Here is a 57,671-nt window from a genome sequence, read left to right as displayed (position 1 = left end):
TTCCCTTGCTTTCTGTTCAACGGCTTCCATGGTATCAACGCCGAATGCGAGGTGGATGATACCCTGGTGTTGGGCCTCAACGCGGTCGTTAAGGTTTTGGGGGATAGTGGGCTTGCTCATGAGTTCAAGTCGCGCGCCCGAGGGAAAGCTGATGAAATAAGATCGGAAATCTTTATCAGGATTAAAGTACTGGTTGTTTAAACTTCCTTCAAAATAGTTACAGTAAAATTCGCGTAGAGCTTCCAGGTTGTTGGTCCATATGGCTACATGTTCAAGCGTCATTGGGTGCGTGTTTATTTAACGATTATTTTTTGCAGGCTCTTGTTGAGATGCGCAATGCATACCACCCCCATAGCGGTTAAGGGCCATGGGATCGATCTGAATGATTTCCCTGTCGGCAAATATTTTCTGCAACATGGTTTTCACTGTATCATCTTTTCTTTTCTCAGATTCCGGCAGTCCAGGCCTCCAGTATTTGGCTACCAATACAGTTTTGTTAGAGATAAGGAAATTACAATAACTCACTGCAGGCAACCAGCAAACTTCATCACCTTCCTTAAAGTTCTTATATAATATTTTACCATCACCGGTATTTTTCAGTGAATCTGTAAGAATCATTTTATCAACATACAAGGAATAGGCAGGAACCGGAAACTTAATGATATGAAAGGGTTTGCCATTGAGGTCCTTTGCCTTCTTTATTAATGCCAGGTTCTCTTTAAGAATAGCATAATCAGCATTACTCACCGGGTCAAGGTCTTTTTCGAGGGAGTCAATTTCCGCGAACACTATAGTACTATCGTTTACAAATCTTACAAATTCATCGGTATGACCGTTGGCTCCATAGCCAAAATAGTTTCCGGCCTTAGCCCCTGCCTGTACTTCATCCATCAGGGGCATTTTACCAAGCCATATCATTTGCTGCTTTCCGTAAATGCGTAGATATTCTTTTTCGATCTGCACCAGTGTGCTACCCGGATTTCTTTGCAGGGCTGTTTCTTCAAAACAAATCATCGCCGAACTACTCACTTCGAGACCACCACCTTCCGCAACTATTGAAGAGCTGATAAGTGGTAATTGCATTTGTTTTGCCAGTGAATCATCGATCTCTCCCCGTATATCGCTGTATTGATTAACTTCAAATGCTGTGGGGTAGCCGTAATTATTCCAGGCAAAGTCTGCTATTGCTAGCTCACCTTTTTTGTTCTTTAGAAAACGCGGACCTGCATCCCGGATAAATATATTAGGGATATAATAGATATACTTTCTGACGGTAGTGGTGTCAATACCAATGGATGAAATCTGGCGCAATGCGATTTGTTGCACGCTATCGGAACGCGACAAGATGGTGAGGGAAACATGTGGGCTTAATGCAGCGGCCATTTGTAAATGCACTTGCTGAATTGCACTATCTATACTCCATCCCAGCCAAACGGATTCCTGCTCTTCCCATTCGGGCGGAAAGAAGAAAGAGGATTCTTCCTTTTTTACAGGTTGACATGAAATGAGCGCGAGGGTTAGGAATAAAAATAGTGTTCGGTTCATGTGCTCTTTGCTGTTGACTTATTTATTTGCTGCGGTATTCGTATCCATGATGATTGTGTTCTGGTCGTGGGTCATCAACCATTTACCGTTGATCTTTGCAACTACGTAAAGCTTCATTTGCTTTTCATTTACATGCATTACACCAGGGGGATTCTCATAGGTATCTATAGTGTGTACTACATCTGCAACAGCAACATCGGGATGAACAAAGCGAATATCCATTGTATCAATTTTCATAGTTACACCTTTCAGAAATGTTACATGAACTGCAATTACTTCTGCAAGCACTTCATCGATTCCCTTTTTTATACCGCCTCCCGGATGTATATGGATCCAATCATTAGCTGCATATTGCCTGGCATTCTTAAACGCGCCATCATTAAAATCATCCTGAAACATTAGGATCACTTTCTTTACTGCCTCTTTATCAGCGGGGGTTTGTGCAAGAACGATATTTACAACAAACATCATGATCAATAGCAGGATCTTCGGTTTCATAACCAATGTATTTAGAATTCAGTGTATGCTCAAAGCTCTAACATAATTTAACCATTGTTAAGGTTTTCAATGGCACTAATTACTTCGTCTGAAGTTAAAACCGGTAATGCGCTATTCTTATAATCTTTTACATTTCTTGTTACAATAACATCTATCCTTTTACTTATTAAAGCAGTTTGATATTGAATTGCATCTTCAAAATCTTTGAAGTCACTCAATAGCGAATGAGAAATGACCTGTTTTGTAACATCTAATGTTTCCGTTAAAGCTTCAAGATCCCTTAAAATAGAGATCATCTCTTTGTGCGAGGAATTCCTTCTAATAATAAAGTAGATATTAGAATAGGATAATGCAGAAATAAATAATTTAAGTTTACCAGTCTCTGCTAAATAAAAAACTCTCGCAGCGGCATCTGAAAAAGGTTGCCTATTGGCAAGGACATCAATTATTACATTGGTGTCCAGAAAAAGATTTTTCATTTGCTGAATTTCTCATTTATGCTTTCCTGTAATGCATCCTTATAATTGAAATCCTTAGGTAATTTTACTGAACCGACCAATCTTTTAACCCGAGGTGATAATTTCTCTTTACTGCCCTCTTTGCTTGATAATGTTTTTAAATAATTCTCTACCAAATCAGACAAGCTCCTTCCCTTTTTCTGCGCATACACTTTAGCTGATTTAATTACCTCTTCCTCAATTGTCAATGTTAACTTTGTAGTCATACACGTATCTTTAAGCAAACAAATATACGTATTATATTTTATTTGGACGGGTATCCGGAAATATTGAGTCCCAGTACCAGGTTACGGTCTCCAACCCATAGACCATCTTTCTTTTTCAATTCCAATATACCACTTCCTGCGCGTTTGCTTAGCCTCTCCCGGTGCCTCTGGGTAAGTAATTTATCGTCATCAAAAACAAAGTCGTCGATCCAATATTCGGCGATATCATTGGGTTCTTTAACGGTAGCATGGATATGTGCGGGCTCTTTTGCATCGGGATATGATCCGGGTCGGATGGTATAGATGGAATACCTGCCATCGCTTCCCGTTTTAACCCAGCCACGGATGTAACCATGCGTTTGTCCACGATCGTTAGGAGGCATGCTTCTTTTCTCTTCTGGTTTGTGCAGGTATCGCCCTTCTGTATTGGTCTGGTAATAATAAAGCAATACACCGGTGGCGGGGGTCTTCGCATCTGATTGGTAAACGATACCGGTGACAAGAAGTTTCTGTCCGGATAACGTGAAACCCGGACTGGTATCTGTTGCACTTATATTTCGGGGGATGTTGTAGTAAGTGAATTCACGATTCTCAAATGGTCCGCCTACATCTACCGTCGACTGTACTTTCCAGGATGATGAACTATCCTTTTTTTCCTGTCCCCTGCAACTGCTGAAAAAGGCAAGTACAAGGCAGCATAATATTATCAGGTAAGGTAGTTTCATGCGATAACTTCCAAATCCTAAGTTATCAAAATTTCAGGCAAAGAGAAAGCTAATGTTTGATTGGGTAATCAAGATAAGCTTAAACTATATGTCTGATATAGTTCGTATCACCCTGCAGGGATTGCCGGCAGCAAATACATCCTCGGGAATATCGCGGGTAACCACGCTTCCTGCGCCAATGATGGACCTGCTACCAATTGTTACTCCCGGACAGATAACAGCTGATCCCCCAACCCATACGTCCTCTCCTATTACAATGGGTTGTGCAAATTCCAGTCCCGCTGCCCTTTCAGCATGATTAACAGGATGCATGGCGGTATAGATCTGGACATTGGGACCAAATAATGTTCTGCTACCGATGGTGACCTTCATAACATCCAACACCACGCAATTAAAATTAAAAAAGACCTTATCACCCGCTTCAACGTTGTAGCCATAATCACAATAGAAAGGGGGCTGTATCCAGAGATCTTGACCGGCATTGGGGATGAGAGCTTTCAGTGTTCTGTTTAGCGTTTCTGTATCAGCAGGGTCGGCGTTGTTCAGTTGTTGAAGTAGGATTCGTGCATTGGTTCTTTCTGTAGAAAGTTGTTCATCAAGGGCGTTGTAAAGCTCGCCGGCGAGCATTTTTTCTTTTTCTGTAGGCATGTAAGCATTTTTATTTCAAATATTACCCATTATCATCCTTCTCAACGTGTAAGATGTGTAATAATCTATGAATGATGGGAGCAAAAAACACTGCAGTTATACTTAGAAAAGCAACTCCACTATACAAGGCATATAGCGATGAAAATATTTTTGCAGTTGGTGATCTCATTTCAACTACCGGACCCATTCCTGTTAATATCATACAGGCCATATGAAAGCTATCCAGCCATCCAATGTCAGCAAAATAATGATACCCTAAGGTGCCTGTTAAAACGGAAATGGCAATTAATAATAACGCAACTAGTGTATAGCGTCCCAACCTGAATAAGAAGTGAGGTAATGGAGCAATCTGCTGCTTTCGGTTTTCGAGTTTCATTGTTTAAATTTCCTCAGCCTAATTCCGAATACTTCTCTTAGAAGATGAATTGCAAACTACCCAGATGATACCAGATCCAATAATACCACCCAAGGTCTTTGAGTTGAGATCTTCTGCAGTTATCAGCTCACTCAAAATAATTAACAGTGCGATAGCTATTCCCAAAGATAGTACTGCTTTAAGCCGGGTATTTTTTACCATACTTCAATTTACATAAATATTCAGAGACCCAACTTGGGTGTCAGTTTTACATCAATTGATATTTCTCAAGCCGGAAATTTGATATGAGCTCAACCGCTCCCGAACTCTTATCTGTTGGCATTTTCTTATCTGCTCCTGCATTTATAAGCGCAGCAAATACATTCCTTAATTGATCCAGTAAAATTCCATTGGATATATTGGCACCTGGATTATCGATCATCTGCCTGGCATCAAGTATTGCCCTATGCAGGCAATTGTTACCGAAAGAGTCTGTTGCATTGGGATTCGCTTTGTTGGCCAACATGAGTTGTAAAAGTGAAAAAGCTTTATTGAATTTGCTGCTATCTTTTTGAAGGGTATATGTGTTAAATATGGTAGCCCTGATGGCATCGTGTAATACCGGGGCTGTCCAGTCATTGATTGCTGATACTTCCTGGAAGTTAACATCAGCGCCGTTTTCAATGAGGAGTCTGACGATATCGAAGTTTCCGGTTTTAAATGCCATCTGAAGCGGTGATTGTCCATCGTCTTTTTTTGGTGGTGAAAAGTTGGTGAGGGACAGATATGCTTTGTCGGAAGTGATCAATGCTGAAACTGTATGCAGGTCGCCATCACTGATAGATCTGAAGAATGCTTTTATGTCTTTTTTTGTCATAGTGAATATTAAAGAGGCCAATTGGGCTTATCTCCAACTGTAATAATCAATCGCTGGTAGCTCGTAAGTTGTGGTGTTCCATTATCGGTTGCTTCAAGAATGAGATGAATTGTTTGTCCGGCACCTGCATCTTTGGGAATAGTTATTTCAGCCTGTGCAGAACCTGAATTAGTAATCATAATTTTACCGGGGTAAGTACCCACCATAAACTGCCACCACCTGAATGAAACTTTATTTCCATCCGGATCAGTGGCATTACCATTCAATCGGATTTTCTGATTAGCCGTTGTCAAAACATGCAATGGACCTTCAATATTTACAATTGGTTTATGATTAGCATTGGAGAATGCAGGGCTAACCGACCATTTCAAACGGGCCGCAAAATCGCGCTGTGCCTGCGGAAAAAAATTTGGGTAGGGCAAGTCTTTTTGTGCCTGGGAAACAGGGCCGTGGCCGCCCCATCCTCCATAGAAATCAAATTCATAGGCCCTCAAACCATTACCCAGCATATTCATAAAAGTATAGTTGTCGCCTTCTCCCAGCCATGAACCCTTTGGCTGAACTGGCATCCAGACAACATATCCCATTTTCTTCAACGTTTCTGTTGAATAGTTTGCCATCCCGAAATAATCCATGATATCGTTTTTCACCATCTGCTTACCATCACCCCATACACGGTATAAGCTTCCAAGTGCTCCTCTCTCTGATACATTTTTTTTCATCCAGGAAGGAGTCAGGAATACAGAATCTTCCGGCTTTGCGTTTAGCTGCGCACCATATCCATAATTCGGTCCGGCAGTGAACTGGCGGTATTCAATATCCGGCCAATTCGGTTTAATATAGTTCGCGTAGGTGTCATCCTGGTCACCGGAAGGGAGCAGTATAATTTTGCGGGATATTTTCTTTTTTACAGCCTCCCAGGCAAGGGTAAATTCGTACTGGTCCTGTATCGACTTAAGTGCACGTGCAATAGTACTATGCCCACCCCAGGCAGTAATGAAAAGTTTTCCAGGTTTCTCATCCAGCATGAGTGATTTAATCAGATCAGAACCCGGAGAGTCCTTGGAATAGTCGCCGTCAAAATCAATATTGCCATACCTGATCTTGGAGATCAGGTCTTGGGGATCGGGATAGTTCTGGTCATGCCGTTTCAGGTTTGGATATACTTTCGCATAGGCTTCCACGATATCGTGAATAAAACGTTCGTCATTGCGCCATCGCCATGATTCACAAGGACAAAGTTTCAATCCAAAACGATCATATTCCCTACCGGGAACATACCATCTTGTTCCCTTACCATCACCTTTCCAGTGAAACTGGCTACTGGCATATACGAGGCCTTCAATATTGAGTTCGTTGCTATAGAGTAGCAGCCTGATCAGGGAATTATTGTCATCTAGTTCGGGGTCGGCAGTAATAATTATGCGTGGCCCTGGCTGGTTACTGGATGGTTGTGCGAATGAAAAATTTGCAAAGAGGAAAAGGGTAAGAATACAGATGCAAATAAATAAACCTCTTATATAGTATTTGGAATTAATTTTCATGCCTCTTTATTGTGTTAGATTCTAGCCATGCAACAATCCCTTGGAACTTAAGTGTACCTGATGCAATATTAATTACTAACTCATACTTATTTTCTTGAGAAGCTGCTATATCCAGATCGTTACTGATAAGAAACAGTCGGAGTATCAGATATCCCGTCCTTTTATTTCCATCAATGAAAGGATGATTGATAAGTATACTTTCAATTAGTGAAGCCGCCTTTTCAATAACGGAAGGATAGAGATCTTTATCGTCAAATGTTTGAAAAGGTCTGGCAACTGCAGATTCCAAAGCTGCTCTATCCCGAACTCCATGTGAACCCCCAAATCTATCGATGAGTAATTTATGTAAATGCTCAACCTCAGTAATTGAAATCATCTGGCAAGCTTATGAAGAAGATCTTCATCTTCTGTTAGTATTTTTTGAAGTGTTGATTTATCTAACAAAGAAATTGATTGCTTTCTTTCTAAATTTTGTAGAAAGGTTAGAAGATCGGACAATGCCTTGTCAGACAAATGATCAAGCACCTTGTTGATCTCGGATTTGATCTCGTCTTTTGACATGTTAATGAATTTATATAAAGATAACAATTTTCATAAATGCCAAACACTACATGAAATCATCCATAATTCCCTCCCAACACCTCTCTCCAATCCTCTTTGGTCATGGTGCTGAAAAAGTCTTTACCGCTTTGTACTAATCCCGCGGATAATTCTTTTTTACTTTGCTGGAGCTGCATCATCTTTTCTTCTACGGTACCGGGACAAATCAATCTTATAGCCTGTACATTTTTATGTTGCCCTATACGATAGGCACGATCGATGGCTTGTGATTCTACCGCAGGGTTCCACCAGGGATCAACGAGATATACATAACTGGCTGCAGTTAGGTTTAGGCCTACCCCGCCCGCCTTGAGGCTAAGGAGGAATACGCGTACACGGGGATCGCGCTGGAAGCGGTCAACAGCCGCTTCACGATTGCGTGTGGCGCCGGTGAGTGTTTCGTAAACGATGCCACTTTTATCTAGCTCCTTTGCTATCAGCTCCAGCATCGACACGAACTGCGAGAACACGAGGATCTTGTGTTGCCCACTCTTCGATTCTATTTGTTCTATCAACACTTCGATCTTGGAAGAACCTTCGCCTTGCAGGTGATCGGCCTTAAGCAGACGAGGGTCATCACAGATCTGTCTTAACTGTGTTAATCCACGCAATACATGAATAGAATTGCGAAGGATCTCATCTTCCATCTTGTTCTCCAGGTAATCGCGAAGATCTTTTTCGTACGCTTCGTAAACAGCGCGCTGCGCATCTCCCATTGCACAGTATAAGATCTGCTCTGTTTTATCGGGGAGTTCCTGCATCACTTCTTCTTTGGTGCGGCGCAGGAGAAAGGGCGCTACCTTGCGTTGGAGCTCAGCGGCACGGCGACTGTCTTCAAACTTATCGATGGGTGTGGAATAGATATCCTGGAAATATTTCTGTGACCCCAGTAAACCCGGACAGGCAAAAGAAAACTGCGCATACAGATCGAGGGTATTATTCTCGATAGGAGTACCGGTGATGGATATACGGTTTTTAGCGCGGAGCATCTGTGCCGCCTGGTATCGCTGTGAGCCTGGGTTCTTGATCTGTTGCGATTCATCGAGGAAAATATATCCGAAGGTGAACCTGCGCAGATAGTTTATATCGGAAAGCAGGGTGCCGTAGGAGGTGATCACGAGGTCAAACTGTGAAAATGCCTGGATATCTTTTTCGCGGTTGGCACCATGCAGTGTAATATGACTGATTGAAGGAGCGAACCTATTCAGTTCGGCCTGCCAGTTGAAAAGAAGTGAGGTTGGAACCACCAGCAAATGTGTATCTGATTGCCCTTTTTCTTTCAGCAGTAAAATGAAGGCAATCACCTGCAGGGTCTTACCCAAGCCCATATCGTCTGCAAGCACACCGCCAAACTGGTGCTGGTGGAGGAAGTAAAGCCAGCTTAGTCCCTCCTGCTGGTAATGCCGAAGGTTTGCCTGCAAACCGGTTGGAACTTCAACTTGCTCGATGGCTTTAATATCGGTTAGCTTTTCCCGGTAGTTCTGTATGGTGGACATAACTGCATCATCCATTTCTGACTCATCAAATATTTCATTGACAGTCTCGAATTGCGTGCCGGGCATGATCAGGTCATCGCCCATGATGCTGGCGGCAAAGAAAAAACGCGACATTCTTTCGAGCCATGCTTCCGGTAGCAGTCCCAATGTGCCATCATCCAGTTGAATGTACCTGCTCTTATTTCGAACAGCCTGTTGTATTTGTTTGAGTGAAGCTTCCTGGTTGCCATATTTAGCTTTCACCTTCAGGTTGAACCAGTTGAGCCCGGTTTCAACCTGAACGGATATAGTGCCCTTGTGTGCATTCTTTTTATTGCCTTTCAGTTGGTTGAAGCCGAAGATGGAGATTCCGGCCTCGCGCCATTGTTCAAAGGCATCGGTGAACCAGTCTTCATTCAGGAAGCGATCGCGATGGAGATAGAAATAAGTGAGCCCTTCATCGAGCTGCTCCATGAAATGCGGGTGTTGCTGAAGCAGCAGTGCGAGGAAAGAATTTTCAGCGGCTTCATCGCGACGCATGGCCATCATCCTTCCACGTGCATCAGGCAGATAGATCATCTTTTTACTTCGCACCGGTATTTCGAGGCTGCCATACCGCATCATCGGATTGATGGCAACATACTGTCCAAGGTCGGAGAGATAAATAAGTTTTTCCTGCGCGCCCAGCCATCCCGCCTCCGCCAGTTGTTCGGGCTTTGCGGCTTCGATATAACTGTGAATCACTTCCACTTTTTCTTCCAGTTTGGAGAGCACTTTTTGCTGGAAGGCGTTGAACTGTGATTCATGTACCTGCATATGGGGGCGGGTTCCAAATACCAGGAGTATTTTAAGGATGGTAAGGTTGGCTGCGAGCCAGAGCCTGCCCTGGTGCAGGACAAAATATTCGTATTTGATCTCGATGTTGCGGGGGTGAATGATTTGTCCAGCCAGGTGAAGTTCTGGTGTGAGGCGATAAAAAGAATCTTCCTTATTCACCTTGATCACAACTTTCTCAAGGATATCACCTACTTCTGTTTCTATTAACGCGCCAGCGCTCACATTTTCAGAGAAGGCAGGATTATGGTAGTAGAATTTTAATGCAAGCGGGTTTCTGATGATGGTTCGCAGGCAGCGTATATCCGTTGCCGTTTTGATGGCAGTTGGGTTATATTGAAAGCGGCTGATGCTGGAATAAAATAAAATAGCATCGCTGTTGCTGGTTGCCATGAGTGCTGCGTCGGCTGCACTGATTGGTGTGAGCGGATTTTTAATGGCGCCGGACTGGGTAGTTGCGGCATCGTAAAGTTCTATGCAAAGTGATTTATGGAAACGGAATTGTTTCAGCACCACGATCCGGAGATGGCTGCTGTCAATGCCCGGAAGCGGTTGCTCTTCGGGCGGTAATAATAATTCTTCAAGATCGCGGATCGTTTCCAAACGTAAATGTTTCCGGATAAAGAAACATAAAATATCCTATAAATACTTTTATAGGGTAGCAGATCGGTAATTTTTATTGAATGTTTGAGGGCGTTTCCATGAATAGCTTTCTGATTGCTGCATGCAAAGAAGGATCACTTACGCCGAGCAAAGCATTGATAAGATCCAGGGAGGTGGGTGGTGGATTCGGGTAGGCATGGCCGCGGAGGAAATGCTTCAGCGCACTGTTGATCTTTTCCTCTCCTATAAGTTCGAATAGCTTGTACATGGTTACAAGTCCCTTGTTATAGGCGAGGTAAATATTGGCGGGACTTGCCTTATAGAGCGCTTCTTCTTCGCTGTATTGCTTTCCATTTTCGTAGATGCTCTGGTGGATCTTTACCACTTCTTTCATGGCGGTGAGGCCATGCCTTTGTTTGTAAAGCATGAGCTCTGTATACATGGCCAGTGTTTCGGTGAGGATGATGGAACCCTCCCTTTGATCAGGGGATATTTGGCTGTTACCCCACCAGAGATGTGAAAGTTCATGGCCAGCGAGTTCATTGATCACATCACGGGTTGAATCATTGCGAAGGTCGGCGTGAAAGATCATGGACTCGGTCATGAAGATGGTGCCGGGATAAGCAGTGGCCGCGAAGCCCTGCGTGAATCCGGATACTTCAGCAAAACTTATGGAACGAAAGGGATAAGGGCCGAAATTCTTTTCGCAATAAGCAATAGTTGCACGGGCTTCTTCTATCAGATGCGCAACATTCTGGTGATGCGTTGGATGATGATATACTTCTATTCTAACACCATTCTGGGAAGAGCTACTAACGGTATATAAAGCAGAAGAAAAAGCAAACCGGAAGGGAATAGGATCGGGCGAAGCATAGTGGAAATAATTGCGGCCGCCCTCTTTCCAGGAGCGCTGCAATTCACCGGCACCAATAACTGTCTGGCTGGAACTTGTAGAGACAACTGCATCGAAATGGATGAAACCATAATCGTAGGGCTTCGGCAACGGGGCTTCAAGTTTTGTAAGGCCAGTAGCTTCGGCCATGCTTCTCTTCTTTCGCGTAGACACATCTTCAATTTCATTGGTGCTCTGGTAACCAAATACAGGGAAGTACCTGCTGATGCGGATAAAGGATCCATTACCGACGATGGCATTCATCGGATCGTGATTGTTGAAGGGCGACCAGCTATAATCTATGCTGAAACGCATGGAGATGGAATCACCAGGTGCAAGGGGCTTTAGCAACCGGTAACTCCAATGCCCATACGCAGAATCGGTATGGTGAAGTCGGGCATTTTCAATATTGAGAGCCGATAAACGAACGGCAGGGTTTCCATAAAGCAGGAAGCTATCAAGGGCATACTCCTTTTTATTCACCAGGGTATAGTTGGCGGTGAGGGTATAGCTGTTCTTTTCGGGATAAAGATGGATGCGGGTATTAACCCGGGTAATGGTTGGCTGGGGGATGGATTGGTAATGGCGGTATCGCTCTTCGTATTTTTGTTGCCAGTTGGCTTTTTCTACTGGCAAACGCAAGGTGGTTTCCCTGTAAATTTTCCAACCACTCGTGAATAGAAGCAGAATTGAAAGGGACATTATTGCAAGAAATGATTTCTGTTTGCTTTTGAAAGCAAGCAGGAAGAGGCAAATCGTAAAAGCACACCAGTAGAGCATACTCATTCCAAATGCCTGGCTGTATTCACCAAAACCATTCATATCAGTATACCTGCCGGAGAATAATTTCGCGAAGCGAAGCAGTGGATGCTTCAATCCAATCATGGGCCCAACAAAAGAGTTGGCGAGGAGAAGGAAGATGGCGGCAAGAATTAATCCCAGGTACTTATTGTTCACTGTTGCCTGTATCATCACCACGATGCCGGCAGAGAGTATCACCGGAACTCCCAGCAGGTAGAAAAGCGAAGCATAGACATCCCAATCTATTAAGGGATAATTGTACAGAAGCTGGAATACTAATCCGAGAAAGATGGCAGCCAGTAATAGTGCAAGCGGAATAAGGGTGAGCGCTATCCATTTAGCGATCAGGATAAATCTGTTATCAACCGGGCTACTGTTCTCAATACTATCTATCCTTGCATTTCTACTGCGCCAGATCATCTCAACGCTATAGAATAATAAAAGGGCCAGCATGAAGATGGGGAAACTTCCGATGATATTGTTGGCGATAAGTCCGGAGCTTGCATAACGCTGAGGCAACCTGATACCTGCATCTATATCGCTAAAGATCTCGATGCCGAGGAAAAATATCCAACCAATAATCACCAGTATAAATGAGATGGATTTGCTGATAAGGATTATTTCAAGCGCTAGAAACGAACGGGTTGTTTGTAAATCATAAAGCAGGGGACTAAGTTTCCCTTTCACTGGTTTGAACGTGTGAGCATCGTTTGATGACGGCAGTTCCTCTCCCATCGTTTTGCGAATGCGGATCGCTTTCGGTTTAAACTGATAGAAGGCAATGCCTGTTGCAGTGAGCACAATCGAAAAGATCAATACCAGCGCCCTGTTAAAAAGAAAATTTCCTTCCAGTGAAAGCGTCCTTGTATTGCGCAAGATGGCCGTCCAGCCCTTTGTTTGTTCGAAGAATGCTGCCATGCCAAAGGGATCAAGTTTTGCCATCAGTGAAATGGTTTCATCGGAAACCGGTGATGCATTGGCCAGAAGGGGTGAGTTGGAAAAAAGGGAAACAAGGATATAGAAAATGTATATAAAGAGTCCACTTAAATAAATCATCAGCTTCTGCTGTGTGACCCATCCAATAAAGCAGACGATGGCGCTACAAAACAGCGCATTGGGTAATACCAGCAGCAGATAGGGGTAGAAATAATGAAGTGGATTTAAAGGAAGTAAACTTTCGCCGGTGCCGCCCAATAGTGGGTATGTTACCATCATTCCGAGTACCACCATAAGAAAACAAATTGTTGCCAGCCCAAAAACCAGTAAGAATCGAGAGAGGAGAAAAGAGCGTTTACGGATGGGCGTGGCATAGAGTATAGTATCGAAAGAATGGTCTTTCTCCCTTAACAGGACACGTGCTGCAAAGAGAGTGATGGTGAAGATATTGATGAGTGATACCAGCCCTATAAAATAGCTGATGGTATAAGGAGAATTCTGGTATACACCAGGAAAGGAAAATTTTCCTTTCAGGCTTACCATGATGCCGAGCACTGCAAAAAGGAATAATAGCAAATAGAACCACCATTTCCCAATATAGAGGCGGGCTTCTGAAAGAAAGATCTTTCTATTCATGGTTATTGGTATTAAGTAATTGGGAAAAATATACATCCTCCAGGTGTGGGGTAATGGGTTGGAAACCATTGCCCGGATGTTGATGATTATGGATATGCACCAGCAGTTTGCCCGCGTTCAGCTGGGTAGATATGATGCGATGGTTTTGCTGATAATCAGACAATTCTTCTTTGTTGATAAACTTCCGCCAGATGTAACCGTTGAGTTGATCAATAAATGCGTCAGGTGCCCCCGCCGCAATAAGCCGTCCTTTATTAACTATGGCCATGCTGGTACACAAACTGCGCACATCTTCCACGAGATGGGTGGAGAGGATAACAATGATGTTCTCGCCTATTTCACTAAGAAGGTTATTGAAGCGGCTTCTCTCTTCGGGATCGAGTCCGGCAGTGGGTTCATCAACGATGATGATATGCGGATCACCCAGCAGGGCCTGCGCTATACCAAATCGTTGGCGCATACCGCCGGAGAAGCTATGCACTTCCATATTGCGTTGTTGATAGAGATTCACCTGCTGCAATAATGCCGGAATCTGTTCTCTGCGCGCGGTGGCAGGAAGGCCTTTCAGAACAGCGATATGATCAAGGAGTTGGTAAGCTGATAATTTCGGATACACACCAAATTCCTGTGGCAGGTAGCCAAGTTGTTTCTTAATGAAGATAGGTTGCTGCAGGATGTTTACCTCATTGAAAAAGATCTCGCCGGTATCAGCAGCTTGCAAGCCGGCGATGGTTTTCATCAGTGTTGATTTACCTGCACCATTTGGACCTAATAATCCAAACATCCCGTTGGTGATGGTGAGGGAAATATTATCAAGGGCCCTCACGCCATTGGGGTAGGTCTTGGACAGGTTGGTAATTTGCAATCTATTCATAGCAGGTTTATTTATTGGTGATTATGGGCAAAAGAATTCCTAACGTGCATGTGCACGTGCTTTTAAGGGGATGATATGTTTAATTGATTATGGTTGTTCTGGTACGAATTCCAGGATATCTCCCGGCTGGCAGTTAAGTGCTTTACAAATAGCTTCGAGGGTATCGAAACGGATGCCTTTGGCTTTGCCTGTTTTCAGGATAGAGAGGTTGGCCTGCGTTATACCAAGCGCTTCAGCCAGTTCCTTGCTTTGCATCTTGCGTTTAGCAAGCATAACATCAATATTTACAACGATGGGCATGGTTTAAATATATAGGTCCTGTTCTTTTTGTAAATGAAGCCCCTGCCGGAAAATAGCTGCCAGGAAATAAGCGAAAACGGCTAAGGTAAGGTGCAGGGTGGTGAGTACTATGGTAGCGTCTTCCACTTCGGCGAATATAGAAGAGAGAATCAACACAAACGGTGGCACCACCAGGTTAAGGATATAAAAAATACGGAGATGTTTCACCCCCTCTGTGGTGAAAAGTTTAGGTTGGTAAAACACACGGAATACATTTCCCAGCAGCCAGAAAAAGATCCCATAAAGCCCTATCGGAAGCAGGAAATAATAAAAGATATAGGTAGCATTATAATCACCCAGCAGGAAGGCCTTTTGGCTGAAGGGAAGCAGAATCTGAAAACGCTTCCCTTCCTCTATCATACGGAGCCCAAAGCCTGTTGCGAGGGCGAGGATGGAAAGGAAGGTGCTGGCCAGGTAAATGATTGCCAGAAATCGGGAAAACCAGAATAGAAGCTTGGCAACGACCTTTACGGTATTCATATTGAATTAGCGATTTAATACCGTAAAGATATAATTATTTATTGTTTAACAATAATTATTCAAATATTTATTCCTTCCATTTAGGTTTGGCTTTCAGAATCTTCTTATATACAGGGCAGGAATCGCTGTGTGCGCCGGGAAGGAATCCGATACTCATTAGAAATTCGTTTACTATTTCGCCGCCGGTAAAGCGGAAGGTCTTCCTGAAATGCTTCACCCATTCTTCTTTTGTTTTGGGGTGGTGAAGTTCGAGCCAGCTTTTGAATGAACCGTGGTCTTTCTGAAGCTGTAAAATGGTCTTGGCGTTCTCTATGGCTGCTTGTATTTTCAGCCTGTTGCGGATGATGCCCGGATCATTCATTAGCCTGGTAAAGTCCTTCTCTTTGTAGGAAGCAACTTTCTTAATATTGAAATTGTGATAGGCTTCACGGAAGCCCACTTCTTTTTTCAGGATGGTTTCCCAACTGAGTCCGGCCTGGTTGATCTCCATGATCAGTCTGCCAAAAAGTTCATTATCGTCATTAATGGGAAAACCGTAATGGTTATCGTGGTAATTTTTATGCAATGTCTTTCTTTCGTCGGTCATTGTTTCAATTGCGATGCAGTATGACATGTATGTTGTTTAATTTTTTAAAACTGGAAAAATACACTTTAAAAATAGTGCCTTCGAAAAGGAAGAGTTATCATTTTACGTCACTCTCATAAAACAAAGCCCGATTCGGCCTCAGGCCAGGGTGATATTATCGGGTTTTTAAATAATAGTTTGGGCGGGGATGTGGGTTGCATTCGAACTGATGTAAATTGTGTTATACAATAAAGTTTCATGTACAAATCATTCCTGCAAAATTTCAATAGTAAGGTAAGGCTGACAGAAGAGGAAGAAGCATTCATTAAAAACTATCTCACGCCGAAAAAGCTGCGTAAGAAACAATATTTACTACAGGAGACTGATATTTGTAAGTTCATAGCTTTTGTTGAAAAAGGAGCATTAAGAGCCTATTCGGTAGATGAAAATGGGAAAGAGCATATCATCCAGTTTGCTTTGGAGGGATGGACAATTTCTGACCTGTACAGTTTTCTAACAAGCGAGCCTGCAACGTATAATATTGATGCCCTCGAAGATTCAGAATTGGTGCTTATAAGCAAAGCAGCCCATGAGGAATTATTGCAAAAGCTGCCCAAGTACGAAACATATTTTCGCATACAGATAACTGGTGCCTATATAGCGATGCAGAAAAGACTGACATCTATTATCAGTTCACCTTTGGAAGAAAGGTATAAAAACCTCACTGCTCTTTATCCTACAATAGTAGAGCGGGTTCCCCAGCATATGATAGCCTCCTATATGGGGCTGCAGCCTGAAACACTAAGCCGGATAAGAAGGAAGATAGCTGCCAAGAAATAATCATCCACCATTATAAAGCATTGACCATACTCAAGCATTGACCAAAGTCAATGCTTTTTCTTGCTCCAACGCATTGGAGCCCGCTATTGCCGTGGGCTACCTTTGCTCTATCGATCACAATAAATCATGAAGACAAAACAAACAATAGCTGTTATAGGAGCCACAGGCAATATGGGTTCAGCTATTTCAAGAAGCATTGCCACTGGTAATTACAGGCTTCTACTTATAGGAGGAAAGCCGGAGGAGGCGAAGGCATTGGCAAAACAGATAAGAAAAGAAAATGAATCGGCGGATGTGGAAGGAATTGAGTGTTCTGTTGAGGCAACCTGGGAAGCGGATATAATCATTGCGGCGGTACCTTATGAGGCGGAGAAAGCGGTAGCAGAAAAGATAAGGGAGAAGGCAAATCAAAAGATCGTAGTCAGTATTTCAAATCCTTTGAACAGCACATATGATGGATTAGTTACATCGCCCGATATCAGTGCAGCCGAAGAGTTGCAAAAATTGCTACCAAATTCAAAAGTGGTAAAAGCATTCAACACCACATTTGCCGCCGACTTTTCAACGCCTGTGATTGAGGGCAAACAAGTGGATGCATTTATAGCGGGGAATGATGAAGAAGCCTTAAAAACGGTTTCTGAATTAGTTGGCACGGCAGGGTTTAGCCCCCTTATTGCAGGTGATTTACAAGTAAGCAGAACATTAGAAAATATGCAATTACTGCTAATACAGTTAGGAATAAAATATAACTACAACTGGTTAGCAGGATGGAAAATTTTACACAATTAATAAATAAACATTTCAACTAAAAAAAATGAAAAAGCTATCAACCTTTCTGACACTCGCCTTTTTAAGCAGCGCAGTATTTGCACAAACAACATGGAAGTCAGATCCTATGCATTCGAAGCTGGCGTTCAGCACTACACATTTGGGTATCTCAGATGTGGCCGGATTATTCAAGAACTTTGAGGTGACAATCAGCGGTAACCAGGCAAACTTCAGTGATGCGGTCTTCAAGCTTACAGCAGATGTAGGATCAATTGATACTGAGATAGAAATGCGCGATAACCATTTGAAGAGTGCCGACTTTTTTGAAACAGAAAAGTTTCCAAAGATGAGCTTTACAAGTACATCCATTAAAAAGAGTGGCAAGGACAGGTACAAACTTACAGGTAATCTAACCATCCGCGATATAACAAAGCCGGTAACCATGGACCTCTGGTATAGGGGAACTGTAGATAATCCGCAGTCGAAAGCAAAAACAGCAGGATTCCAGTTAACAGGAACAATTAATCGTTCTGATTTTAAAGTAGGGCCTAATTTTCCAGCACCCATGATCAGCGATGAAGTAAAGATCAAAGCAGATGGTGAATTCACTCAAAAGCCTTAATTATCATGAGAAAGATATTCAGCATAAATAATGATTCAAGGGCAACTGATACAGCATTATTAATTGCCCGGATCGGAATAGCAGGATTGATGCTTACCCACGGCATCCCCAAACTGATGATGTTGTTGTCAGGAGGTCCGGTACAGTTTCCGCCGGTAATGGGGATGAGCGCAGAAGTCTCATTAGGACTGACAATTTTTTCAGAAGTTCTTTGTTCGCTTTTAATTCTCGTTGGATTTGGTACCAGGATCGCGGTAGTTCCATTAATAATAACGATGGTGGTTGCTGTGTTCTTAATACATGGTGCAGATCCGATGGCAAAGAAAGAACCTGGACTGCAATATTTACTCGTGTACCTGGTGCTGCTTTTTAGTGGTAGTGGAAAATATTCGATCGACTACTTACTAAGAGGCGAAAAAGCTAAAGGCAGTAATCTGAGGGAACAGAAAGATACGACATTGGCCATTTACCAATAAGAATCAATGAAAAGGGAAGAATTTATAAAGACATTCGCCAAAGGAGTAATTACTATGACAGCATTATCAGCATTCAATAAATTTACCGATACGCTAAAAGAACAGGAACAGGCTATGCCTGTTCTGTTCATTGGCCATGGCTCACCCATGAATGGGATTGAGGATACTGCTTTCAGCAGGCGCTGGAAGGCGATGGCAAAGGAGATCCCAACTCCGGCAGCTGTATTGGTTGTTTCGGCACACTGGTTCAGTCGTGGCACCAAAATAACCGCAATGGATTTCCCCAAAACCATTCATGATTTCGGTGGATTTCCGCAAGAACTTTTTGATGTTCAGTACAATGCCCCGGGCAATCCGGAACTGGCAAAGGAAACAGCAGCATTGGTTCATTCGGCGCAGGTTGAATTAGACCATGACTGGGGTTTAGATCATGGCACCTGGACGGTAGTAAGGCATATGTATCCCGAAGCCAACATTCCGGTACTACAGTTAAGCATTGACTATACAAAAGGTCCCCAGTATCATTATGAACTGGCAAAGGAATTAATGGCATTAAGGAAGAAAGGGGTATTGATTATCGGAAGTGGTAATATGGTTCACAATCTTCGTATGGTAGCCTGGGATAAGCTGAACGAGAATGAATTTGGATTTGACTGGGCATTACAAATGAACAGCAGGTTCAAGGAATTGATCATGGATAATGATCATCAGAGCCTGATAAATTACCAGCGTCTGGGCAGAGAGGCTATGCTGGCTATTCCTACACCAGAACACTATCTGCCATTATTATACACACTTGGACTAAAGAAAACAAATGATGCTGTATCATTCTTCAATGATAAGGCGGTAGCCGGATCATTGACTATGACATCTGTAAAGTTTGGATAGATAACCTTCAAAATAAATGATATGAAATCATTTGAAAACAAAGTAATCATAATTACAGGTGCCGCGATGGGACTTGGATTAGCAGCAGCAAAAGAGCTTGCCTCCAGAGGAGCATCGCTAAGCTTAGTGGATTACAATTCGAAAGTATTGGATGAGGCGAAGGATGAAATCAGCAAGGAATTTCCTGCTGTAAAGATCATTACTGTGGTAGCGGATGTATCAAGTGAGGAAGCGGTAAAAAATTATGTAGATACAACAGTGAAGGAATTTGGTCGAATTGATGGCCTATACAATAATGCGGGCATTGAGGGCAGGCAGGCTGCCATTACGGAATATGATATCAATATATTCAAAAAGGTGATAGATATAAACCTGATGGGAGTATATTATGCATTACGTTATATAATCCCCGTTATGCAAAAGCAGCAGTATGGCCGGATTGTAAACGTCGCTTCTGTAGGAGGCATACGTGGGGTTCTTAATCAAATGCCTTATGTTGCCAGCAAGCATGCTGTTTCGGGTATGACAAAAAATGCGGCACTGGAATATGGAAGGGATGGAATCATTTCCAATGCCATAGCTCCTGGAGCAATACTTACGCCGATGGTTGCGGAAGCATTCAGGCAGGTAAATCCGGCTGATCCTAAGGGAGCTGAGGCGGAGTATGCAAAGGCGAATCCGACCAAGCGATTAGGGTTGCCGGAAGAGGTAGCAAAAGTGGTTGCTTTTCTTTTAAGTGATGATGCTTCCTATGTAAACGGCCAGACCATTGCCATAGACGGCGGTCAGAGCAATATTTATGGGAATGTGTAAGGAAGATCGTTCCCGCATCATTACTCCAACCTTGCTCGGGGTCCCTATCTGGTCCCTATCTGGTCCCTATTTTTGTAAGGGTTCCAATATCCATCCGAATATAATTGGGGCAGTTTGCGCCAGGGACTTTGTTTAAGAAATGGTCTTGATCTGGTTTAAGAATTAGCAGAATTGGAAGCTTTGCTGCGTTTGTTTCGCAGGCGGCTTAAAAATTCAGGTGTTATCCCTAAATAAGCGGCTATCTGAACCTGTGAGAGGCGGTTCATTAAGTGAGGATAGATTTCAAGGAAGGATTGGTATCGCTCATCGGCGGTGGAGCTGATATTCTGAAGCAAACGTTCCTGTAAGCGAATAAAGCTTTTTTCAAGAAGCACCCTGAAGATGCGGTCAAATTTAGGGGCTTGCATATAGAGTGCGATGAGGTCGTCTCTGCTAATTTGAAGCACAACGGTATCTTCGAGGGCGTCGATATTTAAGGCCGAGGGTTTTAGACCATGGTAACTACCCAGGTCATTGATCCAGTAATTTTCGGCAGCAAATTGAATGATATGGGTGTTGCCTTTCTCATCAATTTTATACATTCTCAAACATCCCCTCACAACAAAATAAAGTTGCATGCATATATCTCCTTCCTGGAGAAGGTATTGACGTTTGCGAAAGAGGCGGGAGTGAAATTTTTCAATAACGTATTCCTTCTCTTCTGTACTTAATGGAATAAGTGCATCAAAATAAGTAAGCAGTGGTTCAATGGAACTATCTGAGGAGGAATTTTTCACAATATCTAAGATGCAAATTTATGGCGATATTTCATTGATATTTATCAATGCCATTTCTTACCGTAAATCAATGGGTGTGCTTTAAGCAATTAGTAGCTTTGTGTAAGAAATAACATCACAGCACTAGGAATTAAATAATTAGAGAATGGAATTAGGTTTAATCACTTTCGCAGATATGGAGCCGGAAAGTTTACCGGGAAAAGGAATCAATGGAGAGCAGCGTGTAAAAGATCTTTTGGAAGAAATACAGTTGGCTGACCAGCTCGGCCTGGATGTATTTGGAGTAGGTGAACACCACCGGTCTGATTATGCTGTATCATCACCCGCTGTTATACTTGGTGCAGCGGCGGCAATAACTAAAAATATCAGGCTTGCCAGTGCGGTTACAGTATTAAGTTCCGACGATCCTGTTCGTGTTTACCAGCAATTTGCAACAGTGGATCTATTGTCTGGAGGGAGGGCCGAGATAATGGCAGGCCGTGGTTCATTCATTGAATCATTTCCATTATTTGGCAATGACCTTGAGGATTATGATGAATTGTTTACGGAGAAATTAGATCTGTTATTAGCACTAAATAAAAGCGAGGTTATTTCCTGGGAAGGAAAACATCGCCCATCTATAAAAAACCGAGGCGTTTATCCGCGTCCGTTTCAATCATCCATACCTGTGTGGCTTGCGGCAGGAGGTACCCCATCATCTGCTGTGCGAGCGGCAACACTTGGCTTACCACTTATGCTGGCCATCATTGGAGGGATGCCACATCAATTTGCTTCGTTTGTAAATCTTTATAAGGAGACATTAAAGAGAGTGGGTAAGGATGCTGGCAGTATGCAGCTGGGCATCAACAACCATGTGTATATTGGAGAAGATTCACAAAAGGCAGCAGATGAATTTTATCCTTACTATGCAAAAATGATGAACAGGGTTGGTAAAGACAGGGGTTGGTCGCCGCTGACCCGCGACCAATATGAAGCGCTCCGAACACCCAAAGCAGCGTTGATGGTGGGCAGCGTTCAGCAGGTTATAGATAAAATTTTATATGAACATGAATTGTTCGGTAATACAAGATTCCTCGCCCAGGCAAGTGTTGGCAATGTGCCGCATAATAAGGTGATGAAATCAATAGAACTGTTTGGGACAAAAGTAGTTCCGGTGATAAGGAAAGCGATGAATTAAAAATCCCCTGAAAGGTTAATTGATCAAGGGACTAAAATCTTACCTTTTACATCTTAAATGGTTGAGGCCTTCATGTGCTGAAGGAGGGGCATAGCCCGTGTAGGCTGAAGGTGGAGGAAGGCCCGCCTTCGCTGAAGCTTCGGCGGGCGGAGTAGTCCCGACAGGAATCGAACCTGTATCTAAAGTTTAGGAAACTTCTATTCTATCCATTGAACTACGGGACCATCGGAATCTGAATTCCGGGGCAGCAAAAATACAGGTTTTGACATTACATCGCTCCTATTCAGAAAAATCGCTAGCTTAACAGCTGGAGAGTTTTCGCATGAAATATTTCATCATACCTATCGCATTAATTTTTACTGCCTTGATTATGAGCACCGATAGTAATGCACAGCCAGCAAAGGCTAAGGCCCGCATCAATCATATGGCACTGTCAGTTACTGACCTGAAAGTGAGCGCGCCTTTTTATGATGATGTAATCGGCCTTGATACCATCCCCGAACCTTTTCATGATGGCCTGCATACCTGGTTTTCCATCGGCGATAAGGCCCATCTTCATTTAATCCAGGGTCGCAAACCAAATGATCCGGTTCCTACTAAAAATACCCATTTATGCTTTAGTTCAGGTGACCTGGATGCACTCATATCAACCCTGAAAAAACATAATATCTCTTTTGAAGATTGGGCGGGCACAAAGGGAAAGGTGAACATCAGGGTTGATGGAATAAGGCAGATCTGGTTCCAGGATCCCGACGGCTACTGGATTGAAGCCAATGATGATTTTTAAACCACCCCCAGTTCCCTATCTTTGCGGTCCATTTCACAACTATGAAGTTTTACACTATTGTTATCAAATACAGGCTTCAACTGGCGGCCTTATTTCTAATCATTGCTATAATCACGAATATTTATGCAGGTTTCTGGCCTGCATTCCTCCCGTACCTGATTGGGGTTGTACTGATCTTCGGCCATTTCTTTTTTGGCCCCATGCGCCTTATCCAGGAGTATATGGAATCGGGGGACATGGAAGGTGCTGAAAAGGTTTTATCGTCCATTAAATATCCGCAGCTTCTTTATAAGCCAATCCGTTCTGTTTATTACACGCTGAAGGGCAATATCGCTATGATGAAGCAGGACTTTGACGGTGCGGAGAAAATGATGAAAAAGGGCCTCGATCTCGGCATGCCGATGAAAGAAGCTGAAGGTGCCAGCCTGCTGCAGATGGGAATGATCGCGATGCAGAGAAGTGATATCAAGGGTGCGGAGAACTATATCCGTTCTGCCCTTCGCAAAGGCCTTCCCGATAAGGAAAATGAAGCTGCCGCCTACCTCCAGATGTGTTCAATCATGATGACCCGCCGCGAGTTTCGCTCTGCCAAAGATTTCTTCCGCAAAGCAAAGGCCCTGAAGCCTAAAACGCCGCAGATCGTAGAGCAGATCCAGCAGATAGAGAAGTATATAGCGAGGATTCCGGGATAGAGGGATAGAGGGATGGAGGGATGGAGAGAGACTGTTAGTGCAGGGTTCCGAAGAGCTCTTCTACTTTTTTGAAGCGATAGTCGAAGATTTCAGCTAATTGTTTTTTGACGAAAATGGTATTGGCAATATCTCCAAGCCATCCCAACGGAATTTTATAATGCACGATGTCGGTCATTTCAACGCCGCCATCAATTTCACGGAAATGATGCTGATGATGCCAGAGGCTGTAAGGTCCATAGCGCTGCTCATCCACAAAAAAGCGCTGGGGTTCCACATGCGTGATTTCTGTCATCCAGTAAAGCGGTACACCGAGAACCGGCTTCACGGTATATTCGATGAGTTGTCCCGGGTACATCTTATTCCCATGATGTTTTGAGATAATCCTGAAATCCATTTTTGAGGGGGTGATGACGGAAAGGTTGGCGGGACTGGAAAAGAAATCCCATGCCTGCTTTATATCCACGGGTAAACGCTGTTCTGTTCGGAGAGAATGGACTGCCATCTAAAATATTTGAGTAATAACAACCATTTCTTATGAAAAAGGTTCAGGGAGAAGCGAAGGAAAGCGGCTAAGTTTGCATCTTTAAAAGAAGCCATCAATGAGGCCATTCCGCCCTGTTTTTTCATACGCAACTTTTTTGGTAATTGTTTTTATCACTATGCTGGTATTGTTTGAGAGTTGCGCCAATGTGATTCCGCCAACCGGTGGTCCACGTGATACAATCCCACCCATCCCGGTTTCTATAAAGCCGGCAGACTCAACATTGAACTTCAGGGGCGACCGGATTGAACTGGTGTTCAATGAATATGTTCAACTGGGAGATTTGCAAAAAAATCTGGTTGTTAGTCCCACCCCCAAGGTGTTTCCTGTTGTGACTTCGCGGCTCCGCACCATCACGATCCGCATCAAAGACACCCTTGACCCCAACACTACTTATGTGCTGGATTTTGGAAAGAGTATTCAGGACATCAATGAAAGCAATCCCCTTACTGGTTTTCGGTATGCTTTCTCTACCGGGCCATACCTCGATTCGCTGGAATTAGGGGGAGTAGTTACCCTTGCCGAAACGGGTAAGACGGATAGTACCATGATCGTGATGCTGCATAAAAACTTAGAGGACTCTGCTGTAACCAATGAACGTCCGCGGTATTATACAACTGTTGACAGTTCGGGCCGGTTTCTGTTCCGGAACCTTGCCCCCGGAACTTATGCGCTGTATGCATTGAAGGATGAGGGCGGAAGCAGGCGGTATATGTCGCCCGGCCAGCTCTTTGCTTTTGCCGATAGTCCATTGGTTATCAGCGGGGAAACTGCGCCTGTTGAGCTTTTAGCCTATTCTGAGCCCGAGCCGGTAAAACCAGTTAAAGCGGCCCCTAAGGCCCCCACCAGCAGGAGGGAAGAAAAGGAAGCAGAACAAGACAAGCGACTTCGATTCGGAACCAGTCTTGAAAACGGACAGCAGGATCTGCTGAAACCGTTAACCATTACTTTTCCCGATCCCCTTAAAGCATTTGACAGCACAAAGCTGATACTGGCAGATGCGCAATTCAAGCCAATTGAAGGATATACGTTAGCGCGGGATACAACCAACAGGATCTTTACACTTTCCTATAACTGGCCGCTGGAACAGGAGTTTGTGCTGATCTCGGAAAAAGGAATGGCAGAAGACAGTTTGGGTAAAAGCATCCTGCGTAATGACACACTCCGTTTCAAGACCATGAAGGAAACGGATTATGGCAGTATAAAATTCAGGATCGCGAATGTTGACACTGCAAGGAATCCGGTATTGCAGCTGGTTCAAAATAATAATGTGTTGTTCAGTTACCGGATCAGGGGCAGGGACCTGGTAATTCAAAGATTCCGTCCAGCCGAATTTGAGCTCAGGGTATTATATGATACCAATGGCAACGGGGTTTGGGATCATGGCGTTTTCTATGGTGAACGCCGGCAGCCTGAGCGGGTTCAGGCAATCGGGAAGAAGGTTAATATCAAGGCCAACTGGGACAATGAGATCGACATCTCCCTCTAAAGGCTCAATACTTTATATCTTTGCAGGATGCAACTCCCCTCTGCCTTATTGGAAAATGCGGTCAGTGAATTCAGTAAACTACCGGGTATCGGAAAGAAGACTGCATTGCGACTTGCGTTGCACCTGCTAAAGCAGAATACTGATAAGGTCAGAGCTTTTGGCGAGGCCATTGTTCGTATGCGGGAAGAGATCCATTTCTGCCAGCGCTGCTTTAATATCTCGGATACCCTCCTCTGTAGTACCTGTTCGAACCCCATGAGAAAGCAGGACCTGATATGTGTTGTGGAAAGCATCCGGGATGTTATAGCCATTGAGAGCACCCAGCAGTTCAGTGGAACCTACCATGTGCTGGGAGGTGTGATATCGCCACTGGATGGTATTGGTCCGGACCAATTGAATATTGAACCCCTACTGGAGCGGGCGCGCTCGGGTGATATCAACGAGATCATTTTCGCCCTTAACCCCAATATACAGGGGGATACAACTATTTACTATATCCAGAAAAAGCTGTTGCCCTCTCCTATCCGTTTTACCACCATAGCGCGTGGAATTTCTTTTGGGGGTGAGCTTGAGTATGCGGATGAGATGACGCTGGCGAGGAGCCTTCAGCACCGGATGCCAGTAGAGCAGTTAAGAGTTTAGCATTTCGCCTTCCCCATTTTCCTTATCTTTGCAACCGCACAGGTGGATTTATTTATTGTTCGACCTGTCGCCGCCTTAATTGGTGGGTTAACAGAACTAATAAATGCTCCCGAAACTTTCCGTTTTGTTTCCCCTGCGTTTATTGAGTTCGTATTGTTGAACTAAGGTTTTGTGCTTAGGCAATGACCAATAGTCAAAAGAGCATTCCATGCTAATATCTATTGACAATTCACTATTGCCTGAAACACTCAAACCAAATAGAATTGAATATGACCGATATACGATCTGAATTGAATCGCCGCATTCTTATTATTGATGGCGCCATGGGTACCATGATACAGCGACATAAGTTAACAGAAGCTGACTACCGTGGCAAACGATTTGCCGACTGGCCTTCTGACCTCAAGGGCAATAATGATCTGTTATGTTTAACACAGCCAGAGATCATTGAAGGCATACACCGCGAATATCTGGAAGCCGGTGCTGATATCATTGAGACCAACACATTTAACTCGCAGCGGGTGAGCCTTGCCGATTACCAGATGGAATCGCTGGCATATGAAATAAATTTTGAAGCGGCCCGCATTGCACGCAGAGCCGTAGACGATTACAATGCCAAAGACCATTCAAAGCCCCGCTATGTTGCAGGCTCACTGGGACCGATGAATAAAACATTGAGTTTGTCACCAGATGTAAACAATCCCGGCTTCCGTGGATTAAGCTGGGATGAGGCAGTGGCTGCTTATTACGAACAGGTGAAGGGATTGGTGGAAGGAGGATCGGATCTGTTGTTAGTGGAAACGATCTTTGATACACTCAATGCGAAGGCCGCTATTTATGCTATTAAAAAATATTTCCAGGATACGAAAAAGAAGGAGCTGCCCATCATGATCAGTGGCACTATCACGGATGCTTCGGGAAGAACATTGAGTGGACAAACGCTGGAAGCATTTTATATTTCGGTTATGCATGCCCGTCCATTGAGTATTGGGCTGAATTGTGCGCTGGGCGCGGCTGATATGAGAAGTCATATAGAGGAACTAAGCCAGAAAGCAGCCTGTTATACATCTGCTTATCCCAATGCGGGCCTCCCGAATACGATGGGAGAATATGATGAGCAACCCGAAGAAACTGCGCACTTCATTGAAGAATGGGCAAAAGAAGGTTTTGTAAATATTGTTGGCGGATGTTGCGGAACAACACCCGATCATATCAGGCATATTGCAGAGCATGTAAAAAAATTTCCACCAAGACAACTACCAGTTGTTGAAACAGCTATTACAGCATGACCACTATACAACCATATTTAAGATTGGCGGGGCTTGAACCCCTTATTGTTAGGCCGGAAACAAATTTTGTGAATATTGGCGAACGTACCAATGTAACGGGGTCCAAGAAATTTGCACGACTTGTTCGGGATAATAAATATGAAGAGGCATTATCGGTTGCGCGCCAGCAGGTGGAGAACGGTGCACAGATCCTGGATGTAAACATGGATGACGCCATGCTTGATGGGGTGGTGGCGATGACCACCTACCTAAACCTACTGCAAAGTGAACCCGATATTGCGAAGATCCCTATCATGATCGACTCGTCTAAATTTGAGATCATCGAGGCAGGTTTAAAATGTGTGCAGGGAAAATGCATTGTAAACTCTATCTCCATGAAAGAGGGCGAGGAAAAATTCATTCGTGAAGCAAATATCTGTAAGCTTTTTGGAGCTGCTGTTGTGGTGATGGCCTTTGATGAAAAAGGTCAGGCTGACACGCTTGAACGGAGAGTTGATATTTGCACCCGTGCATATAAGATATTGACAGAGCAGGTGGGATTTGATCCGCAGGATATCATCTTCGATCCAAATATTTTTGCCATTGCTACAGGCCTTGAGGAGCATAACAATTATGCCGTTGATTTCATTGAGGCCACCCGCATCATCAAGCAACGTATGCCCCTTGCGAAGATCAGTGGCGGGGTGAGTAACCTGTCTTTTTCTTTTCGTGGTAATGATCATGTGCGCGAGGCGATGCACAGTGTATTCCTGTTCCATGCCATTAAAGCCGGAATGGATATGGGTATTGTGAATGCAGGGCAGTTGGTTGTATATGATGAAATAGAGCCGGGACTGAAACAGTTGTGTGAAGATGTGATCTTCAACAGGAATAATGACAACAATGAAGCAACCGAGCGGCTGATCCAGTTTGCAGAAACTGTTAAGGCCAAAGGAAAGGAGATCATAAGGGATGAAGCCTGGAGAAATGATACTGTAGAGGCCAGGCTCACGCATTCACTAATCAATGGAATAACTGATTATATAGAGCTTGATACAGAAGAAGCAAGGGTGAAATATCCCCGACCGCTTGATGTAATTGAAGGTCCGCTTATGGATGGGATGAATGTGGTGGGTGATCTCTTTGGTGCGGGAAAGATGTTCCTTCCCCAGGTGGTGAAGAGTGCGCGAGTAATGAAGAAAAGTGTTGCCTGGCTTACACCATATATTGAGGAGGAGAAAAGAAATAATCCGGAAGCACTCCAGGGAAGCGTTGCGAAAGTATTGCTTGCAACGGTGAAAGGAGATGTACATGATATCGGTAAAAATATTGTGGGAGTGGTACTGGGATGTAATGGATATGATATCATTGACCTTGGTGTAATGGTTCCTGCCGATAAAATTCTTGACACTGCCATAAAGGAAAATGTTGACATAGTAGGATTGAGTGGGCTGATAACGCCTTCTCTGGATGAGATGGTACATGTAGCACATGAGATGAAACGCAGGGGAATGACGCAGCCATTATTGATTGGTGGTGCTACAACCAGCCGGCAACATACAGCGGTGAAGATCGCGCAGCAATATGATAACGGTGTGGTATATGTGCTGGATGCTTCCAGGAGTGTAACTGTTGCGGGTTCTTTGCTTAATAAAGATCAGAAGGAAAAATTTCTTTCAGATACTGCGGTGGAATATGAGAAGCTTCGTGATGATTTCAATAAAAAACGAACTATCAAGCAATACCTGACATATGAGCAAGCACAGAAAAATAAAGTTGCGATAGACTGGAGTACTTATACACCCGTTAAGCCCGGTGTTATAGGCACAAAAGTGCTGGAGGATATTGATCTTTCTGTATTACGCGGATATATCGATTGGGGACCATTTTTCATCGCCTGGGAGTTAGGTGGGCGCTTCCCCCAATTACTGGAAGATGAAGTGATTGGTAAGGAAGCGACTAAATTGTACAATGATGCCAATGCGCTGTTGGACCAATTGATAAAAGAGAAGTGGCTGACAGCGAAAGGTGTTGTTGGTTTCTGGCCGGCAAATTCTGATGGCGGGGATACTGTGATTGTGGTTGCCGGAGGAAATGAAATAAGGTTGGAATCACTGCGGCAGCAAATGAAGAAAACCGCGGGTCAGCCTAACTTTTCGCTTGCTGATTTTATTATGCCGGCGCATGAAGGAAAAACAGATTATATCGGCGCTTTTTCGGTTACTGTTGAAGGTATTGAAGAGCATATCAAGGCATTTGAATCAAAGCATGATGATTATAATAAGATCATGTTACAGGCACTTGCAGATCGTTTTGCAGAGGCATCGGCTGAGTATCTGCATGAACGGGTTAGAAAGGAATTCTGGGGATATGCGCCGGAGGAAAAGCTTGGTACGGAAGAGTTGATCAAAGAAACTTACACCGGCATAAGGCCTGCACCCGGCTATCCTGCCTGTCCGGATCACACAGAAAAGTACAAGCTGTTTGAGCTGTTAGGAGGTGAAGCGGTTACCGGAATACATCTTACAGAATCACTGGCCATGTATCCTGCTGCCTCTGTATGTGGATGGTATTTTGCGCATCCGAAGAGTCAGTATTTTGGTGTTGGTAAGATCAAGCCCGACCAGGTTGCAGCCTATGCAGAAAAGAAAGACATGCCGCTGGAGGAGATCACCCGATGGTTAAGACCAATACTTGAAGAAGAGGCCTGATGGTATCAGAGAAGGTCGAGGGAATATAATTCCAATAAGCAGGTTGTTGCGTTGAAACAGAAATGCACCATGATTCCATACCAGAGGGTTTGTTCACGCTGGCGCAGCCATCCCAGGAAAAGGGCAAAAGGCAGTAACCAGAAAAAAGAGATCAGGCTCATGTGGATGATGGCAAAGAGCAATGCTGTGAGTACCACTGCGTGCCTGCCATGCATGAACTTCAGCAAGCCAGCTTGTATAACGCCGCGATAAGCAAGCTCTTCTGATATAGCAGGAATCACTGCTATCAATAGTATCATAGCCGTTTTTGGATTGGCAAGGTGTCTGAATGATGAGTAATAAAAAAGCTCGCGCTCAAAAATGAAACGGTTGATCCATTTTACACCATAGTTAACAAGTATCGCACTGGTAATGGCGAAAATCATCAAAGCAATCACTTTCCACCATTTAAAATTATTCCAATGAAGAAGTGGCAATATATCGCGGCGCATGATATAGGAAAAAAGTATAGCAGAGAAAAACAGGAAAAGATCAACAACTACCAATCCGGTCAGTCCCTGTGCTGCGGGCGGCCAGAAATTGAACAGGAGGCAGGTAATGAGGTTAATTGAAAAAAACAGTACGACCAGCAGTCGGAAGGTTTCATGGGCTCCTTCATATTCTTCCTCCGGAACGGTTGCCCTGCCGCAGTTGGGGCAGATATATTCATTCTCTCCTATTTCGCTTCCGCAATAAGAACATAATTTCAGATTTGCTTCTTCCAATGCTTCCATCTTATTTCTTTTCAAATAACCACCAGAGCAACTTACGGGGTTTGGAAATATAATTCGCTTTAATATACTTCGAAATATGCTCCATGGCTTCTTCAACACTATCTGTGATGCATACCAGGTCCATATCGTGTTCTCCAATAGTTTTTTGTTCTACCATAAACTTCATATAATCGATAATGGGCTGATAATAGGCTTTACCAACAAGTACTATTGGGAACTGTATGATAGATTTTGTTTGAACCAGGGTTAATGTTTCAAAAAATTCATCCATAGTTCCTACTCCGCCCGGCATGATAATAAAGGCATATGAATATTTTACCAGCAATACTTTCCGTACAAAAAAGTGTTCAAAGGTAACGGACTTATGTGCATATGGGTTAGGCTTCTGTTCAAAAGGAAGTTGAATATTACATCCAACAGAGTATCCACCATTTTCGAAGGCCCCTCGGTTAGCAGCTTCCATGATACCGGGGCCACCTCCCGTTATGGTTGTGAATCCTGCCTGGGCTATACGCTTTCCCATTTCACGCGCCAATATATAATAAGGATGATCTTCTGCAAACCTTGCCGAACCAAAGACCGTGATACCAGGACCAATAAAATGCAATTGCCGGAATCCTTTCAGAAACTGCCGGAACACGCGCCAGGCAAAATGCAATTCAAAGCTACGGTCCTTAGGACCATCAAGATAAAAAGGTTCTTTAGGGGGTATTACCTGTGGATCAGCCGCCATTTTAATACTTTTGATTAAACAGTGACCAATATAAATAAATGAAACGGGTTATGCGCATTATATCATACAATGTTAATGGCATCAGGGCCGCAATGAATAAGGGCCTGGTGGAGTGGCTGAAAACAGATCCTGCCGATATCATCTGTGTGCAGGAAACGAAGGCACATAAAGACAATGTGAATTACAAGGCATTCAATGATCTGGGTTATGAGGATTTCTGGTACTCGGCAGAAAAAAAGGGCTATAGCGGTGTGGCAATTTTTACTAAGATAAAGCCAGATAATGTTGAAATGGGAAATGGGTATATGCAGAGTGATTCTGAAGGGCGTGTAATCAGGGCGGATTTTGGAGATATAACATTGTTAAACGCATATTTCCCTTCTGGTACTTCGGGGGAGGAAAGACAGGGTTATAAGTACCAATGGCTTGAGGAGTTCTTCGGTTATACCACGCTGTTAAAGAAGAAGCGTAAAAAGCTTATTATATGCGCTGATTATAATATCGCGCATAAAGAGATTGATATACATGATCCTAAGGGCAATAAAAAATCTACCGGTTTCCTGCCTGAAGAACGGCAGTGGATGGATAAATTTTTTGATAATGGCTTTGTTGATACATTTCGGATTTTTCATCCCGAGCCGCATCGTTACAGTTGGTGGAGCCAACGATTTCCGAGTGTGCGGTTAAATAATAAGGGATGGAGGATCGATTATATTAATGTAACGAAAGAATTATCGCCACAATTACTGGATGCAGAGATCTATCCGGATGTTAAGCATAGTGATCATTGTCCGGTTTATTTAAAACTCAAATACTAGAGATGTATATATATAATGTAACGTTACAGGTAGATTGGTCCATTGCTGAGGATTGGCTGTTATGGATGAAAGAGGAGCATATGCCGGAAGTGGTGGCCACGGGCTGTTTTACGGAGAGTCGGTTATTGCGGCTTGTGGAAGTTGATGAAACTGCGGGACCAACATATGCAGCGCAGTATTCAGCTAAATCTAAAGCAGATTATAACCGTTATATTACTACATATGCTGATACACTTCGCGATAAAAGCTTTCAGAAGTGGGGGGATAGGTTCATCGCCTTCCGTTCAGTTATGGTACTCGTCTGACGCCTGTCACGACATATGTCCGAACAGGTGTAAGCGATCTGTCCGAACGTCTTCCTGACATCTGTCCTGACAGGCGTCAGACGGGTTGTGCACTAATTGTGGATAATAAAAACTATGTGCCGACAATATGCTATAAAAAGGTTACATTCTCATGAAAGGCAGTACTGGCGGGCATTTCAGCTTGTATTTCGTGAAACACAGTGCTGGCAAGGGTTTCAGATGATATGATTCTAAAATAAGCTAATTGAAATATTAATCTTTTCGGCTATAATGCAGATTTGGTGCGGGTTACAGCAAATCAAAACTGTGCATTAAAAAACTCAAAAAAATTTTGTTGGAATCAAAAACCGTCTATATTTGTTTTGCTTAAAATTCTAAAATTTCACACTATGAACAAAGCTGAATTAATCGCGAAAATTGCCGACGATGCTGAAATTACCAAGACCCAGGCAAACTCTGCTCTGGATTCTTTCATCGAGGCTGTAACAAAAACCCTTAAAGGTGGTGGTAAAGTGACCCTGGTTGGTTTTGGTACTTTCTCTGTATCTAAAAGAGCTGCCCGTAATGGCCGTAACCCACAGACTGGTGCAGTAATCAAAATCAAGGCAAAGAAAGTTGCCCGCTTCAAGGCTGGTAAAGAACTTTCTTCTAAAATGTAGTGAGGCGCATCTCTAGGGATGCAGAACTGAATTGCGGGGAAGGAAGCAGGGCTTCCTTCCCTTTTTTTATTTACTTTTGCACTTTAAAATTTTACAATCATGGGAAGAGGCGACAAGAAAACCAAAAAAGGAAAGATCTTCAAAGGTTCTTTCGGTAAAAGCAGGCCAGCAAGACCAGCACAGGCCAAGAAAGCTGTTGAAAAGAAAAAAGAAGCGTAATGGAGAGATGGAGAGATGGAGAGATGGTCTCCTCTTTACGGCGCCAATCGCTCTATCTTCCATTTACCGTTTTCCTCCAGCGTATACTGAATTCTGTCATGAAGCCGACTTGCCCTACCCTGCCAAAACTCTACTGAAACAGGTTTTACCCGGTATCCACCCCAATGAAGCGGCCGGGGTATCTCTTTTCCATCGAATGATTCCGCCAATTCGGTTTCTTTATCCTTTAAGATAGAACGGCTTTCAATCACCTGGCTTTGAGGTGAAGCCCATGCGCCTATCCTGCTGGTAACTGGCCTGCTATGAAAATATGAATCACTTTCTTCTGCGCTTACTTTCTCAATGAGTCCGGTAATTCGCACCTGCCTTTCCAACTCTTTCCAGAAAAACACCAGGCATGCCCTTGGGTTCTCTTCCAGTTGCTGTCCTTTGAAACTATTGTAATTGGTAAAAAAAACAAAGCCATTATCATCGTATCCTTTCAGTAAAACAATCCGGGCGGCGGGCAACCCATCAGAAGAAGCTGTTGCGAGGGTCATTGCGTTTACCTCCTCTATTTTGCTGTTGATGCATTCGTTCCACCATAGGTCAAACTGGCGGATGGGGTGCGCTGCAACATTGGCTTCATCGAGTGTTTGTTGGCTATACTCTTTCCTTATATCTGCAATGGAATGATGTGACATAGATCAGCTTTGCGGGCAAAGTTAATACCAGCCCAACAGTTAAAAACTGATTATACGCAGGTATGCAACTAATTTTAATTAAAGGCCTGGCTCTTCTTTGTCAGAAGAAGGCGTTATCTGGGTTGCTTTTGCCAATAGTTGCTCGATCTCGCTAATACGACGCATCTGGCTGTGGAGTTTATTATGGTGCTCTGCCACCTGTTGAAGGTCCTGGTTCAACTCTTCCAGGTAAGTAGCCTTCTTCTGAAGCTGGGTACGCTGAAAATTTGATTCCCGCAATTTATCTTCTGTTTCTGCAAGTGTTCTGGAGTTGCGTTGATACTCTTCGAGCAATGCGAGATACTTCATCTTCAATTCATCAGACTCCTTAGTGACTTTAAAATATGCGTCCTGCAATTCGGCATAGTTGGTACCTTCTTTCTGGGTGGCATTAACATGTGCTTCCAGCTTCTGCATTTTCTCCAGAAGTCCATTATAATCAGAATATACTTTTTCCAGGCGTTGTTGCATCTCTTCACCAAGCCTGTTCTGTTGGCGGAGAGCCCGCACTTCATTTTCCTTTTCAAGTAGTTGAACCCTCATCTCACCCAATTGCCTGTTGAGGGTTTCGTTTGTACGAAGGAGGTCGAGGTGTTTTTGTTCCATTGATTTAAGCTGTTCAATCTGGGAGAGCATATTCTTAACATGCTCATTTTGCTGGAACAGTGTTTCCTGGGTGCCTTGCAACTGATCGAGATATTCTTTTGCTGTACTTGGAACTGGAGGTGGCGGTGGTGGCATGGCTGCAAGTTCGGCCTGGCTCTCCAGGAGTTCTTCCCTTTCCTGCCGGATAGAATCTATTTCCATGGAAAGGAACTCTTCATTTTCACGCGCCTGTTTTAATTCATGCTGAAGCTTAAGGAGTCTTTTCTCCATCTCTTCTGTATCATTAAAATATTTCAACTTCCAGCCATCAGCTTCCTGCTGCGCTGCCTTCTCTGCATTATGCTGGGTATGTTGTTTGGTACTGCTGCGTGAGGTGAGAAAAAAATGTATGGCAAATCCCAGTGCAATGGCTCCTAACTGGAAAATAATTATTTCGGCTATCCCCACAGATATCCTGATTAGAAAAATGTTTAATAAAGTCATCATAACGGTCGGAGTTTAGGAAAAATCCTTCGCGGCTTTCAAGGGATGATGAGATGGGGAATAAAAAACCACCCTGCAAGGTGGATTTTTCGTATCGAATGTAAAAAGTATAACCGAATTATACAAGCCCGCAGCGGCTTTTGAGTAAAACTACGCAAATTCCGGTCGATCAGCTGCCTAGCCTTTTACCAGTGTCCCCACCTTTTCGCCCATTACAACTTTCATCAGGTTGCCCGGCTTATTCATATCGAAAACAATAATGGGGAGGTTGTTCTCCATACAAAGCGTGAATGCGGTCATGTCCATCACTTTAAGATTCTTATTGATACAATCCCGGAATGTGATGGTTTCAAACTTTGTTGCCGTTGGATCTTTCTCGGGATCAGCAGTATATATGCCGTCAACCCTGGTACCTTTCAGAATTACATCCGCTTTAATTTCTATGGCACGAAGCGATCCTGCAGTATCGGTAGTGAAATATGGATTTCCTGTACCGGCAGCAAAGATCACAACCCGATGTTTCTCAAGGTGTCTGATTGCGCGGCGACGGATATAGGGTTCTGCTATCTGCTCCATCTTAATGGCGCTTTGCAGCCTTGTAAAGACCCCTTCTTTTTCAAGTGAGGCCTGTACTGCCATACCATTGATAACGGTAGCCAGCATACCCATATAATCACCATGTGCCCTTTCGATGCCTGTATCAGCCTCATTCATTCCCCTGTAGATATTACCACCACCAATTACTACAGCAACCTCCACTCCTTCTCTTACAACAGCCTTGATTTCCCGCGCATACTGTGCGATGATGCTATGATTCATTGGTTCGTACTGACCATTGCCGCCGTCGCCCATGAGGGCTTCACCCGACAATTTCAACAAAATTCTTTTGTACCTGGGTTCCATGTGCTGTTCTTTTCTTGTGGTGTGCTGCAAAGAAAGGATTTTTTATCTTTCCAAAATATGGAACCTATCATCCTAATGGAACACCTGCACAAATCCTACGGCAACAAGCAGGTGCTAAAGGACATTAATCTAAAGATTTACCCCGGACAGGTAATAGGATATATTGGCCCGAATGGTGCTGGCAAAAGCACTACTGTTAAAATACTATGCGGACTACTCTCGGGCTTTGAGGGCAATGTGACCGTCAAGGGAATTGACCTACGCCAGGATCCGCTGGGTGTTAAGAGAATTGTGGGATATGTGCCGGAACTTGCTGATCTCTACGAAGTACTCACACCGGTTGAATTTTTGGAACTTATTGCGGGATTGCATGAACTTGACCCAGCTATAGCATCAGAACGTATCGTCAAAATGCTTACAGCCTTTGGGCTGGAACAAAATATGCTCCAAAGGATGGATACTTTCAGTAAAGGCATGCGACAGAAGGTGTTGCTTATTTCGGGTCTGTTGCACGACCCTGATATACTTATTTTAGATGAACCCCTAAGCGGACTTGATGCAAATAGTGTGATCATCGTTAAGGAACTCATTAGCCAACTGGCGGCACAGGGGAAAACGATATTTTATTGCAGCCATATGATGGATGTGGTGGAAAAAGTATGTGACCGGATTATCCTGATAAATCAGGGGACTATTGTTGCGGATGGCAGTTTCGAAATGCTGCAGGAATCACTTGGAAAGGGGAGCCTGGAGAATATTTTTGCACAGTTAACAGCAGAGGTATCATTGCAGGGGGTGGCAAGCAGTCTTGTTTCTGCCTTCCAAAAAAATCGTGATGATGAATAAGGTCAGCCTGCTGCTATATAAGATGGTATTGTTGCCACTCCCATTATTTGAGAAAACGGGCGTGAATGTTTCTCAATTAAAACTTATTCTGCGTTACAAACTAATGATGGATGACAGGCATCCTAATACCTTTCAGCAAACAAGGGGCAGGCCCAAAAAAGAGGGCATCAGCAATGCAACTATTGGTACGATGATCATGGCTTTTGTTGGAGGTGTATTAAATCTTATTGCTTTTGCGATTGGAGTGGATGATGTTACCCATTTCAGCATATTCTACCTTGCGTTTCTCTTTCTGCTTGCCTCAATACTCATTACAGATTTCACATCGGTATTGATTGATGTTCGTGACAATATTATATTATTACCAAGGCCCGTAAATGACCGGACAATTTTAATGGCCAAGCTGATGCATATTGCTGTACATCTGAGCCGGGTGATTATTCCACTAACCGTTCCTGTTCTGATTTTTGTGCTCTGGAACAAAGGAATCTGGGCAGGGTTGAGTTTTCTATTCCTCACTTCACTTGCTGCCTTATTTGCAATCTTTCTTATCAATGCTGCTTACCTGCTCGTATTGAAGATCATGTCGCCGGAAAAATTCAAATCTTTCATAGCCTGGTTCCAGATCGGTTTTGTAATATTCATTTATGGTGGCTACCAATTTTTCTTAAAAGCGACTGACCGGCAGGATTTCCAACAGTTCAGTATAGACGAATATCCCTTTGCAAAATTTTTTCCCCCCTATTGGTTTGCGGCTGCATGGAGCTGGATGAACGGGCAACTTGACAGTATGGGTATAATTTGGCTGGTTACCAGTATTGCTGCCAGTTTAGGTAGTATTTGGGTGGTGGTGAAATTTCTTGCACCAGCATTCAATGCACGGTTGATAATGATCCAGGGAAGTGGTTCAGAAAGCATTGATCTTTCTAAAATGAAAGATACGATTGACCTCAAAAAACGTGGTCAGGGTATTGACGATTTCCTTGCAAAATTGGTAACAAGAAATGCAGCGGAGCGTGCCGGATTTTTATTCTCCTGGAGGTGGACAGGAAGAAACCGAGGATTCCGAATGCGTGTATATCCTACTGTTGGATATGTAATTGTTTGGATCATCCTGATTATTGTGCGTGGCGGCGGTTCCAATACTGACCAAGAGTCCCCGAACTTTTCTAATTCGGCATATGGCTTTCTTGTATTTATGTATATCACTTCATTTATTATAATTAACGCGATCCAGAACATCCATCTGGCAGATGAATTTAAATCATCATGGATATTTTACAGTAATCCGATTAAGCGCCCTGGCATTATCATAAGAGGAAGTTTTAAGAGTATGCTCTGTAAATTTTATCTTCCTCTTGCTATTATCCTGGTGGTTGGAGGCATAGCCTGGAAAGGATGGGGTATTATTCCAAATCTTGTATTAGGATTATCAAACCAGCTGGTCATTTGCAGCATCATTTTATTGTTAGGGAAAAAAGCATTCCCGGCTTCGCGACCAACAGAAATGAATGATCGTTCAGGGAATTTTCTGCGCGGCCTGATGATGCTGGTGCTGATTGGAATGGCAGCTGTGCTACATTACTTCGTGTACAAATTTGTTGCAGTTGTATTGTTACTTTCAGTACTCAGTATGCTGGCAGGGTGGTTATTAATGCGAAGGATTGGAAATATCAGCTGGGCAGAGGTCAATAAATCAGCCTCCGATTAATGATCAGCTGGATTACCTTTTGACAAAATTTTCCTTCACAGTATTAATGATAAAAGCAAGCGCAGGCATAGCTGCCTCATGGGCGGCGCACCAGTACGCAGCAAGATGGCCAGCACTTGGATGTACGAATAGATATGATTTTATATTTCTTGACTGAAGGCGTTGATGATATGCCTCCCCTTCACTACGGAGTTCATCATGCTCACCAACGATAATGATAGCGGGAGGTAATCCTGAAATATTGTTACCTACTAATGGTGAGATCCGGAAATCATTTTTATTGTCACCATCATTCAGGTACCAATCGATGATATCACCATAAAGTTTGTAGGAGTTGGAACTGATACGGAGGTCGGTTGTCGGATTGATCAGTATCTGGGCGGTAATAGGAATCTTTTTTAATTCTGATTGGTTCGCCTGGCATAGAGAAGCCACCAGTTGACCGCCAGCACTATCACCGGCTACGAATATTATCCCATTCCCATTTAACTCTTTTGTATGTGCTGCTACCCATTTAAAGATTGCATAGCTGTCGTCAAATGCTGTGGGAAATTTATGTTCCGGGGGGCGCCTGTAATCCACTGCTACAACAACTGCCTGCAGGTGTTTACTGAGTGAGCGACAAATATTATCATGCGTATTGAGATCCCCTGCCACCCACACTCCGCCGTGAACATAATAAACTATTGGGAAGTCTCCGGTTGTTGCAGGCGAATAGACACGTATGTTGATGGAATCTTTTCCTTGAGTAATTGTGCGGTTTGTGATAGAGGCTATTTCTTCGGGGCTTACCTGTAGAGATGTAACCGCTGCAGCTATCTGTTCCCTGATTTCAACTTCCGGTTTTTGATTGGACTGTCCGAAACTGGCGTATGAGCAAAGTATCGCCAGCATGATCAAATGGTATTTCATGGTACACGGTTTACATAAAGATAGGGTAAAGAAAAAAGACCGTCGTAATTGACGGTCCTTTGCAGAAAATGATCGACGGAGCTATATATTATCCGAGCGCTACGCGCTTAAATTCAGTTACAGTAACACCTCCGGCACTCTTCAGGTAATCGGCAACGCTGATACCGTTGTCTTTTACGAAAGCCTGGGCCAGTAAAGTATTCTCCTTGAAAAATGCACCAAGCTTTCCCGCCGCGATCTTTTCGATCATTTCCGAAGGTTTGCCTGCCATCTTAGGATCTGCAGCAACCTGGTCTGTAATGATAGCCTTTTCACGGGCAACAGTTTCAGCAGGAACAGAATCTGCATCAACAGCAACGGGGTTCATAGCAGCGATCTGCATGGCTACGTCCTTACCTGCATCGGCAGACTCCTTAGAAAGTCCAACCAATACACCCATGCGGTTAGCGCCATGGATATATGAAGCAACATAAGGAGCATCTACCCGCTCGAACTTGGAGATACCGATCTTCTCACCAATTGAAGCGAGTTTATCGTTCACCAGGTCTGCGATCTTTTGTCCATTGATAGCAATATTGTTAAGTTCTTCAGCGCTTTTTACATCATTAGAGATAGCGGCATCCATAATACTTTGAGCGAACGCCACAAAGTCTGCATTCTTACTTACGAAATCTGTTTCGCAGCTAACGCATAATGCTATACCGGATTTATTGTCGGCAGTTGTTTTTGCCAGTACCACACCTTCTTTTGCTTCACGATCGCTACGAAGCGCGGCCACTTTTGCACCTTTCTTACGAAGCCAGTCGATAGCAGCTTCAAAATCGCCATTGTTCTCAGTAAGGGCCTTGCGACAATCCATCATACCAGCACCAGTTGCCTGGCGTAGTTTATTGATATCTGCGGCTGTTATTGTTACAGTAGACATAATATAAAGTTGAGAGTTTTGAAATCTAGCCTATCCTTAATTATCGGGCACCAGTGCGCTTAGGGCTGTTTGGTACACGACGCTTGGGAGCGTTGCCACCTGCAGCACCACGGGCACGACCACCACGTCCAGCCTCAGACTGAGCTTCGGCTTCAAGACGAGCTGCGCGCTTTTCAGTATCATCGCTGCTATCTTCCACATCAGAATCTTTAGCTTCCTGCCTTTCAGCAAGACCCTCAGCAATAGCTGCAGTTATATATTCGATAATGATGGCAATTGACTTGGTAGCATCATCGTTAGCGGGGATAGGGAAATCAACTTTATTAGGATCGCAGTTTGTATCTACCATTCCGAAAGTTGTTACTCCGAGACGTTTTGCTTCAGACAGCGCGATATGCTCGTGACCGATATCAATGATGAAGAGCGCAGCTGGAACACGGCCTAATTGAGCGATACCACCCAGTACTTTTTCCATCTTCTCTTTATCACGGGTAAGCGTCAAACGCTCTTTCTTAGTGATATTATCAAGAGTACCGTCACCCAGCATTTTCTCGATGCTCTGCATTTTCTTTACGCTCTTACGAACAGTATTGAAGTTGGTGAGCATACCACCTAACCAACGCTCTGTAACATATGGCATGTTAACGCGCTGGGCACACTGAGTAGCAATTTCTTTCGCTTGCTTCTTGGTTCCAACGAACATGATCTTTTTACCACTGCGTGCGATCTGCTTCAGCGCTGCTGATGCTTCCTGCAGACTTTCAGTGGTTTTATTGAGATCAATGATATGGATACCTTTCTTCTCAGCGAAGATATAAGGCAGCATTTTAGGGTTCCACTTCTTCTTAAGGTGACCGAAATGTACGCCCGCCTCAAGGAGTTGCTGCTGTAAGGATGTATTTGTTTCCATTATAGTCTTATTAATTATTTGATGTTTGAAGTTTGAAGTTTGAAGCGGAGTGAGAGAATTAAACTCCAACACCAAACCTCAAACCTCAAACAAATATTATCTCTTACTGAACTGGAAGCTCTTTCTTGCTTTCTTTTTACCTGGCTTCTTACGTTCAACACCACGAGGATCGCGGGTCAGGAAACCACCTGCCTTAAGCACAGGACGGAATTCAGCGTTCACTTCAAGAAGTGCGCGGGCAATACCGAGTTTTGCAGCTTCAGCCTGTCCTTTAACACCACCACCTGTTGCATTGATAACGATATCGAATTTGTCGAGCGACTCAATAGCCTTCAGTGGAGCTTCTACCTGGTTTTGCAGGTAAACAAGCGGGAAGTAAACTTTATAATCTTTATCGTTCACCGTGATCTTGCCATCGCCCTTGCTCAGGAACACGCGGGTCACAGCCTCCTTACGACGACCTAAACCATTTTTTTGCTTTTCCATGTATTTGGAATTTGGGATAAATTAAATTAGAATTTCAATTCTTTAGGTTGCTGTGCAGTGTGCGGATGATTACCATCTACATAAACAAACAACTTTTTGTACATCTTACGACCCAGGCGATTCTTAGGAAGCATTCCTTTTACGGCACGCTCAATAATTACTTCGGGACGACGCTTTAGCAGGTCTTTTGCAACTTCTTCCTTCAATCCACCAGGATAACCAGTGAAATGATCGTACATTTTCTGCTCAAGCTTGTTACCAGTGAACTGGATCTTGTCTGCGTTGATCACGATAACATAATCTCCACAATCAACGTGCGGAGTGAAATACGCTTTGTTCTTACCACGCAAAACGGCCGCGATTCTGGCGCACATACGACCTACGGTTTGATTGGTACCATCAACAACGTACCAATTACGTTGCACGGTAGCCTCGTTCGCATGCTTGGTGGTGAAATGTAATTTGCTCATTTAACTTAATTTAGACTGCCACGGCCAACCCCGTATCAGTAATGATGAAATAATTCGGAGCGCAAAGGTAGGTCAGAGGATAGATCAATTCCAAGTATTTTAATGACTATTTTTTGACAAGTATTCATAATTAATTGATATTCAATAATATTTTTTACTATAAAATAAAGAGGATGGCAAATTTAAACCTTGGAAGGACAGAATTTGGTGATCAGGCTAATGCGGGCATTACACTTTCAGAAGAAGAGGCTTTGAGCATTTTGACTGACTGGGTACCAAACGAAAGGCTGCAATTACATATGAAACAGGTAGCGAGGATAATGAAGTCATGGGCTTTGGAGGAGGAAAATCTTGATGAGGAAGAGGCGCACAAATGGTGGCTGGCCGGACTCTTACATGATGCAGATTGGGAGAAATATCCTGAAAAACATTGCAGTGTAATTATTGAAGAACTGGAAAGCCGTAAAATCGACCCTTCCATAATTCGTGCGATTGCCTCCCATGGCCCCTCCCATTTTGGTGTAGAGCCATCAACAAAAATGGAAAAGATGATTTATGTATTTGATGAGTTGTCTGGTTTTATTCATGCCGCGGCGTTGATCCGGCCCACCAGGTATGAGGGAATGGATGTAAAATCGGTAACGAAAAAATTGAAAACGACTTCTTTTGCCGCACAAGTTAATCGTGAAGAGATCAATGATGCCCTGGGACGAATTGACAGGTCCATTGAAGAGATCATAGAATTTATTCTTCGGCATCAACCACAAGTGAGTTAAGGGGTGTGGGCAAAAAAAAGCGCCGGGAACCACCCCGGCGCTGCATTTTTACTTTCAACTGATTAGAGATTCTTCTTTATCGTGTAACTGTAATTACCTGCTACACCGATATTCAGCCTGATGGTATAATTCCCTGCGGAGGTGATTGCAATATTATCGCCACCATAGTCAGGTTTGCCATCCAGATTAGATTTATTATCACCGAAATTGATATCCCAGCCATTATTGGCTCGGAACTTCAATTCACCTTCAAAGAGATTGGAAACAAGCACCCAAGAACCTGTAGTTTCATCAAATTCCATTGGAGTGGATGCATCCCAGCCATTGGTAGTGGCACTTCCGATAACACCCCAGGTTGTGATCCTCGTTGCTGACCAGGTCATTGTTGTAGTATTGGCTTTAAGGCGATAAACACCTGCACCATCTGTGAGTTTGAGGTTATTACCACCATTGCTTAGTTTACCACTACCAGCATCACCGAAATCCCCTGCTCCCCAGTTGTCGCCTTTAACAATTTTGAATTCGGGATTTGCATTATCGAAATTGATATACCCTTCATAGTCACCATCATTAGAAAGTGATACGATCTGAGGCGCTTTATCAGGTGACCAATCCTGGTAATTACCAGCAACATTCAGGGCCTGCGGATAGCTATACAAAATGATATCCTGGTAAGGAGTTATTGTCAGCGTTATTGTGTTAGAATAAGCTGGGGCAATAGAATCTGTTACAAAGGATTTAATACGTACATCTACTTCTGAAGCCTGGCCAAAAGGAATAATCTTCAACATTTCGCGGTTCAGCTCACCAACCGTGAAAGTTTTTGAAGATGAAGCCCTTACGTTAACTTCCGCCATATCGCCAGTAAAATCGCTACCACTGGGCGCCATTTGGAGGGTGAATGTTTGTGCAGCAGAATATCCATACTCGGCAGCACTCCAGTTCATTGTGAGCGCATCATTGGTAGCATTGTCCTGTTCAAGGATCAGGGCATTACTTGAAGTTGTTAACACGGGGGAATTGCCCATCTTATAGACGGCTTTCACCTCATCTTTCTCGCATGATGCAAGGACAACAAGCGCCGTCACAAGCACCAGCATTCTATTGATAATTATTTTCATATGCAGCAATTTTATTAGTATCCGGTATTTTGTTCAAGATTGGGGTTTGCAGAAAGATCTGAAACCGGGATGGGATAAATCCTGAGATGATCGGGCATAGCACGACCCTCTTTTACACCACCTTTCCATGGCCACAGATAGGAGCCATCGGTAAATTTCTGATAGCGAATAAGGTCTGTTCTGCGGAATCCTTCCCAATGCAATTCACGGGCACGTTCATCGAGTATAAAATCCTTTGTTATAGTAGCAACCTTCCCATCATTGCTTCCATTATAGGCACGTACACGTAAATCATTAATATAAATTAATGCCTGGGCCTGCTCTGCTGGGGTGCCACCTTTCAATGCAGCTTCAGCATAGTTAAGGTACATTTCAGCAGCACGGAAGAGAGGGAAATCTGTATCAACAAAATCACCTGTTGCATCTGAACCAGCTGAACCATTACGCTTTACATTTTTAAACTTAGTAACAGCGTAACCATCAGTGAATTTGCTGATGTCATTGATCTCAAGGTTGTTTGCAAAAAACTGAGCCCTCCGATCTGTTTCACCGGAATTATCTTCAAAAAGTTCCACGAGGTTTTTGGTTGTGCGGATACCAAACCATCCGCCATTCACCCCAAAAGCAGCTGCACTCATATTATCACCAATCGATGCATGTATAATGAATGTTGTACCGCCATAGTTCTTGGTTTGGTTTCCATCATAACGAACAGACAAAATATTCTCTTTAACGTTCAAATGGTTGTCGGCCAGGAAAAGCTGACGATAGTTATCTTCCAATCCGAATCCTGCATCTATTACTTTTTTTGAAAATTCAATCACTTTGGGATAGTAAGCGGTTGTGGTTTCCTCTCTGTAAATTTCTGCGTTCAGATAAATACGTGAGAGAAGTGCCCATGCAGCTGCCTGGTCAACTCTTCCAGTTTCATTTGTTTTTGGCGCTTTCAACTCAGACTGCAGAGCGATCAACTCTGATTCAATCCAGTCGAATAATGCCAAGCGTGATTCCCACTGTACGGGTGCTCCGGCACCAAACTGGTCGGTATCAAGAATCTTTGGAGGCCTTGCGAAAAGATCCATTCCAACCCAATACTGGAATGCACGAAGAAAGCGTGCTTCGGCGCGCAACTTGCTGATTTCTTCTGCGTCAGCACCAGTGATACCACGGGCAGCAACCTTTTCAGGGGTTGATTCACGCATGAATTCATTCGCCACAGTTATCTGGTATACCATACGGTTATACAATCCTGTTAGCATGGGGTTATTCGCAGTCCAGTTCATGTTATGGAAGTCGCGGATACCTTCATCATTCCAACTAACAACTGCTTCATCGGTGCTAAGTTCCTGGGCTTTCCAGAAGAGTCTGGTAAAATCAGCAGTGCCTTCATCTAATCCCAGAATGTCAGGGTTTCCTGCAGGACCATCATTACCGGTAAGAGCAAATGCTCCATATACTTTAGCGGCGGCCTGCTTATATCCAGCATAAGTGCTGTACACCACCTCAGATGTTACATCATTGGTAGGGGTGCGATCAAGATCCTTGGTACAGGAAGCCAGAGTTCCTGCTACCAGGAGCATGCTCCCGAATATCTTCAACATATTATTTTTCATATCCGAATAGTTTGATTGAATTCAACAATTAAAAATCAAGGTTTGCACCCACGGTAAATACCCGGGGACGGGGATAAAAATTATTATCGATACCACCGTTAATCTCAGGATCGATACCCTTGTATTTAGTAACAACAAATACGTTTTGAACGTTCGCATTGAGTCTTAATCCAACCTTGCTGTTGAATACTTTTCCAAAATTATAACCAAGGTTAATATTATCCATTCTAAGGAATGAAGCATTCTCGAGGTAATAATCAGAGAGATACTGGTTATTATAGAAATTGGTTTCAAGCACATTTGAAGATCCATTGGAAAGAAAGCCACCTGGATTCAGGATATTCCTGTAAGCGCCTGTTCCGGAAAAGACATTATTATACATGTAGTTGTCAATATTGGCACGCATAACAAATCCCGCGCTCCATTTTTTCCAGTTAAGATTTGAGCTCAATCCCAGTAGCCATGTCGGATCAATTCCCTGTGAGCGAACAAGGTCATTCTGATTGATGGATCCGTCTCCATTCTGGTCAACATAGGCCCCTTCAATCGGGCGGCCATTGGCATCATAAACCTGCTGATACAGATAGAATGCGGCCCTATTATATCCAACTGAGTTGATCTGTACGGTATTACCAGTACCACCAGCAATTCCTCCTATCCTGTTACCTTCTGCATCATCATTCTTGAACAGGCTGAGGTTGGTGATCTCGTTCTGCTGGTAAGTTGCATTGAATCCAATATCCCAGCTAAAATCGTTTGAGCTTACAGGTGTGGTATTCAAAGTAAATTCAACACCCTCTACATCGAGGCTTCCCACATTAGTTGTAAGCTTATTGCTAAAGTTACTTCCGGCTGGAATGAAAATCTCCGATAGAAGGTCTGTGGACTCCTTTTTAAAATATTCCACACTACCGCTGATGCGGTTAGAAAGGAAGCCAAAGTCAACACCTACGTTGAAAGTAGAAGTCTCTTCCCATTTGATATTGGGGTCGTAAGCATTTGGACGATACATATTATAGTATGTATCACCGAGCTGGTAACGGGCATCATCAGTACTGAGTGTATAGATAGGTAGATAAGGATATCTTGAACCTATATCCTGTTGGCCGGTAACACCATAACCAACTCTGAACTTAAGGTCAGAAACTACATCTGAATTTTTCAGGAACTCTTCATCACTTGCCCTCCAGGCAAATGCAACGGATGGGAACATACCCCAACGGTTATCAGGAGAGAAACGGGAAGATCCATCACGGCGCAAAGTTGCAGTAACCAGGTATTTCCCTTTAAATGCATAGTTAGCCCTTCCAAAGAAAGATATCAGGGTATATTGTGGAATATCAAAAGGGAACAGCGGCTCACTGTTGGGTATGATTTCCCTTGCTGCATTGCGGTCGGGATAAGCAAAATTCTTTGTTTTGAAATCCTGGTATGAATAACCTGCCATAAGGTCAATACGACTATCAATCGACTTAATATTCTTAACGTAGTTCAGATAGAAGTCCATCAACTTATTTGTATTGCTCTGCAGGTAGTTATTATTAACCCCTTCCCGAAAGAATGATTGGGCAGCATAAGCCGGAACAAATACAGTTCCCTCACCTTGTGATACATCATAACCCAGATTTAGGTTAGCACGCAGGTCGGGAAGGAAATGGAATTTATAATCAAACTGGATATTCCCCAGACTCCTTTCCACAATACTCTTATCAATACGAGTATTCAGTAATCCAACAGGATTTCGAGTGGCAAGGTTGATGAGATTGTCATCGTTATCGAGCCACTCATAATATCCACCAAACTCAGTTTTACCAGATCTAACCGGTTGAGTAGGGTCAAAGTTTATGGCTGCTCCAATCGCGCCTTCATTTGCGAAATCATTTCTGCTGACTGCGCCCCGTACATTCAGATCAACTTTAAGGTTATCGTTGAAGAAGCGGGGGCTAAGATTTATAGCGGCAGAATTACGTTTAAGGGTACCACCTGTAAGTACACCCTGCTGGTTCAAATAACCAAGAGATGCGCGATAGGGCATACCCATAAGAGATCCACTAGCACTGAAGTTATTATCAGTGGTCAGTGCCTGACGATATATCTCATCCTGCCAGTCTGTATTTGCATTACCAATATTGGCAATCTGGTCATCATTTCCACGTTCCTGCACAATGGCACGGATCTGGGCTGGACTTAACAGGTCAATCTTATCTGCAATTTTTGCAACTGATAATTGTGTGCTGAAATTGAACGTTGGTGCACCACGTTTTCCTTTTTTGGTAGTGATGATGATTACACCATTTGATGCGCGTGATCCAAAGATAGCTGTTGCTGACGCATCTTTTAGTACGTTGAAACTTTCAATATCATTTGGATTGATGAGCGCAAGCCCATTAGCAGCACCAGAAATACCTGAGTTATCTAAAGGAACTCCATCCACTACGATCAGTGGATCATTGGTGGCATTCAGAGAGGCGCCGCTTCTGATACGAATAGTACTTCCTGCACCTGGCGCACCACCATTTCCGGTGATCTGAACACCGGCAACCTTACCAGCAATCATTTGCTCCGGGGTTGTGATATTTCCTTTCTGGAAATCTTTTGCAGTGACGAGGGTAACGGCCCCGGTAAGATCTTTCTTACGCTGGGTACCATATCCCACAACTACCACTTCGCCGAGAGCGGAGTTATCGTTTGCAAGGGACACTATAATCTCTCCAAGTTCTCCAACCAGAACTTCCTGCCCCGTAAAACCAATGGAAGAGATTACTAATACAGCACTGTTATCTGGAATACTGATGGCAAATGTGCCATCTGCACTGGTGGATACACCTCTTTGTGTACCCTTGATAGTAACTGTTGCACCAGGGATGCCGTTACCATCCTTGTCAGCCACCTTTCCGGTGATAGTTCTGACCTGTGCGAAAACGCCTAGCTGCAATGTCATAATGAACAAAGGCAAGGCAATCTTAAGCAGACGTTTCAAGGACATAATCAATAATTGTTGCGTTTATAATAAGAAATCGTTAGTGTTTTTGACTATGTGTACTTTTTACATATTAAAAATGTGTAAAAAGTACACAAACTTAGAGCATTTTTTAATCTTACATTAACTATTTTAGAAAAAAATTTTCGGATTAATTTGGGAGGAGTTTAGAACCTGATCAGGATACCTTTTTTGTTTTTCGTCCAAACTTTGCCTGGTTGAATTTGTATAATTTGCCCGGGCGGTGAGGAACATCTTCCTCAAGTTCTTCAAGATCTATCAACCAGTCCATCATAAAAAACTTCTTTCTAAAGTTGCGACGGTCAAGCTTGATATTGAGAATTGCTTCATAAAGGCTTTGAAGTTCACGCAAGGAGAATTTTTTGGGTAATAGGTTAAAAACCACTGGGTGATCAATTACTTTTTCACGTAGTCTCTCAAGACAGCCCTTCAAGATCTCCATATGGTCAAATGCCATTTCAGCAATCTCATTAACAGGGTGCCAGTGCAGCTCATTATCTGATAATTTCAATTGGTGATCTTTGATGTTTACTAATGAAAAATAGGCGGTAGTGATCACCCTTCCGGCGGGGTGTCGCCCTACCTGGCCAAAGGTTTGGACCTGTTCAAGGTAAACATCATCGAGACCTGTTCTTTCTTTAAGAATGCGATAAGAGGCTGTATCCAGATCCTCATCCGGTTTAACAAGGTCACCCAGTAAAGACCACAACCCTTTGTACTCTTTGATATTACATTTAATAACAAGTACTTTAAGTTCACCATCCTCGAAACCGAAAATGACGCAATCGACAGATAAGGCTATACGGAAATAATCCTTATCACTTAGTTCCCCGAAATGACTGAACCGCGAAATTTGTTTCATATATGGCAATTTACTGCACCAGCAGTTTCAATAGTTTTCTTTTATCGTTAATCTGCAATTCAACGAGATAAACTCCTTTTCTCAACCTTGCAATAACTGCGGGATCAAAGCGATATTGGTAGCCGCCTTTCGCTTTATTTCCTACATTGCTAGACGAAACCAGCTTTCCGCTGATATCAAACAGTGATATCCGAACGGAGCCCGATTCGGGTATTTCATAGAGCAGGACCGACATTGAGGATAATGGATTTGGCCGAACTTGCATAATAAGGAGCGCCGATCGGTCTATATCGTATACAGGAGTTGGTGTTGTGCCGGCAAGGCTTCTGTTGAGATAAACTCTGTAAGCGCCTGCAGCTAGCGGGATATTTTGAGCGGAACCGGTCGCAGCGATGGGCTCACCTGTTAAGAGGTCATACCATATGCCCGACTGAGGGAAGCTCACCTGAATATTTCCCTGGGTAGTGCCAAAATTTCCAATTACCATCATTTTCGAACTGTCTGTTGTCACCTGTAACCATTTTAAAGCAGGCGCAAGGTCGTAAGCAGTTGATCCGGCAGCGAAAAGATCACTGAAATAAGGATTCTTTCTTAACTCAAGCATACTCCGGTAAACATTCCTGAGTTTAACCCGATCGGGGTCGGTATAATAATTCCAGCGTATTGGCTTCTGGTCGGTACGGCAATTATTGTTAATAGTTCCATTGCTGCAGTAATTGATACTCAGGTCATAACCTAACTCCCCAAACTGCCAGATGAGCTTGGGTCCAGGCATTGCAAGCAAAAATGTGGCTGCTAACTCATTTCTTTTCAAGGCTGTGACCGGGTCTTTAGTATTGTAGCCGCCACTGCTGAGTCCCTCATTTTTTACTTTCACCATTGAGCGCTCTTCATCATGGCTTTCCATATAACTGATAAGGTGCGGTTGCTGCCATCCCCGGTCGCTGTGTAATGCACCTCTGAAATTTGAATTGCTAATCTGTCCCTTTGCAGCTTCTGTAAAATTGTAGTTCATATTGCCCCATAGCATCATACCATAGGAAGCCAGTTCTTTCTCTTCATCATTAACACCAAGATGTTCTAATATAACATATGAGTTTGGAGATTTCTTCTGCAACGTATCATAATATCCCTTCCAGATTGCCACCCGGCTTGCATCATACGCACTCCAGCCATTCACATCACAATTGCCACCATTAACATCACAGGTATTCTTTTGGGTGAAACCTTTAGAAAGATCGAAACGGAAACCATCCAGCTTATATTCCTGTAACCAATATGCACACACATTGCTAAAAAATCTTTTACTGTCTGCACTTTCATGGTTCATATCATAGCCAACATTAAAAGCATGCCTGGCAACAGGATTAAACCAGGGATTATTTGCTGCAGGGCGACCACTGATACCATCGAAGTATAGCTGAACCATTGGCGATTGCCCGAATGAATGATTTAAAACCATATCCATTATAACAGCTATACCGTTCTTATGGCATTCATCTATAAATGCTTTCAGGGAATTTTTTGGACCATAGAATTTATCGGGTGCAAAATAATAAGAAGGATTGTAGCCCCAGCTGAGGTTTCCTTCAAACTCATTGAAAGGCATTAGGTGCAACGCATTAATCCCAAGATTCTTGAAATAACCGAGTGAATCCTTCAGAGTCTTCCAGTCGTGCCTGGTCACGAAATCGCGCAACAAGACTTCATACATAACAAGCTTTCGTTGATCAGGGCGCTGATATCCGGTAGCCTGCCAGTTATACGTCTCCTGTTTTGTTTGCAGAACACTTATTATTCCTGATGTTTTACCAGTGGGGTAGGCCTTCAGATTTGGATAGGTTGTTGGATCTATGAATGGATCATTCCATGGATCCAGGACCTTTTCACAATAAGGATCACCAATACGAAGAGTACCATCAACCAGATATTGGTATCCATATTCAATTCCAGGTGTAAGTCCGGATATACGCAACCAAAAAAACTTACCATCAGCCGTTTTATTCATCTGGTATGCACTGGTTTCTGTCCAGTTATTAAAGTCGCCTAACAGGTTAACTCTCGATTTTCCTGGAGCATATAGCACAAGGGTTGCAGCCTGGTCACCAACTTCGTAATTAATCCCTTCTTTCAGACCCGCAGGTAAAGGCGAAACGTTTACAGGAGGGGCTACATAAATCCGGAAAGTATCTCCAACGGTTGTGATACCATCATTTGCAGTAGCAATAAATATATTTTCACCGGTGGTTGTTATGGTAGCCATACCCGAAATAATGCTGGCATTTGAGGCTGACTGAAGATTGTTGCCATTTAGTATCAAAAGAAGGGAAGCATTTTTACTACTTACTGCTTTGAGGTTAATAACAGATCCTACCGAGGCGCTTTGAGGTAGCAGATAAGGTATATACCTAGGTTCAGATTCGGGTTCGGTGAACCGGATCGCGTGGGTATTAGCTGGATACACATCCCAGTACATATTACCCTGGTCTACACTTAAGTCTGAGGTTTTTCCTTCACGCACACTCCCTCCTGGATTATAGTCTCTGAAAACAAATGCCATTTTACGAATCTCTTCCCCTGCCGGAACACCATAAAATGAGCGGATATTGCTGATCTTGTATTCATATTTATTATTACCCAGTGCCGTCATTTTGTAAGCAGGCGTATTGGTATTCCAGGTCATTTTCACATATTTCCAATCGCCCGGACCAGTACTTTTATCAGTGATCACTCCGGTATGAATATATATATCACCCACATAATTGTTGAGTCCTTTATTGCCTTTTGATGCATCAAAAACAATTGTTACTGCATCCCCGTCTTTAGGGAAGGTCGGGCTAACTGAAATCAATTGAGCATTGAGGGATCCACATAGCAGAAGCAGGAATAGGGGCAATAGAAATTTTCTCATGGCAAGCATCGTAATAATGTGTTAAAAATACACATTTGAATATTCTGACCAAATTTTGTGGAAGTTTTTAATCTTTGCCCGTAATAGGTAATCAGATTATGTATAAGGAGCAAGAGATAAATAAATTATTGAGGCTAACAAATGAATTGAAGCATTTGCTACCCGAAATTCCTGTGACAGAAATCGAGGATTTGAGGGATATACTCCGTTTTCATGAATACCGCTACTATGTGTTGGACTCCCCTATTTTAGCGGATTTCGAATACGACCAGTTTTATAAAGCATTAGAAAAACTTGAAGCCAACAACCCTGGTTTAATAACAGCCGACTCTCCAACCCAGCGGGTAGCGAGTACTTTAACTGCATCCTTTCCCACCGTTGCGCACCTGGTTCCAATGCTTTCACTTGAGAATTCCTATAATGCGGATGACCTTCTCGACTGGGATCGCCGCGTACGTGAGGGATCAAAGGAAAAGTCTGTTGAATACAGTGTGGAACCAAAATTTGATGGGGCCAGCATATCTCTTATATATGAAGACGATCTGCTTGTAAGGGCTGCAACCCGGGGAGATGGCGTTCAGGGTGACGATATCACTATTAATATCCGGCAGATCCGATCTGTGCCGCTTTCCGCAAAATTCTCTGCCTATGGCATACAGCAAATTGAGATCAGGGGGGAAGTATTGTTAACAAAGAAAAACTTCAAACGATTTAATGATAAACTTGCCGAACAGAATCTACCGCCGTTAGCAAATCCCCGCAATGCGGCTTCTGGTTCGCTGCGAATTAAAGATCCGGCAGAAGTGCGTCGCCGCAATCTGGAAGCATTTCTTTACCATATCAGTTACCATATTGATAATGGCGAGCCGAATTCTACCTTGCTTACACATTCTGGAAGCCTAAAGATGTTATGGGATCTCGGTTTTAGGAGTCCCGAGCATGAAAAACGTGTATTTAATGGTATCCAGGATGTGATAGAATATTGCCGTGAATTTGAGGCCGGTAGAGATGATCTTCCCTATGAAATAGATGGGATGGTGGTTAAGGTGAATGAAGTATCGCTCCAGGAAAAACTGGGAATGACCACCCACCACCCCCGCTGGGCCATTGCATTTAAATTTAAGGCAAGACAAGCTACAAGCCGTCTGAGGGCAGTTGAGTTCCAGGTTGGGCGTACAGGAGCCATAACTCCGGTGGCAAAAATTGACCCAGTTCATATTGGTGGGGTCACGGTTGGATCTATATCACTTTTCAATGAGGAAGTGATCAAGGAAAAAGGCCTTCGGCTTGGTGATATGGTTCTTGTAGAACGCGCCGGAGACGTTATCCCTTATATAGTAAAATCACTCCCGGAGCTTAGAAACGGAGATGAGCAACCGATAAAATTTCCTCAGAGATGCCCCCAATGCCAGTCCCAACTTTTCAAGGAAGAGGGAGAGGCCGTTTGGCGTTGTATAAATATTGACTGTCCAGCCCAGGTTGTAGAACGAATTATTCATTTTGTTTCAAAGGATGCTATGGATATCAGGAATTTTGGTGAAGCAAATGTCCGTAAGTTTTATGAAATGGGCTTTCTGACTGATATCCCATCCATTTATTCATTACCACTGGACAGGCTTAGAGGCATGGAGGGATTTGGTGAAAAATCGATCACAAACCTTACCTCTGCCATTGAAAATTCAAAGCAGCAGCCCCTATACCGTTTGATTTTTGCCCTGGGGATCAGGTATGTCGGAGAAACTACAGCTAAAACCTTAGCCCAATCCATTGATCACCTTATGGATCTAAGCAAATTGAGCACGGAGGAATTGCAGAACATGGAAGATGTGGGCGTTAAGGTTGCTGCCAGTATTTACCAATTTTTTCGCAACCCCTCCAATCTTCAAATGTTGGGAGAGTTGGAAAAACTGGGACTAAACCTGCAATCAGGTAAAAAACAAAGCTTTACCGGAGGTGCCTTGGCAGGGCAGACATTTCTGTTCACGGGTACCCTTAACCGATTGAAGCGCAGCGATGCCGAAGCAATGGTTGAAGAGCAGGGGGGAAAGCTTCTGAGTGGGGTTAGTAGCAAGTTAAACTACCTGGTTGTAGGAGATGATGCTGGCTCGAAACTTGAGAAAGCCAAAAAGATTTCCCAGATCCATATAATATCAGAGGAAGAATTTTTAAAATTGATCGGGAAGGATTAAACGCATAATGCTTTTGTGGCATATCTTTTCGTAACTTTAGAAAAAAGGGTACGATGATCAAATCATTATCAGGCGAAGTATGGAAGCCACTTCAGTTTCCGGGATGGAAACATCTTCGCAAACAGTATGCATTGTCATCAAGTGGCCGTGTTGCCAGTTTCACGGAATCTGTCAATGAAGATGGCAAGTTGCTTAACGGTTCTCTCACCACCGGATACAAGACGCTTAATCTACACCGACCGGGAAATAACGGTACGTTGTATATTCATCGGGAGATTGCGCGTTTGTTCCTCAAGAAACCTTCTAACAAGCACCGCTATGTGATTCACATCAATCACAACAAGACAGATAATTCCGTCAAGAATCTCAAGTGGGCAACCCTTGAAGAAATGATTGAGCACCAGCAGAGCAGTCCTGCAAAAGTTGCCTACAAAAAAATCCAGGCTAACCGGTCAACGGGGTTAAAACTAAATGCAACGCAGGTACGGTCTATTAAGAAGACTTTAAGTAGTAAAAAACGAACGCTAACTATTCGACAACTTGCTGAAAAATATGGGGTGAGTGAGATGACCATGTATCGTATCAAAAGCGGTGAAAACTGGGCAAAAGTGAAATAGGTCAGGAAAACATACAAAATATTCTTAGGAATTAAAAACACTGGCAAGCTTGCCGGTGTTTTTCTTTTTTCACCTATTACTTTTGCATATGGCTTATCAATCAATGGAAGAATGCCTGCTAGACCTGGAAAAAAACGGACAGCTGGTACGAATAAAAGAAGAAGTTGACCCCCATCTGGAAATGGCGGCCATACATTTAAGGGTATACGAACAACAGGGTCCAGCATTGCTTTTTGAAAATGTAAAAGGAAGTCGTTTTCGTGCAGCGTCAAATATATTTGGAACGCTTAACAGGAGCAGGTTTATTTTTAGGGAAACCCTTCGCTCGGTGCAACAGATTATTGTGTTGAAAAATGACCCAGTGAAAGCGCTAAAGAATCCATTTGGAAATGTTGGCGCCGCATTGGCTGCCATAAAAGCCTTACCAATGAAAAATCCTGGCAATAAGCCAGTTTTACAACAGGAGATCCGGGTTTCGGATATTCCGCAGATACAGCACTGGCCAATGGATGGCGGCGCTTTTGTTACCCTGCCCCAGGTTTATACTGAAGATATTGACAAGCCGGGTATAATGCATGCAAATCTTGGAATGTACAGGATCCAGCTCTCTGGTAATGAATATATACCAGATAAGGAAGTAGGGTTGCATTACCAACTGCATCGTGGTATCGGCATTCATCAAACCAAGGCTAACAGTAAGGGGCAGCCGCTGAAGGTAAGTGTCTTTGCGGGCGGACCTCCTTCCCACACAGTTTCTGCAGTGATGCCATTACCAGAAGGTATTAGCGAAATGACATTCGCTGGAGTACTTGGTGGACGTAGGTTCCGATATAGTTATGAAGATGGATTTTGTATAAGTACTGATGCTGATTTTGTTATCACCGGTGAAGTTTATCCCGGTGATAACAAGCCTGAAGGACCCTTTGGCGATCATCTGGGATATTATAGTCTAAAGCATCCATTTCCTGTAATGCGTGTACATAAAGTATACGCACGAAAAAATGCTATCTGGCCATTTACAGTTGTAGGCAGGCCACCACAGGAAGACACCAGTTTCGGCCAGCTGATTCATGAGATGACGGGCGCTGCAATACCTCAGGAGGTGCCGGGATTAAAAGAGGTGCATGCTGTAGATGCTGCGGGTGTTCATCCTCTGCTACTGGCAATTGGGAGCGAGAGATATACCCCTTATACACCTACAAAGCAACCTGCAGAATTGTTGACTATTGCTAATCACGTTCTTGGAACTGGTCAGCTTAGCCTTGCTAAATTCCTGTTCATAACAGCTGATGATAGCAACAGGTTAACTACCCATAACGTTGAAGAATACCTGCAGTTTGTACTTAAGAGGATCAACACAAGCCGTGATATTCATTTCTATACTAATACTACAATTGATACACTTGATTATTCGGGTACAGGACTCAATACCGGCAGTAAAGTTGTTTTTGCAGCTTATGGTGAAGAAATAAGGAGCTTATGTTCTGAGGTTCCGCAAGTTATTAAGGACCTTACAGGAATTACGGATGTAAAGTGGGTTATGCCAGGTATAGTTGCCATTCAAACCTCAGGATATAGCACGGAGCATGATGCACATGCTACTATTCAGAAAATGGATGAACAGCTGAAAAACAGGTTAGACAATCTCCAGGACCTGCC

General features: G+C 43.4%; 58 protein-coding genes and 1 tRNA gene (2 of these 59 cut by a window edge). 23 read left to right on the top strand and 36 right to left on the bottom strand.

Translation table 11 applies throughout. From position 1 onward, the window contains the following. The 18 genes from HY58_RS09560 to HY58_RS09470 all read right to left on the bottom strand — a co-directional run. On the bottom strand, positions 1 to 282 hold the 5' portion of the coding sequence (locus tag HY58_RS09560) for a VOC family protein (protein ID WP_039130917.1). 126 nt of this gene lie to the left of the window's left edge; 282 of the gene's 408 nt are visible here — the first part of the coding sequence; it begins with the start codon at positions 280 to 282; the stop codon falls past the left edge of the window. A 15-nt stretch (positions 283 to 297) separates the two neighbouring features. Then, the gene (locus tag HY58_RS18840; protein ID WP_052323987.1) at positions 298 to 1,545 is read right to left on the bottom strand and encodes an agmatine/peptidylarginine deiminase; all 1,248 of its coding nucleotides are present in this window, start codon (positions 1,543 to 1,545) and stop codon (positions 298 to 300) included. Positions 1,546 to 1,563: 18 nt separating this feature from the next. Beyond that, complete coding sequence (locus HY58_RS09550; RefSeq protein ID WP_039130913.1) at positions 1,564 to 2,043, bottom strand: DUF4440 domain-containing protein; 480 nt, start codon at positions 2,041 to 2,043, stop codon at positions 1,564 to 1,566. A gap of 47 nt (positions 2,044 to 2,090) precedes the next feature. Further along, positions 2,091 to 2,522 (bottom strand): PIN domain-containing protein, encoded by a 432-nt coding sequence (locus HY58_RS09545; protein WP_039130911.1) that lies wholly within the window; start codon positions 2,520 to 2,522, stop codon positions 2,091 to 2,093. After that, on the bottom strand, positions 2,519 to 2,767 hold the full coding sequence (locus HY58_RS09540) for a DUF6364 family protein (RefSeq protein ID WP_039130908.1): 249 nt from the start codon (positions 2,765 to 2,767) through the stop codon (positions 2,519 to 2,521). Before HY58_RS09540 ends, HY58_RS09545 begins: the two co-directional genes overlap by 4 nt. Before the next feature lie 38 nt (positions 2,768 to 2,805). Continuing rightward, the gene (locus HY58_RS09535; RefSeq protein WP_039130905.1) at positions 2,806 to 3,492 is read right to left on the bottom strand and encodes a hypothetical protein; all 687 of its coding nucleotides are present in this window, start codon (positions 3,490 to 3,492) and stop codon (positions 2,806 to 2,808) included. A gap of 84 nt (positions 3,493 to 3,576) precedes the next feature. Continuing rightward, positions 3,577 to 4,140, bottom strand: coding sequence for a sugar O-acetyltransferase (locus tag HY58_RS09530; protein ID WP_039130902.1), 564 nt, complete (start codon positions 4,138 to 4,140; stop codon positions 3,577 to 3,579). Between the two features lie 22 nt (positions 4,141 to 4,162). Then, the gene (locus tag HY58_RS09525; protein WP_039130899.1) at positions 4,163 to 4,516 is read right to left on the bottom strand and encodes a hypothetical protein; all 354 of its coding nucleotides are present in this window, start codon (positions 4,514 to 4,516) and stop codon (positions 4,163 to 4,165) included. 247 nt (positions 4,517 to 4,763) lie between these two features. Continuing rightward, positions 4,764 to 5,372 carry an ankyrin repeat domain-containing protein gene (locus tag HY58_RS09515; protein ID WP_052323986.1) on the bottom strand — a complete coding sequence of 203 codons (609 nt, stop codon included), beginning with the start codon at positions 5,370 to 5,372 and terminating at the stop codon, positions 4,764 to 4,766. Between the two features lie 8 nt (positions 5,373 to 5,380). Then, positions 5,381 to 6,916 (bottom strand): DUF1593 domain-containing protein, encoded by a 1,536-nt coding sequence (locus tag HY58_RS09510; protein WP_039130896.1) that lies wholly within the window; start codon positions 6,914 to 6,916, stop codon positions 5,381 to 5,383. After that, positions 6,906 to 7,292 (bottom strand): type II toxin-antitoxin system death-on-curing family toxin, encoded by a 387-nt coding sequence (locus tag HY58_RS09505; protein ID WP_039130893.1) that lies wholly within the window; start codon positions 7,290 to 7,292, stop codon positions 6,906 to 6,908. The genes HY58_RS09510 and HY58_RS09505 overlap by 11 nt, the downstream gene beginning before the upstream one ends. Further along, positions 7,289 to 7,477, bottom strand: coding sequence for a hypothetical protein (locus HY58_RS09500; protein ID WP_039130891.1), 189 nt, complete (start codon positions 7,475 to 7,477; stop codon positions 7,289 to 7,291). Before HY58_RS09500 ends, HY58_RS09505 begins: the two co-directional genes overlap by 4 nt. Before the next feature lie 56 nt (positions 7,478 to 7,533). Continuing rightward, a complete protein-coding gene (locus HY58_RS09495; RefSeq protein WP_039130889.1) occupies positions 7,534 to 10,428 on the bottom strand; it encodes a DEAD/DEAH box helicase in 2,895 nt (964 codons plus the stop codon). 73 nt (positions 10,429 to 10,501) lie between these two features. Continuing rightward, positions 10,502 to 13,693, bottom strand: coding sequence for a M1 family aminopeptidase (locus HY58_RS09490; RefSeq protein ID WP_052323985.1), 3,192 nt, complete (start codon positions 13,691 to 13,693; stop codon positions 10,502 to 10,504). Then, on the bottom strand, positions 13,686 to 14,567 hold the full coding sequence (locus HY58_RS09485) for an ABC transporter ATP-binding protein (protein ID WP_039130887.1): 882 nt from the start codon (positions 14,565 to 14,567) through the stop codon (positions 13,686 to 13,688). Before HY58_RS09485 ends, HY58_RS09490 begins: the two co-directional genes overlap by 8 nt. 87 nt (positions 14,568 to 14,654) lie before the next feature. Then, positions 14,655 to 14,867, bottom strand: a complete 213-nt coding sequence (locus HY58_RS09480; protein ID WP_039130885.1) for a helix-turn-helix transcriptional regulator — start codon at positions 14,865 to 14,867, stop codon at positions 14,655 to 14,657. 3 nt (positions 14,868 to 14,870) lie between these two features. Beyond that, positions 14,871 to 15,386 (bottom strand): DUF2975 domain-containing protein, encoded by a 516-nt coding sequence (locus HY58_RS09475; RefSeq protein WP_039130884.1) that lies wholly within the window; start codon positions 15,384 to 15,386, stop codon positions 14,871 to 14,873. A 67-nt stretch (positions 15,387 to 15,453) separates the two neighbouring features. Next, entirely contained in the window at positions 15,454 to 15,999 is a 546-nt protein-coding gene (locus HY58_RS09470; RefSeq protein ID WP_039130882.1) for a DNA-3-methyladenine glycosylase I, read from the bottom strand. Positions 16,000 to 16,209: 210 nt separating this feature from the next. On the opposite strand from HY58_RS09470, the gene HY58_RS09465 reads away from it, so the two are divergent. The 6 genes from HY58_RS09465 (at position 16,210) to HY58_RS09440 (ending at position 20,358) form a co-directional block, all read left to right on the top strand. Continuing rightward, positions 16,210 to 16,791: a Crp/Fnr family transcriptional regulator gene (locus HY58_RS09465; protein ID WP_039130880.1), complete on the top strand. Its 582-nt coding sequence runs from the start codon at positions 16,210 to 16,212 to the stop codon at positions 16,789 to 16,791. Between the two features lie 126 nt (positions 16,792 to 16,917). Further along, positions 16,918 to 17,580 (top strand): NADPH-dependent F420 reductase, encoded by a 663-nt coding sequence (locus HY58_RS09460; RefSeq protein WP_039130877.1) that lies wholly within the window; start codon positions 16,918 to 16,920, stop codon positions 17,578 to 17,580. Positions 17,581 to 17,605: 25 nt separating this feature from the next. Then, positions 17,606 to 18,181, top strand: a complete 576-nt coding sequence (locus HY58_RS09455) for a YceI family protein (protein ID WP_039130875.1) — start codon at positions 17,606 to 17,608, stop codon at positions 18,179 to 18,181. Positions 18,182 to 18,186: 5 nt separating this feature from the next. After that, entirely contained in the window at positions 18,187 to 18,657 is a 471-nt protein-coding gene (locus HY58_RS09450; RefSeq protein ID WP_039130872.1) for a DoxX family protein, read from the top strand. A gap of 6 nt (positions 18,658 to 18,663) precedes the next feature. Next, positions 18,664 to 19,545, top strand: coding sequence for a 4,5-DOPA dioxygenase extradiol (gene ygiD, locus HY58_RS09445; protein WP_253271537.1), 882 nt, complete (start codon positions 18,664 to 18,666; stop codon positions 19,543 to 19,545). A 21-nt stretch (positions 19,546 to 19,566) separates the two neighbouring features. Then, positions 19,567 to 20,358: a glucose 1-dehydrogenase gene (locus HY58_RS09440; RefSeq protein WP_039130870.1), complete on the top strand. Its 792-nt coding sequence runs from the start codon at positions 19,567 to 19,569 to the stop codon at positions 20,356 to 20,358. Positions 20,359 to 20,513: 155 nt separating this feature from the next. Here the strand turns inward: HY58_RS09440 and HY58_RS09435 are convergent, their stop codons facing one another. Next, positions 20,514 to 21,134, bottom strand: a complete 621-nt coding sequence (locus HY58_RS09435; RefSeq protein ID WP_039130868.1) for a Crp/Fnr family transcriptional regulator — start codon at positions 21,132 to 21,134, stop codon at positions 20,514 to 20,516. A 145-nt stretch (positions 21,135 to 21,279) separates the two neighbouring features. On the opposite strand from HY58_RS09435, the gene HY58_RS09430 reads away from it, so the two are divergent. Continuing rightward, positions 21,280 to 22,311 (top strand): LLM class flavin-dependent oxidoreductase, encoded by a 1,032-nt coding sequence (locus tag HY58_RS09430; protein ID WP_039130865.1) that lies wholly within the window; start codon positions 21,280 to 21,282, stop codon positions 22,309 to 22,311. A gap of 152 nt (positions 22,312 to 22,463) precedes the next feature. Here HY58_RS09430 and HY58_RS09425 read toward each other — a convergent pair. Next, a tRNA-Arg gene (locus HY58_RS09425) sits at positions 22,464 to 22,535 on the bottom strand. 146 nt (positions 22,536 to 22,681) lie between these two features. Here HY58_RS09425 and HY58_RS09420 point away from each other — a divergent pair. Further along, entirely contained in the window at positions 22,682 to 23,098 is a 417-nt protein-coding gene (locus HY58_RS09420; RefSeq protein ID WP_052323997.1) for a VOC family protein, read from the top strand. Between the two features lie 41 nt (positions 23,099 to 23,139). Continuing rightward, positions 23,140 to 23,790, top strand: coding sequence for a lipopolysaccharide assembly protein LapB (locus tag HY58_RS09415; protein ID WP_039130860.1), 651 nt, complete (start codon positions 23,140 to 23,142; stop codon positions 23,788 to 23,790). 34 nt (positions 23,791 to 23,824) lie between these two features. On the opposite strand, the gene HY58_RS09410 is transcribed toward HY58_RS09415, so the two are convergent. After that, positions 23,825 to 24,292, bottom strand: a complete 468-nt coding sequence (locus tag HY58_RS09410; RefSeq protein WP_039130858.1) for an SRPBCC family protein — start codon at positions 24,290 to 24,292, stop codon at positions 23,825 to 23,827. A gap of 97 nt (positions 24,293 to 24,389) precedes the next feature. Between HY58_RS09410 and HY58_RS09405 the strand changes: the two genes are divergently transcribed. From HY58_RS09405 to metH, 4 genes are all read left to right on the top strand, one after another. Continuing rightward, entirely contained in the window at positions 24,390 to 25,820 is a 1,431-nt protein-coding gene (locus tag HY58_RS09405; protein ID WP_039130856.1) for an Ig-like domain-containing domain, read from the top strand. 27 nt (positions 25,821 to 25,847) lie between these two features. Then, a complete protein-coding gene (recR, locus tag HY58_RS09400) occupies positions 25,848 to 26,462 on the top strand; it encodes a recombination mediator RecR (protein WP_039130854.1) in 615 nt (204 codons plus the stop codon). A 269-nt stretch (positions 26,463 to 26,731) separates the two neighbouring features. Continuing rightward, positions 26,732 to 27,751, top strand: a complete 1,020-nt coding sequence (locus HY58_RS19480) for a homocysteine S-methyltransferase family protein (RefSeq protein ID WP_156123633.1) — start codon at positions 26,732 to 26,734, stop codon at positions 27,749 to 27,751. Continuing rightward, a complete protein-coding gene (metH, locus tag HY58_RS09395; RefSeq protein WP_156123632.1) occupies positions 27,748 to 30,441 on the top strand; it encodes a methionine synthase in 2,694 nt (897 codons plus the stop codon). The genes HY58_RS19480 and metH overlap by 4 nt, the downstream gene beginning before the upstream one ends. A 5-nt stretch (positions 30,442 to 30,446) precedes the next feature. Here metH and HY58_RS09390 read toward each other — a convergent pair whose 3' ends face one another. Beyond that, entirely contained in the window at positions 30,447 to 31,214 is a 768-nt protein-coding gene (locus tag HY58_RS09390; protein ID WP_039130851.1) for a CPBP family intramembrane glutamic endopeptidase, read from the bottom strand. A gap of 1 nt (position 31,215) precedes the next feature. Then, on the bottom strand, positions 31,216 to 31,947 hold the full coding sequence (locus HY58_RS09385) for a TIGR00730 family Rossman fold protein (RefSeq protein ID WP_052323984.1): 732 nt from the start codon (positions 31,945 to 31,947) through the stop codon (positions 31,216 to 31,218). A gap of 50 nt (positions 31,948 to 31,997) precedes the next feature. On the opposite strand from HY58_RS09385, the gene HY58_RS09380 reads away from it, so the two are divergent. The 4 genes from HY58_RS09380 (at position 31,998) to HY58_RS19195 (ending at position 33,948) form a co-directional block, all read left to right on the top strand. Continuing rightward, positions 31,998 to 32,765, top strand: a complete 768-nt coding sequence (locus HY58_RS09380) for an exodeoxyribonuclease III (RefSeq protein WP_039131183.1) — start codon at positions 31,998 to 32,000, stop codon at positions 32,763 to 32,765. A 2-nt stretch (positions 32,766 to 32,767) separates the two neighbouring features. After that, complete coding sequence (locus tag HY58_RS09375; RefSeq protein WP_039130850.1) at positions 32,768 to 33,070, top strand: DUF4286 family protein; 303 nt, start codon at positions 32,768 to 32,770, stop codon at positions 33,068 to 33,070. Between the two features lie 371 nt (positions 33,071 to 33,441). After that, a complete protein-coding gene (locus HY58_RS09370; RefSeq protein ID WP_256381577.1) occupies positions 33,442 to 33,729 on the top strand; it encodes an HU family DNA-binding protein in 288 nt (95 codons plus the stop codon). Between the two features lie 99 nt (positions 33,730 to 33,828). Next, positions 33,829 to 33,948, top strand: a complete 120-nt coding sequence (locus HY58_RS19195) for a 30S ribosomal protein THX (RefSeq protein WP_072037603.1) — start codon at positions 33,829 to 33,831, stop codon at positions 33,946 to 33,948. Positions 33,949 to 33,983: 35 nt separating this feature from the next. Here HY58_RS19195 and pdxH read toward each other — a convergent pair whose 3' ends face one another. The 3 genes from pdxH to pyrH form a co-directional block, all read right to left on the bottom strand. Then, positions 33,984 to 34,631: a pyridoxamine 5'-phosphate oxidase gene (pdxH, locus tag HY58_RS09365; protein ID WP_039130845.1), complete on the bottom strand. Its 648-nt coding sequence runs from the start codon at positions 34,629 to 34,631 to the stop codon at positions 33,984 to 33,986. 78 nt (positions 34,632 to 34,709) lie between these two features. Further along, entirely contained in the window at positions 34,710 to 35,762 is a 1,053-nt protein-coding gene (locus HY58_RS09360) for a hypothetical protein (RefSeq protein WP_156123631.1), read from the bottom strand. Positions 35,763 to 35,936: 174 nt separating this feature from the next. Further along, a complete protein-coding gene (pyrH, locus tag HY58_RS09355) occupies positions 35,937 to 36,662 on the bottom strand; it encodes a UMP kinase (protein WP_039130841.1) in 726 nt (241 codons plus the stop codon). Between the two features lie 57 nt (positions 36,663 to 36,719). Here pyrH and HY58_RS09350 point away from each other — a divergent pair, with 57 nt between their 5' ends. Together HY58_RS09350 and HY58_RS09345 are read left to right on the top strand one after the other, a co-directional pair. After that, a complete protein-coding gene (locus HY58_RS09350; protein WP_039131182.1) occupies positions 36,720 to 37,508 on the top strand; it encodes an ABC transporter ATP-binding protein in 789 nt (262 codons plus the stop codon). Next, positions 37,498 to 39,219, top strand: coding sequence for a hypothetical protein (locus HY58_RS09345; protein ID WP_039130839.1), 1,722 nt, complete (start codon positions 37,498 to 37,500; stop codon positions 39,217 to 39,219). The genes HY58_RS09350 and HY58_RS09345 overlap by 11 nt, the downstream gene beginning before the upstream one ends. Positions 39,220 to 39,231: 12 nt before the next feature. Here HY58_RS09345 and HY58_RS09340 read toward each other — a convergent pair whose 3' ends face one another. The 5 genes from HY58_RS09340 to rplM all read right to left on the bottom strand — a co-directional run bounded on the left by HY58_RS09340 (position 39,232) and on the right by rplM (position 42,922). Continuing rightward, complete coding sequence (locus tag HY58_RS09340; protein ID WP_039130837.1) at positions 39,232 to 40,131, bottom strand: alpha/beta hydrolase; 900 nt, start codon at positions 40,129 to 40,131, stop codon at positions 39,232 to 39,234. Between the two features lie 88 nt (positions 40,132 to 40,219). Then, the gene (gene tsf, locus HY58_RS09335; protein ID WP_039130835.1) at positions 40,220 to 41,056 is read right to left on the bottom strand and encodes a translation elongation factor Ts; all 837 of its coding nucleotides are present in this window, start codon (positions 41,054 to 41,056) and stop codon (positions 40,220 to 40,222) included. A gap of 40 nt (positions 41,057 to 41,096) precedes the next feature. After that, positions 41,097 to 41,966 carry a 30S ribosomal protein S2 gene (gene rpsB / locus HY58_RS09330; protein ID WP_039130834.1) on the bottom strand — a complete coding sequence of 290 codons (870 nt, stop codon included), beginning with the start codon at positions 41,964 to 41,966 and terminating at the stop codon, positions 41,097 to 41,099. 96 nt (positions 41,967 to 42,062) lie between these two features. Beyond that, positions 42,063 to 42,452 carry a 30S ribosomal protein S9 gene (rpsI, locus tag HY58_RS09325; RefSeq protein WP_039130831.1) on the bottom strand — a complete coding sequence of 130 codons (390 nt, stop codon included), beginning with the start codon at positions 42,450 to 42,452 and terminating at the stop codon, positions 42,063 to 42,065. Positions 42,453 to 42,478: 26 nt separating this feature from the next. Then, on the bottom strand, positions 42,479 to 42,922 hold the full coding sequence (rplM, locus tag HY58_RS09320; RefSeq protein WP_039130829.1) for a 50S ribosomal protein L13: 444 nt from the start codon (positions 42,920 to 42,922) through the stop codon (positions 42,479 to 42,481). A 173-nt stretch (positions 42,923 to 43,095) separates the two neighbouring features. Between rplM and HY58_RS09315 the strand changes: the two genes are divergently transcribed. Further along, positions 43,096 to 43,698, top strand: coding sequence for an HD domain-containing protein (locus HY58_RS09315; RefSeq protein WP_039130825.1), 603 nt, complete (start codon positions 43,096 to 43,098; stop codon positions 43,696 to 43,698). Positions 43,699 to 43,760: 62 nt separating this feature from the next. Here the strand turns inward: HY58_RS09315 and HY58_RS09310 are convergent, their stop codons facing one another. The 5 genes from HY58_RS09310 to HY58_RS09290 form a co-directional block, all read right to left on the bottom strand. Beyond that, on the bottom strand, positions 43,761 to 44,819 hold the full coding sequence (locus tag HY58_RS09310; RefSeq protein ID WP_039130823.1) for a SusE domain-containing protein: 1,059 nt from the start codon (positions 44,817 to 44,819) through the stop codon (positions 43,761 to 43,763). A gap of 14 nt (positions 44,820 to 44,833) precedes the next feature. Then, the gene (locus tag HY58_RS09305; RefSeq protein WP_039130820.1) at positions 44,834 to 46,432 is read right to left on the bottom strand and encodes a RagB/SusD family nutrient uptake outer membrane protein; all 1,599 of its coding nucleotides are present in this window, start codon (positions 46,430 to 46,432) and stop codon (positions 44,834 to 44,836) included. Between the two features lie 28 nt (positions 46,433 to 46,460). After that, on the bottom strand, positions 46,461 to 49,418 hold the full coding sequence (locus HY58_RS09300; protein ID WP_039130818.1) for a TonB-dependent receptor: 2,958 nt from the start codon (positions 49,416 to 49,418) through the stop codon (positions 46,461 to 46,463). A 172-nt stretch (positions 49,419 to 49,590) separates the two neighbouring features. Then, positions 49,591 to 50,295: an NUDIX domain-containing protein gene (locus tag HY58_RS09295; protein WP_052323983.1), complete on the bottom strand. Its 705-nt coding sequence runs from the start codon at positions 50,293 to 50,295 to the stop codon at positions 49,591 to 49,593. A gap of 10 nt (positions 50,296 to 50,305) precedes the next feature. Continuing rightward, positions 50,306 to 53,206, bottom strand: a complete 2,901-nt coding sequence (locus HY58_RS09290; protein WP_039131179.1) for an alpha-amylase family glycosyl hydrolase — start codon at positions 53,204 to 53,206, stop codon at positions 50,306 to 50,308. A gap of 146 nt (positions 53,207 to 53,352) precedes the next feature. Here HY58_RS09290 and ligA point away from each other — a divergent pair, with 146 nt between their 5' ends. The 3 genes from ligA to HY58_RS09275 form a co-directional block, all read left to right on the top strand. After that, the gene (ligA, locus tag HY58_RS09285) at positions 53,353 to 55,395 is read left to right on the top strand and encodes an NAD-dependent DNA ligase LigA (protein WP_253271536.1); all 2,043 of its coding nucleotides are present in this window, start codon (positions 53,353 to 53,355) and stop codon (positions 55,393 to 55,395) included. Positions 55,396 to 55,448: 53 nt separating this feature from the next. After that, positions 55,449 to 56,012, top strand: coding sequence for an NUMOD4 domain-containing protein (locus HY58_RS09280; RefSeq protein ID WP_039130813.1), 564 nt, complete (start codon positions 55,449 to 55,451; stop codon positions 56,010 to 56,012). 88 nt (positions 56,013 to 56,100) lie between these two features. After that, positions 56,101 to 57,671, top strand: partial view of a UbiD family decarboxylase gene (locus tag HY58_RS09275; RefSeq protein WP_039130811.1) — the 5' portion only. The gene runs 265 nt beyond the window's last position; 1,571 of the gene's 1,836 nt are visible here — the first part of the coding sequence; its start codon is at positions 56,101 to 56,103; the stop codon falls past the right edge of the window.

Source organism: Flavihumibacter sp. ZG627 (assembly GCF_000814325.1).
In the GTDB taxonomy this organism is placed as follows: domain Bacteria; phylum Bacteroidota; class Bacteroidia; order Chitinophagales; family Chitinophagaceae; genus Flavihumibacter.
Note: the sequence above shows the minus strand (reverse complement) of the source record. Positions and strands in the feature narration are given on the sequence as shown.

Coding starts and splice junctions, on each gene's coding strand:
- rpsI (WP_039130831.1), bottom strand. CDS start 42,452: ATGGAAAAGCAAAAAAATGGTTTAGGTCGTCGTAAGGAGGCTGTGACC.
- HY58_RS09535 (WP_039130905.1), bottom strand. CDS start 3,492: ATGAAACTACCTTACCTGATAATATTATGCTGCCTTGTACTTGCCTTT.
- pdxH (WP_039130845.1), bottom strand. CDS start 34,631: ATGTCACATCATTCCATTGCAGATATAAGGAAAGAGTATAGCCAACAA.
- HY58_RS09410 (WP_039130858.1), bottom strand. CDS start 24,292: ATGGCAGTCCATTCTCTCCGAACAGAACAGCGTTTACCCGTGGATATA.
- rplM (WP_039130829.1), bottom strand. CDS start 42,922: ATGAGCAAATTACATTTCACCACCAAGCATGCGAACGAGGCTACCGTG.
- HY58_RS09480 (WP_039130885.1), bottom strand. CDS start 14,867: ATGCCCATCGTTGTAAATATTGATGTTATGCTTGCTAAACGCAAGATG.
- HY58_RS09375 (WP_039130850.1), top strand. CDS start 32,768: ATGTATATATATAATGTAACGTTACAGGTAGATTGGTCCATTGCTGAG.
- HY58_RS09530 (WP_039130902.1), bottom strand. CDS start 4,140: ATGCCTACAGAAAAAGAAAAAATGCTCGCCGGCGAGCTTTACAACGCC.
- HY58_RS09545 (WP_039130911.1), bottom strand. CDS start 2,522: ATGAAAAATCTTTTTCTGGACACCAATGTAATAATTGATGTCCTTGCC.
- HY58_RS09470 (WP_039130882.1), bottom strand. CDS start 15,999: ATGTCATACTGCATCGCAATTGAAACAATGACCGACGAAAGAAAGACA.
- tsf (WP_039130835.1), bottom strand. CDS start 41,056: ATGTCTACTGTAACAATAACAGCCGCAGATATCAATAAACTACGCCAG.
- HY58_RS09385 (WP_052323984.1), bottom strand. CDS start 31,947: ATGGCGGCTGATCCACAGGTAATACCCCCTAAAGAACCTTTTTATCTT.
- HY58_RS09440 (WP_039130870.1), top strand. CDS start 19,567: ATGAAATCATTTGAAAACAAAGTAATCATAATTACAGGTGCCGCGATG.
- HY58_RS09455 (WP_039130875.1), top strand. CDS start 17,606: ATGAAAAAGCTATCAACCTTTCTGACACTCGCCTTTTTAAGCAGCGCA.
- HY58_RS09360 (WP_156123631.1), bottom strand. CDS start 35,762: ATGATGACTTTATTAAACATTTTTCTAATCAGGATATCTGTGGGGATA.
- HY58_RS19480 (WP_156123633.1), top strand. CDS start 26,732: ATGACCGATATACGATCTGAATTGAATCGCCGCATTCTTATTATTGAT.
- HY58_RS09450 (WP_039130872.1), top strand. CDS start 18,187: ATGAGAAAGATATTCAGCATAAATAATGATTCAAGGGCAACTGATACA.
- HY58_RS09305 (WP_039130820.1), bottom strand. CDS start 46,432: ATGAAAAATAATATGTTGAAGATATTCGGGAGCATGCTCCTGGTAGCA.
- rpsB (WP_039130834.1), bottom strand. CDS start 41,966: ATGGAAACAAATACATCCTTACAGCAGCAACTCCTTGAGGCGGGCGTA.
- HY58_RS09550 (WP_039130913.1), bottom strand. CDS start 2,043: ATGAAACCGAAGATCCTGCTATTGATCATGATGTTTGTTGTAAATATC.
- HY58_RS09510 (WP_039130896.1), bottom strand. CDS start 6,916: ATGAAAATTAATTCCAAATACTATATAAGAGGTTTATTTATTTGCATC.
- HY58_RS09525 (WP_039130899.1), bottom strand. CDS start 4,516: ATGAAACTCGAAAACCGAAAGCAGCAGATTGCTCCATTACCTCACTTC.
- metH (WP_156123632.1), top strand. CDS start 27,748: ATGACCACTATACAACCATATTTAAGATTGGCGGGGCTTGAACCCCTT.
- HY58_RS09485 (WP_039130887.1), bottom strand. CDS start 14,567: ATGAATAGATTGCAAATTACCAACCTGTCCAAGACCTACCCCAATGGC.
- HY58_RS09430 (WP_039130865.1), top strand. CDS start 21,280: ATGGAATTAGGTTTAATCACTTTCGCAGATATGGAGCCGGAAAGTTTA.
- HY58_RS09380 (WP_039131183.1), top strand. CDS start 31,998: ATGCGCATTATATCATACAATGTTAATGGCATCAGGGCCGCAATGAAT.
- HY58_RS09505 (WP_039130893.1), bottom strand. CDS start 7,292: ATGATTTCAATTACTGAGGTTGAGCATTTACATAAATTACTCATCGAT.
- HY58_RS09540 (WP_039130908.1), bottom strand. CDS start 2,767: ATGACTACAAAGTTAACATTGACAATTGAGGAAGAGGTAATTAAATCA.
- HY58_RS09475 (WP_039130884.1), bottom strand. CDS start 15,386: ATGAATACCGTAAAGGTCGTTGCCAAGCTTCTATTCTGGTTTTCCCGA.
- HY58_RS09515 (WP_052323986.1), bottom strand. CDS start 5,372: ATGACAAAAAAAGACATAAAAGCATTCTTCAGATCTATCAGTGATGGC.
- HY58_RS09295 (WP_052323983.1), bottom strand. CDS start 50,295: ATGAAACAAATTTCGCGGTTCAGTCATTTCGGGGAACTAAGTGATAAG.
- HY58_RS09405 (WP_039130856.1), top strand. CDS start 24,390: ATGAGGCCATTCCGCCCTGTTTTTTCATACGCAACTTTTTTGGTAATT.
- HY58_RS09310 (WP_039130823.1), bottom strand. CDS start 44,819: ATGAAAATAATTATCAATAGAATGCTGGTGCTTGTGACGGCGCTTGTT.
- HY58_RS09415 (WP_039130860.1), top strand. CDS start 23,140: ATGAAGTTTTACACTATTGTTATCAAATACAGGCTTCAACTGGCGGCC.
- HY58_RS19195 (WP_072037603.1), top strand. CDS start 33,829: ATGGGAAGAGGCGACAAGAAAACCAAAAAAGGAAAGATCTTCAAAGGT.
- HY58_RS09460 (WP_039130877.1), top strand. CDS start 16,918: ATGAAGACAAAACAAACAATAGCTGTTATAGGAGCCACAGGCAATATG.
- HY58_RS09290 (WP_039131179.1), bottom strand. CDS start 53,206: ATGAGAAAATTTCTATTGCCCCTATTCCTGCTTCTGCTATGTGGATCC.
- HY58_RS09420 (WP_052323997.1), top strand. CDS start 22,682: ATGAGCACCGATAGTAATGCACAGCCAGCAAAGGCTAAGGCCCGCATC.
- HY58_RS18840 (WP_052323987.1), bottom strand. CDS start 1,545: ATGAACCGAACACTATTTTTATTCCTAACCCTCGCGCTCATTTCATGT.
- recR (WP_039130854.1), top strand. CDS start 25,848: ATGCAACTCCCCTCTGCCTTATTGGAAAATGCGGTCAGTGAATTCAGT.
- pyrH (WP_039130841.1), bottom strand. CDS start 36,662: ATGGAACCCAGGTACAAAAGAATTTTGTTGAAATTGTCGGGTGAAGCC.
- HY58_RS09350 (WP_039131182.1), top strand. CDS start 36,720: ATGGAACCTATCATCCTAATGGAACACCTGCACAAATCCTACGGCAAC.
- HY58_RS09315 (WP_039130825.1), top strand. CDS start 43,096: ATGGCAAATTTAAACCTTGGAAGGACAGAATTTGGTGATCAGGCTAAT.
- HY58_RS09340 (WP_039130837.1), bottom strand. CDS start 40,131: ATGAAATACCATTTGATCATGCTGGCGATACTTTGCTCATACGCCAGT.
- HY58_RS09490 (WP_052323985.1), bottom strand. CDS start 13,693: ATGAATAGAAAGATCTTTCTTTCAGAAGCCCGCCTCTATATTGGGAAA.
- HY58_RS09390 (WP_039130851.1), bottom strand. CDS start 31,214: ATGGAAGCATTGGAAGAAGCAAATCTGAAATTATGTTCTTATTGCGGA.
- ygiD (WP_253271537.1), top strand. CDS start 18,664: ATGAAAAGGGAAGAATTTATAAAGACATTCGCCAAAGGAGTAATTACT.
- HY58_RS09300 (WP_039130818.1), bottom strand. CDS start 49,418: ATGTCCTTGAAACGTCTGCTTAAGATTGCCTTGCCTTTGTTCATTATG.
- HY58_RS09500 (WP_039130891.1), bottom strand. CDS start 7,477: ATGTCAAAAGACGAGATCAAATCCGAGATCAACAAGGTGCTTGATCAT.
- HY58_RS09345 (WP_039130839.1), top strand. CDS start 37,498: ATGATGAATAAGGTCAGCCTGCTGCTATATAAGATGGTATTGTTGCCA.
- HY58_RS09280 (WP_039130813.1), top strand. CDS start 55,449: ATGATCAAATCATTATCAGGCGAAGTATGGAAGCCACTTCAGTTTCCG.
- HY58_RS09465 (WP_039130880.1), top strand. CDS start 16,210: ATGTACAAATCATTCCTGCAAAATTTCAATAGTAAGGTAAGGCTGACA.